This is a genomic window from Mesorhizobium sp. MC2-1-1, from assembly GCF_057597255.1.
In genome coordinates, this window is the sequence record NZ_CP195205.1 from 1718052 (window position 1) to 1775273 (window position 57222).

Annotated in this window: 53 protein-coding genes and 1 pseudogene (2 of these 54 running past the window's edge); 32 read left to right on the forward strand and 22 right to left on the reverse strand. The window is 62.6% G+C overall.

Annotated features, from left to right (window positions below; all coding sequences use genetic code 11):
* Positions 1-688, reverse strand: the beginning of a protein-coding gene (locus ACR64R_RS08715; RefSeq protein ID WP_487361243.1) for a L,D-transpeptidase family protein. 1190 nt of this gene lie to the left of the window's left edge; the window shows 688 of its 1878 coding nt (coding positions 1-688); it begins with the start codon at positions 686-688; its stop codon lies beyond the left edge, outside the window.
* Between the two features lie 219 nt (positions 689-907).
* Positions 908-1654 carry a 3-oxoacyl-ACP reductase family protein gene (locus tag ACR64R_RS08720; RefSeq protein WP_487362402.1) on the reverse strand — a complete coding sequence of 249 codons (747 nt, stop codon included), beginning with the start codon at positions 1652-1654 and terminating at the stop codon, positions 908-910.
* 104 nt (positions 1655-1758) lie between these two features.
* On the opposite strand from ACR64R_RS08720, the gene ACR64R_RS08725 reads away from it, so the two are divergent.
* Positions 1759-2370, forward strand: coding sequence for a TetR/AcrR family transcriptional regulator (locus ACR64R_RS08725; protein WP_487361244.1), 612 nt, complete (start codon positions 1759-1761; stop codon positions 2368-2370).
* Positions 2371-2441: 71 nt separating this feature from the next.
* On the forward strand, positions 2442-2843 hold the full coding sequence (locus tag ACR64R_RS08730; RefSeq protein WP_487361245.1) for a rhodanese-like domain-containing protein: 402 nt from the start codon (positions 2442-2444) through the stop codon (positions 2841-2843).
* 7 nt (positions 2844-2850) lie between these two features.
* On the opposite strand, the gene ACR64R_RS08735 is transcribed toward ACR64R_RS08730, so the two are convergent.
* On the reverse strand, positions 2851-3762 hold the full coding sequence (locus ACR64R_RS08735) for an alpha/beta hydrolase (protein ID WP_487361246.1): 912 nt from the start codon (positions 3760-3762) through the stop codon (positions 2851-2853).
* Between the two features lie 47 nt (positions 3763-3809).
* Between ACR64R_RS08735 and ACR64R_RS08740 the strand changes: the two genes are divergently transcribed.
* A complete protein-coding gene (locus ACR64R_RS08740) occupies positions 3810-4262 on the forward strand; it encodes a MarR family winged helix-turn-helix transcriptional regulator (protein WP_487361247.1) in 453 nt (150 codons plus the stop codon).
* Between the two features lie 13 nt (positions 4263-4275).
* Here ACR64R_RS08740 and ACR64R_RS08745 read toward each other — a convergent pair whose 3' ends face one another.
* The gene (locus ACR64R_RS08745) at positions 4276-4887 is read right to left on the reverse strand and encodes a pyridoxamine 5'-phosphate oxidase family protein (RefSeq protein ID WP_487361248.1); all 612 of its coding nucleotides are present in this window, start codon (positions 4885-4887) and stop codon (positions 4276-4278) included.
* 92 nt (positions 4888-4979) lie between these two features.
* On the reverse strand, positions 4980-5333 hold the full coding sequence (locus tag ACR64R_RS08750) for a gamma-butyrobetaine hydroxylase family protein (RefSeq protein ID WP_487361249.1): 354 nt from the start codon (positions 5331-5333) through the stop codon (positions 4980-4982).
* Between the two features lie 194 nt (positions 5334-5527).
* On the opposite strand from ACR64R_RS08750, the gene moaA reads away from it, so the two are divergent.
* From moaA to ACR64R_RS08810, 12 genes are all read left to right on the forward strand, one after another.
* Positions 5528-6523, forward strand: a complete 996-nt coding sequence (gene moaA / locus ACR64R_RS08755) for a GTP 3',8-cyclase MoaA (protein ID WP_487361250.1) — start codon at positions 5528-5530, stop codon at positions 6521-6523.
* Between the two features lie 53 nt (positions 6524-6576).
* Positions 6577-7083 carry a hypothetical protein gene (locus ACR64R_RS08760; protein ID WP_487361251.1) on the forward strand — a complete coding sequence of 169 codons (507 nt, stop codon included), beginning with the start codon at positions 6577-6579 and terminating at the stop codon, positions 7081-7083.
* Positions 7084-7170: 87 nt separating this feature from the next.
* On the forward strand, positions 7171-7527 hold the full coding sequence (locus ACR64R_RS08765) for a hypothetical protein (RefSeq protein WP_487361252.1): 357 nt from the start codon (positions 7171-7173) through the stop codon (positions 7525-7527).
* Between the two features lie 124 nt (positions 7528-7651).
* Positions 7652-8572: a DMT family transporter gene (locus ACR64R_RS08770; RefSeq protein WP_487361253.1), complete on the forward strand. Its 921-nt coding sequence runs from the start codon at positions 7652-7654 to the stop codon at positions 8570-8572.
* 5 nt (positions 8573-8577) lie between these two features.
* Positions 8578-9210, forward strand: a complete 633-nt coding sequence (mobA, locus tag ACR64R_RS08775; RefSeq protein WP_487361254.1) for a molybdenum cofactor guanylyltransferase MobA — start codon at positions 8578-8580, stop codon at positions 9208-9210.
* Positions 9207-9722, forward strand: a complete 516-nt coding sequence (gene mobB, locus ACR64R_RS08780; RefSeq protein ID WP_487361255.1) for a molybdopterin-guanine dinucleotide biosynthesis protein B — start codon at positions 9207-9209, stop codon at positions 9720-9722. The genes mobA and mobB overlap by 4 nt, the downstream gene beginning before the upstream one ends.
* A gap of 151 nt (positions 9723-9873) precedes the next feature.
* A complete protein-coding gene (locus ACR64R_RS08785) occupies positions 9874-10659 on the forward strand; it encodes an ABC transporter substrate-binding protein (RefSeq protein WP_487361256.1) in 786 nt (261 codons plus the stop codon).
* A 78-nt stretch (positions 10660-10737) separates the two neighbouring features.
* Positions 10738-11454 (forward strand): ABC transporter permease, encoded by a 717-nt coding sequence (locus tag ACR64R_RS08790; protein ID WP_487361257.1) that lies wholly within the window; start codon positions 10738-10740, stop codon positions 11452-11454.
* A complete protein-coding gene (locus ACR64R_RS08795) occupies positions 11451-12275 on the forward strand; it encodes an ABC transporter permease (RefSeq protein ID WP_487361258.1) in 825 nt (274 codons plus the stop codon). The genes ACR64R_RS08790 and ACR64R_RS08795 overlap by 4 nt, the downstream gene beginning before the upstream one ends.
* A 116-nt stretch (positions 12276-12391) precedes the next feature.
* The gene (locus ACR64R_RS08800) at positions 12392-13261 is read left to right on the forward strand and encodes an NAD(P)-dependent oxidoreductase (protein ID WP_487361259.1); all 870 of its coding nucleotides are present in this window, start codon (positions 12392-12394) and stop codon (positions 13259-13261) included.
* 8 nt (positions 13262-13269) lie between these two features.
* Positions 13270-13974 (forward strand): DNA alkylation repair protein, encoded by a 705-nt coding sequence (locus tag ACR64R_RS08805; RefSeq protein WP_487361260.1) that lies wholly within the window; start codon positions 13270-13272, stop codon positions 13972-13974.
* 164 nt (positions 13975-14138) lie between these two features.
* Complete coding sequence (locus tag ACR64R_RS08810) at positions 14139-14711, forward strand: DUF3299 domain-containing protein (protein ID WP_487361261.1); 573 nt, start codon at positions 14139-14141, stop codon at positions 14709-14711.
* Positions 14712-14733: 22 nt separating this feature from the next.
* Here ACR64R_RS08810 and ACR64R_RS08815 read toward each other — a convergent pair whose 3' ends face one another.
* The 4 genes from ACR64R_RS08815 to ACR64R_RS08830 form a co-directional block, all read right to left on the reverse strand.
* Positions 14734-15225, reverse strand: coding sequence for an Lrp/AsnC family transcriptional regulator (locus ACR64R_RS08815; protein ID WP_006205209.1), 492 nt, complete (start codon positions 15223-15225; stop codon positions 14734-14736).
* A 107-nt stretch (positions 15226-15332) separates the two neighbouring features.
* On the reverse strand, positions 15333-15950 hold the full coding sequence (locus ACR64R_RS08820; RefSeq protein ID WP_487361262.1) for a uracil-DNA glycosylase family protein: 618 nt from the start codon (positions 15948-15950) through the stop codon (positions 15333-15335).
* Between the two features lie 28 nt (positions 15951-15978).
* Positions 15979-16590, reverse strand: coding sequence for a glutathione S-transferase (locus ACR64R_RS08825; protein ID WP_487361263.1), 612 nt, complete (start codon positions 16588-16590; stop codon positions 15979-15981).
* Between the two features lie 57 nt (positions 16591-16647).
* Positions 16648-17271 carry a thermonuclease family protein gene (locus ACR64R_RS08830; protein ID WP_487361264.1) on the reverse strand — a complete coding sequence of 208 codons (624 nt, stop codon included), beginning with the start codon at positions 17269-17271 and terminating at the stop codon, positions 16648-16650.
* Between the two features lie 76 nt (positions 17272-17347).
* Here ACR64R_RS08830 and ACR64R_RS08835 point away from each other — a divergent pair, with 76 nt between their 5' ends.
* The gene (locus ACR64R_RS08835) at positions 17348-18871 is read left to right on the forward strand and encodes a sensor histidine kinase (RefSeq protein ID WP_487361265.1); all 1524 of its coding nucleotides are present in this window, start codon (positions 17348-17350) and stop codon (positions 18869-18871) included.
* A gap of 80 nt (positions 18872-18951) precedes the next feature.
* On the opposite strand, the gene ACR64R_RS08840 is transcribed toward ACR64R_RS08835, so the two are convergent.
* Positions 18952-19947: a nicotinate-nucleotide--dimethylbenzimidazole phosphoribosyltransferase gene (locus ACR64R_RS08840; protein ID WP_487361266.1), complete on the reverse strand. Its 996-nt coding sequence runs from the start codon at positions 19945-19947 to the stop codon at positions 18952-18954.
* A 165-nt stretch (positions 19948-20112) separates the two neighbouring features.
* Here ACR64R_RS08840 and ACR64R_RS08845 point away from each other — a divergent pair, with 165 nt between their 5' ends.
* Both ACR64R_RS08845 and ACR64R_RS08850 read left to right on the forward strand, forming a co-directional pair.
* Entirely contained in the window at positions 20113-20343 is a 231-nt protein-coding gene (locus ACR64R_RS08845; RefSeq protein WP_487361267.1) for a DUF1289 domain-containing protein, read from the forward strand.
* A 10-nt stretch (positions 20344-20353) separates the two neighbouring features.
* Positions 20354-21058, forward strand: a complete 705-nt coding sequence (locus ACR64R_RS08850; RefSeq protein ID WP_487361268.1) for a TIGR02281 family clan AA aspartic protease — start codon at positions 20354-20356, stop codon at positions 21056-21058.
* An 8-nt stretch (positions 21059-21066) separates the two neighbouring features.
* Here the strand turns inward: ACR64R_RS08850 and dusA are convergent, their stop codons facing one another.
* Positions 21067-22065, reverse strand: coding sequence for a tRNA dihydrouridine(20/20a) synthase DusA (dusA, locus tag ACR64R_RS08855; protein ID WP_487361269.1), 999 nt, complete (start codon positions 22063-22065; stop codon positions 21067-21069).
* Between the two features lie 451 nt (positions 22066-22516).
* On the opposite strand from dusA, the gene ACR64R_RS08860 reads away from it, so the two are divergent.
* Entirely contained in the window at positions 22517-22714 is a 198-nt protein-coding gene (locus ACR64R_RS08860; RefSeq protein ID WP_487361270.1) for a hypothetical protein, read from the forward strand.
* 70 nt (positions 22715-22784) lie between these two features.
* Here ACR64R_RS08860 and ACR64R_RS08865 read toward each other — a convergent pair.
* Positions 22785-22970, reverse strand: a pseudogene (locus ACR64R_RS08865) (integrase core domain-containing protein); the annotation flags it as partial.
* Between the two features lie 62 nt (positions 22971-23032).
* Here ACR64R_RS08865 and ACR64R_RS08870 point away from each other — a divergent pair.
* The 6 genes from ACR64R_RS08870 (at position 23033) to ACR64R_RS08895 (ending at position 37906) form a co-directional block, all read left to right on the forward strand.
* The gene (locus ACR64R_RS08870; RefSeq protein ID WP_487361271.1) at positions 23033-23767 is read left to right on the forward strand and encodes a 4'-phosphopantetheinyl transferase family protein; all 735 of its coding nucleotides are present in this window, start codon (positions 23033-23035) and stop codon (positions 23765-23767) included.
* 114 nt (positions 23768-23881) lie between these two features.
* Positions 23882-33040, forward strand: a complete 9159-nt coding sequence (locus tag ACR64R_RS08875; RefSeq protein WP_487361272.1) for an SDR family NAD(P)-dependent oxidoreductase — start codon at positions 23882-23884, stop codon at positions 33038-33040.
* A gap of 50 nt (positions 33041-33090) precedes the next feature.
* Positions 33091-34227, forward strand: coding sequence for an efflux RND transporter periplasmic adaptor subunit (locus ACR64R_RS08880; protein WP_487361273.1), 1137 nt, complete (start codon positions 33091-33093; stop codon positions 34225-34227).
* Positions 34224-35372 carry an ABC transporter permease gene (locus ACR64R_RS08885; RefSeq protein WP_487361274.1) on the forward strand — a complete coding sequence of 383 codons (1149 nt, stop codon included), beginning with the start codon at positions 34224-34226 and terminating at the stop codon, positions 35370-35372. Before ACR64R_RS08880 ends, ACR64R_RS08885 begins: the two co-directional genes overlap by 4 nt.
* Positions 35372-36088 (forward strand): ABC transporter ATP-binding protein, encoded by a 717-nt coding sequence (locus ACR64R_RS08890; protein ID WP_487361275.1) that lies wholly within the window; start codon positions 35372-35374, stop codon positions 36086-36088. Before ACR64R_RS08885 ends, ACR64R_RS08890 begins: the two co-directional genes overlap by 1 nt.
* Positions 36089-36544: 456 nt before the next feature.
* On the forward strand, positions 36545-37906 hold the full coding sequence (locus ACR64R_RS08895) for a Xaa-Pro aminopeptidase (protein ID WP_487361276.1): 1362 nt from the start codon (positions 36545-36547) through the stop codon (positions 37904-37906).
* 92 nt (positions 37907-37998) lie between these two features.
* Here ACR64R_RS08895 and ACR64R_RS08900 read toward each other — a convergent pair whose 3' ends face one another.
* Entirely contained in the window at positions 37999-40044 is a 2046-nt protein-coding gene (locus tag ACR64R_RS08900) for an SPFH domain-containing protein (RefSeq protein ID WP_487361277.1), read from the reverse strand.
* 459 nt (positions 40045-40503) lie between these two features.
* On the reverse strand, positions 40504-40806 hold the full coding sequence (locus tag ACR64R_RS08905) for a DUF982 domain-containing protein (protein ID WP_487361278.1): 303 nt from the start codon (positions 40804-40806) through the stop codon (positions 40504-40506).
* A gap of 304 nt (positions 40807-41110) precedes the next feature.
* Here ACR64R_RS08905 and ACR64R_RS08910 point away from each other — a divergent pair, with 304 nt between their 5' ends.
* Positions 41111-42568 carry an NCS1 family nucleobase:cation symporter-1 gene (locus ACR64R_RS08910; protein WP_487361279.1) on the forward strand — a complete coding sequence of 486 codons (1458 nt, stop codon included), beginning with the start codon at positions 41111-41113 and terminating at the stop codon, positions 42566-42568.
* A gap of 52 nt (positions 42569-42620) precedes the next feature.
* Here the strand turns inward: ACR64R_RS08910 and ACR64R_RS08915 are convergent, their stop codons facing one another.
* The 5 genes from ACR64R_RS08915 to tpiA form a co-directional block, all read right to left on the reverse strand.
* Positions 42621-43160 (reverse strand): DUF1697 domain-containing protein, encoded by a 540-nt coding sequence (locus ACR64R_RS08915; protein WP_487361280.1) that lies wholly within the window; start codon positions 43158-43160, stop codon positions 42621-42623.
* Positions 43161-43181: 21 nt separating this feature from the next.
* Positions 43182-44819 (reverse strand): CTP synthase, encoded by a 1638-nt coding sequence (gene pyrG / locus ACR64R_RS08920; protein ID WP_487361281.1) that lies wholly within the window; start codon positions 44817-44819, stop codon positions 43182-43184.
* 148 nt (positions 44820-44967) lie between these two features.
* Positions 44968-46095, reverse strand: coding sequence for a L,D-transpeptidase family protein (locus ACR64R_RS08925; RefSeq protein WP_487361282.1), 1128 nt, complete (start codon positions 46093-46095; stop codon positions 44968-44970).
* Positions 46096-46310: 215 nt separating this feature from the next.
* On the reverse strand, positions 46311-46829 hold the full coding sequence (gene secG, locus ACR64R_RS08930) for a preprotein translocase subunit SecG (RefSeq protein ID WP_487361283.1): 519 nt from the start codon (positions 46827-46829) through the stop codon (positions 46311-46313).
* A gap of 156 nt (positions 46830-46985) precedes the next feature.
* A complete protein-coding gene (tpiA, locus tag ACR64R_RS08935) occupies positions 46986-47753 on the reverse strand; it encodes a triose-phosphate isomerase (RefSeq protein ID WP_487361284.1) in 768 nt (255 codons plus the stop codon).
* Positions 47754-47896: 143 nt separating this feature from the next.
* Between tpiA and ACR64R_RS08940 the strand changes: the two genes are divergently transcribed.
* The 5 genes from ACR64R_RS08940 to ACR64R_RS08960 are packed head-to-tail and all read left to right on the forward strand — an operon-like array spanning position 47897 to position 53300.
* Positions 47897-49792, forward strand: coding sequence for a peptidyl-prolyl cis-trans isomerase (locus ACR64R_RS08940; RefSeq protein ID WP_487361285.1), 1896 nt, complete (start codon positions 47897-47899; stop codon positions 49790-49792).
* The gene (trpD, locus tag ACR64R_RS08945; RefSeq protein ID WP_487361286.1) at positions 49789-50799 is read left to right on the forward strand and encodes an anthranilate phosphoribosyltransferase; all 1011 of its coding nucleotides are present in this window, start codon (positions 49789-49791) and stop codon (positions 50797-50799) included. The genes ACR64R_RS08940 and trpD overlap by 4 nt, the downstream gene beginning before the upstream one ends.
* A 4-nt stretch (positions 50800-50803) precedes the next feature.
* Complete coding sequence (trpC, locus tag ACR64R_RS08950; protein ID WP_487361287.1) at positions 50804-51616, forward strand: indole-3-glycerol phosphate synthase TrpC; 813 nt, start codon at positions 50804-50806, stop codon at positions 51614-51616.
* On the forward strand, positions 51613-52095 hold the full coding sequence (moaC, locus tag ACR64R_RS08955) for a cyclic pyranopterin monophosphate synthase MoaC (protein WP_487362403.1): 483 nt from the start codon (positions 51613-51615) through the stop codon (positions 52093-52095). The genes trpC and moaC overlap by 4 nt, the downstream gene beginning before the upstream one ends.
* A complete protein-coding gene (locus ACR64R_RS08960) occupies positions 52095-53300 on the forward strand; it encodes a molybdopterin molybdotransferase MoeA (protein WP_487361288.1) in 1206 nt (401 codons plus the stop codon). Before moaC ends, ACR64R_RS08960 begins: the two co-directional genes overlap by 1 nt.
* A 9-nt stretch (positions 53301-53309) precedes the next feature.
* Here ACR64R_RS08960 and ACR64R_RS08965 read toward each other — a convergent pair whose 3' ends face one another.
* Together ACR64R_RS08965 and kynU are read right to left on the reverse strand one after the other, a co-directional pair.
* Positions 53310-54140, reverse strand: coding sequence for an alpha/beta hydrolase (locus ACR64R_RS08965; protein ID WP_487361289.1), 831 nt, complete (start codon positions 54138-54140; stop codon positions 53310-53312).
* Between the two features lie 62 nt (positions 54141-54202).
* Positions 54203-55450, reverse strand: coding sequence for a kynureninase (gene kynU / locus ACR64R_RS08970; RefSeq protein ID WP_487361290.1), 1248 nt, complete (start codon positions 55448-55450; stop codon positions 54203-54205).
* A 450-nt stretch (positions 55451-55900) separates the two neighbouring features.
* Between kynU and lexA the strand changes: the two genes are divergently transcribed.
* The gene (gene lexA, locus ACR64R_RS08975) at positions 55901-56635 is read left to right on the forward strand and encodes a transcriptional repressor LexA (protein ID WP_487361291.1); all 735 of its coding nucleotides are present in this window, start codon (positions 55901-55903) and stop codon (positions 56633-56635) included.
* Here lexA and ACR64R_RS08980 read toward each other — a convergent pair.
* Positions 56629-57222 carry the 3' end of a ComEC/Rec2 family competence protein gene (locus ACR64R_RS08980; RefSeq protein WP_487361292.1) on the reverse strand. The gene runs 1647 nt beyond the window's last position, so the window shows 594 of its 2241 coding nt (coding positions 1648-2241); its start codon lies off the right edge, out of view; its stop codon occupies positions 56629-56631. The genes lexA and ACR64R_RS08980 overlap by 7 nt on opposite strands.

Genomic DNA, 57222 nt, shown 5'->3' on the forward strand with positions numbered 1-57222 from the left:
CGTAGTAGCCGGTCATCCGGTTGGGGTCGACGCGACCGCTCTGGGCATCATGGGCGTAGCGCAGCACGCGCGCCGAAAGCGCCATCTCGAAGCGCACCAGTTCCCTGTTCCGCTCTTCGGGGGTGGCGGATGTCGAAGCAGTCGGTACGTCGACGGAATAGTCAGCCGGCGTCAGGCCGTAGCTCGCAGCCTCGCCCAACACCCGCACCGCTTCCTGTGCCCTGCCGTTGGGAGCATTGTCGCTCACCCAGATGAAATCCGGATTGGCCGAATAGTATGCGACCAGCGCCTTGGCGATGTCGGGCTCGGCGAACAGCTCGTAATCGCTCAAGCCGGCCACGGCATCGCGGAAGCTGTTGCTCGTAACCGAGGGAACGAAGGCGGCGTCTTGCGCGGCTGCAGGCTGCGGGCCCGGCAGCAGCGATTTGAAATCGACCCGCACGAGCTTGTCCGCTCTATAGGTGTTGTAGGTCGGGCTGCTGATCCTGACGCCGCCACCATCTTCACCGGCCGGCCGTATCTTGCGCGGCTTCGGTGGCGGCGGAAATTCTCCCGGCGAATCGCGCCGGATGCCGCCGCCGAACAGCATGTCGAACAGTCCTTGCGCGCTGGCGGGATTATGTCCGAAGGCAAGCGTCGCCGCGATCGCAATCGGCATGACGGCTTTCTTGTTTCCGAGGATTTTCATGCTTCACCCGCACCGGTTGTATCCGGTTCCCGTTCCGCGCCGCTGGACGGTCCCGCCCTCCGCTTGGCGGATGTATGACGTGACTATACTGATTCATACCGATTTCGTTAAGCTTCCATAAATTTCCGAAGCCGTGTTGCAGAACAGTTTCACATCATCGTGAGACCCGAAACAGCGATTGGTCCGGGTCCCACGCGGTCACAAAGGTGTCGAAAACAATCAGGCGTTGGCTCCGCCATCTATGGTCAACGATGCCCCCGTGACGAAGCGTCCTTCGGGGCCCGCCAGCCAGGCCACCATTCCGGCAATCTCCTCGGCCTCGCCGAAGCGCGGCGTCGCCATCTTGCGGCGCTGATGCTCCGCATGTGGCCCATTTGCGGGATTCATGTCGGTGTCGGTTGAGCCCGGATGAACAATGTTCGCGGTAATGCCGCGCGGACCGAGGTCCCGCGCCAAAGCCTTCGTCAGTCCGATCAGCGCTGCCTTGCTGGTCGAATAGGCGCTGAGGCCCGGATCCGTCACGCGCTCGGCCAGATTGCTGCCGATCGAGATGATCCTGCCGCCCTCCCCCATATGCCGGGCCGCGGCCTTGGAGGCGACAAAAGGCGCCCGCAGATTGACCTCCATGCTCTCGTCAAAATCAGCGAGCGACAAGGATTCGATCGGCGCGGCGCGCCAGATGCCGGCACTGTTGACAAGGATGTCGAGCCGCCCGAACGCATCCATAGCCTCTTCGACGGCGCTTTCGATCGCCCGGGCATCGCGCCCATCGGCCTTTATCGCGATAGCCCGCCCGCCGGACGCCTCGATTTCATCGACGACCGCGCGCGCCTGCGCCTCGCCATTCACATAGGTCAACGCGACGATTGCGCCGTCACGTGCGAGCCTTTTGGCAATAGCGGCGCCGATGCCGCGGCTGCCGCCGGTGACGAATGCGGTCTTGCCGCGCAGTTGGCTGGAAGACATAGGTTCTCCTTTATGTAACAATCGATACATAAATCCGTGCCAAGCTTGCACGGGGCCGTCAAGTGAATTATGTACCGATCAACACAGAAAAAAATAAGGATGTCATGTCCGAGAGAGGCCGCCCGCGCAGCTTTGATCGAACCGTCGCCTTGCGTCGGGCAATGGAGGTTTTCTGGGCCAAGGGCTTTGAGGGCGCCTCGCTCAGCGACCTGACTGCGGCGATGGGCATTAATTCGCCCAGCCTCTACGCCGCCTTCGGCAGCAAGGAGGCGCTCTTCCTCGAAGCTACCGACCTCTACACGCGCAGCGAAGGCACCGGCATCTGGTCGACGCTCGAAGAAGCCCCGACCGCCAAGCTGGCAATCGCGGGATTTTTGACCGAGACCGCCAGGGCCTATTCGCAAGCCGACCGGCCGCAGGGTTGCCTTATAGCGCTCGGAGCGTTGCATCGGGATTCTACGCAAGGGCCGATCTGCCAGGATCTGCGCCGCCGCCGCGCCGAAAATCAGACGGCGCTCCAAACACGTCTGGAGCGGGCCGTGGCTGAAGGCGAGTTGCCTGCCGGCTTCGATTGCCAGGCCGCGGCTACTTTCTTTGCAACCGTACAGCATGGCATGTCCATCCAGGCGCGTGACGGCGCAACCCACGCCGCCCTGATGGCGACCGTCTCCGGCGCCATGGCGGCGTGGACGACGATGGCCGGCGCCAACGCCTGACCCCGTGACAAACGGAAGGCTTTGTGATCGAAATTCCGGCGGCCGCAGAGCCATGGCCGGGAGGATTTGCCGTGAAGAAAGGTTATCGCCAGCTTCTCGACGAGGCGAATGCCGAGATCGAGGTCGTGTCGCCCGAGGAGGCGGCTGGACTGCTGGAGGACGACGACACGGTCTTCGTTGATCTGCGAGATCCGCGCGAGATCGAGCGCGACGGCAAGATCCCTGGTGCCAAGCATGTGACGCGCGGCATGCTGGAATTCTGGATCGATCCCGAAAGCCCGTATCACAAGCCGTTCTTCGCTAGCGGGAAGACCTTCGTTTTCTTCTGCGCCGGCGGCTGGCGCTCGGCTTTGGCCACCAAGACGGCGCAGGACATGGGCCTGGCGCCGGTCAAGCACATCCTCGGCGGCTACACCGCCTGGAAGGCGGCCGGCCTGCCGGTCGAGCCTGGACAGAAAAAGAGAGCGGATTGATCGCCGTTCAATGCAGGACCGCCTCCGACTGCCCGGTCACGAAACCCACGGCGCGTTTGACTACATCCCTGTCGGCCAGGATACGACGGTGGCCGAGCCCCTCGGCCCAATGCAGATGGACATGCTTGCCAGCGGCCGCATAACGCCTGGCGTGGTCGGCATGGACTTCGCGATCGTCCGGTGCATGGATGATCAGCGTTGGCACTGGCGCCTCGGCAAGCTGGCGGTCGCCGCTGAATTCGCTGAGCGGCCGACCCGAAAGCTGTTTCACCCTGTCCGCCATGGCAACGCGAGAGCGCGGCCCGACATTCATCATGCGACTGAAATCGTCGAAGATTGCCGGCAGCGAGCTCGGCGCGGCAATCAGAACCAGCTTTTGCGCCGCAAGCGGCGGCATGCCCTTGACCGACGCCGCGACGGCGTTGGCAGCAACCGCCCCGCCGAAGGAGTGGCCGATGACGGCGGCAAACGGACCGAACCATTCGCCCGCGACTCGCGCCGCGTCCACCGCATTCACCATGTTGAGACGGCGTCCGAGCGAATGGCCGTGCCCCGGCAGGTCCAGCGAGACGACCTTATAGCCGGCGCCACGAAAGCCTTCGATCAAAGCGTGCATATATTCGGTGCGCGAACGCCAGCCATGGATGACGAGCACCGTCCCGCGCGACTCCCCGCCCTGCTCCTCCGGGCGGAATTCATGCGCCGCGACGCAGTCCGTCTTCGTCTTCAGCCGATGGTGCCGGGCCTCGGCCATGAAGGCCGAGGCGCGTTCTACGGCGCGGCGTTCGCCGACGCTCAAGGATTTGACGTTGGGTGTGCGGCAAAACAATTCGAATGCGGCGCGGCCGCCGAGACGCGGCGCGACATGCTCGGCGGCGCCAAAAATGCCCCGGATGACCTTCATTCCAAATGATGCCATATTGGCAGTCCATCCATTCGTTCAAACATGAACATAATAGTTCAAGCATGAACATTAAGCAAGAGCTGCCTTGGGACAACCCGCGCTTCCGCAACTGGGTCGCGGTGGCGCGCGCCTGCCATGTGCTGGAGCGCACACTGGCGGTGAAGCTCGCCCCGCTGGATCTCAAACCGGCGCAGCTTGACGTGCTGATGAACCTCTACCGCCATCCCGGCATGTCGCAGCACGACCTTGCCCGCAAGCTGCTGGTTGGCCGCTCCAACATCACGATGCTGTTGCCGCAGCTTGAGGCGCGCGGACTGCTGCGCCGCGAGGGCGACGAGAAGGACAAGCGCGTGCTGCGGCTGAACCTCACCGAGGCAGGCGAAGCGCTGCTTATGAAGGCGCTCAAGGTTCACATGGCGCTTATCGAGAAGGCGATGAGCCAGTCGACGCCGGAACAATGCGACCTGATCGGCGATCAGATGCGCAAGATCGCCGACGTGCTGAAGGAAGCCTGAGCCAGGCCTTCAGTCACCACATGGTTTTCCGGGCTCGCTCCGGCCATTCCTTGTCATAGGTCTCGCCGTCGATGTTCTTGCGGCTGGTGACCTCGAGGATCTGGCCGGGCGTCGGAAGCGACCTCGGATCGACATGCCTGGCCGGGTTCCAGAGCTCGGAGCGCACGATGGCGCGGGCGCACTGGAAATAGACCGTGTCGACATCGATGACCGTGACAGAGCGGGCCGGCTTGTCCTCGACCGTGAAGGACGCGCAAAGTGCGACATCGGTCGTGATACGTGCGCGGCCGTTGACGCGCAGCGTGGTACCAGAGCCCGGCACCAGGAACAGCAGCCCGACGCGCGGATCGCGGATGATGTTCTTCAGCGAATCGGCGCGGTTGTTGCCTCGCCTGTCCGGCATCATCAGCGTCTTGTCATCGACGATGCGCACGAAGCCGGCAAGATCGCCGCGCGGCGAGCAGTCGAGCCCCTCCGGCCCGCTGGTCGCCAGCGCTACGAAGGGCGAGGCTTCGATGAAGGCGGCATATTCGGGACTCACATGGTCGAGTTCCTTGACGACCGAGGCTTCGCCCGGCAACCCGTAAAGCGCCTCGAGCTGTTCGACGGATGTGATAAGCGACATCTTTTTCGCCTCCTGGCATTTTGCCGGCGCTACTCCATGTCCATGACGCCGTGACGACAGCCGGCCGCTGAAACTGGATTGCCACGCGCCGGCTAACGATCCCGGCTCAGTCCCTTCTGGGTCAGCTCGGCGAGATAGGCATTCCAGCGCTCGTCCTTTTCATGGCCGAGCGAGTGCAGGTAGTTCCAGGTGAAGATGCCGGTGTCATGGAAATCGTCGAAGGTAATGCGCACCGCGTAGTTTCCGACCGGGTCGATCTTGAGGATAGCGACATTGCGCTTGCCTGGAACCGTCACGCGCTGCTCCGGCGAATGGCCCTGCACCTCCGCCGAAGGCGAGGCCACACGCAGGAATTCGGCCGGCAACTCGAACGGCTGATGGCCCGGAAACGTCACGGTCAAGAGCTTGCGGTCCTTGGAGACCCTCAGTTCCTTTGGCGCGGTCATCACTTTCCTGTCCGGGTTGCGCCCTTCCCTACGCGACTTCGCGCGATCCGAAAAGACCGCTGAAAGACAGCCGACACGCGATGTCGGTCGGGGAATGTTACCAAAGATCAAGACCGTCTATCTTGAACGCGGCACTGGATCGTATCACATAGCTGAATATAACGAAGCCGGACAGGCACAGGAAACGCTTGCAAATGGACATGATCGACCCTTTCGGTCGCGCCATCAGCTATCTGCGCGTATCGGTCACCGACCGCTGCGATTTCCGCTGCACCTATTGCATGGCAGAGGACATGACCTTCCTGCCGAAGAAGGATCTGCTGTCGCTCGAGGAGCTTGATCGGCTCTGCACTGTCTTCATCGAAAAGGGCGTGAAGAAACTCAGACTGACCGGCGGCGAGCCGCTTGTGCGCAAGAACATCATGCATCTTGTGCGCCAGCTGTCGCGGCATCTGGCGAGCGGTATGCTGGAAGAGCTGACGCTGACCACCAACGGCTCGCAGCTTGCGCGCTTCGCCGCCGAACTCGCCGATTGCGGCGTCAGGCGCATCAACGTTTCGCTCGACACGCTCGATGCCGAGAAATTCCATCAGATCACGCGCTGGGGCAATCTCGGCAAGGTCTTGGAAGGCATCGATGCCGCGCAAAAGGCCGGGCTGAAGGTCAAGCTCAATGCGGTTGCGCTGCGCGACTTCAACGATGCCGAGATTCCTGAACTGATGCGCTGGGCGCACGGCCGTGGCATGGACCTCACTCTCATCGAGACGATGCCGATGGGCGAGATAGAGGCCGACCGCACCGACCAATATCTGCCGCTGTCGCTGCTCCGCGCCTCGTTGGAGCGTCAGTTCACGCTCTCCGACATCCCCTACAAGACCGGCGGCCCTGCCCGCTATGCCCATGTCACAGAAACAGGCGGCCGGCTCGGCTTCATCACGCCCATGACGCATAATTTCTGCGAGAGCTGCAACCGCGTGCGGCTGACCTGCACCGGTACGCTCTATATGTGCCTAGGCCAGGAGGATGCCGCCGATCTTAGGGCGCCGCTGCGCGCTTCCGAGGGCAACGAGTTGCTCGACGCGGCAATCGACGAGGCCATCGGCCGCAAGCCGAAGGGTCACGATTTTATCATCGACCGCCGCACCAGCCGCCCTTCGGTGTCGCGGCATATGAGCGTCACCGGCGGCTGATTTTTTCCATCGATTGGTGCATGATCGCCTTCGGCTAGCGGCCGTGGGGTATCATGCAACGCCTCTTTCAACTGTCCTACGTGATGATTTCTTTGTTTGCGCTGTTGGCCGTGATTGCGCCGGCAACGGCCAAGCCGTTCACCTATGTCAATGCGCGCTTCGGCACGGTGTGCACTTTCCCGGACCAGATCTTCACCGAGCGCATGCCCGAGCCGGAAAATGGCGACGGGCTGGAGTGGCACAGCGTCGACGGAGCCAGTGTGGCCTGTTATGGCAGCTACAACGCGCTGGACGACACGCCCAAGAGCCTCATCGATAACGAAAAGTCGAACCCCGAGCCCGGCGAAAAGGTCACCTATAGCAAGTCAGGTGAGAACTGGGCGGTGCTGTCGGGCACGAAGGGTGACAAGATCTTTTATCGGCGAAGCGTGTTCGGCAAAAAGGACGTGATCCACAGCGTCTTCATCGAGTATCCGGCAGCGCTCAAGGCAAAATACGACCCGCTGGTTGGCGCCATCGCGCCCAGCCTCCACGAGGCGTCCGGATCAAACTCGAAATAAGCCATCCGCGCCGCCTTCCGTCCGATTTACCGCCGGCTTTTTCCGGCCTAGCCTCCGGGCGCGATTTTCGCTCCAGGGGGAACGCTTATGCGCACACTCACGCTTTCACTTGCAATGCTTGGGATTGCTTCCATGCCGGCCGCCGCCCAGTCGATCGGGGGCACCTACACCGTCGCCGGCACCAATTTCGACGGTTCGAAATATAGCGGCGAGGCTACCATCACGCTAACCAGCGACACGACCTGCACGATCCACTGGGAGACCGGCGGCTCGACCTCGGACGGTATCTGCATGCGCAACGACAATGCGTTTTCCGCCGGCTATGCCATGGGCAAGGAGATCGGTCTCGTCGTCTACAAGGTCGAGAAGGACGGTTCCCTGCATGGGCTGTGGACCATTGCCGGCCAGAACGGCAACGGCACCGAGGTGCTGACGCCGAAGTAAGTTTTCGCAGCCTCGGCAACTCGATCTCATGGGGCACGCGGAAACTCGTGGCCCATTGCTTTTGGCGTTGCTGTTTCCGGCGACCTGCTAAAGGTTCGATCCCAGATAGAATTCGGAAACGCCTTTGCCCCTCTCGCCAAACCTGCGCGGCGCGCTGTTCATGATCGTGGCCATGGTCGGCTTCACCTTGAACGATGCGATCACCAAATTTTCGTCCGAATCGATGAACATGGCGCAAGTCATGCTGGTGCGCGGCGCCTTCGCGTCTCTCTTCGTCGGCCTGCTTGCCTGGCGGCGCGGCGCGCTTGCCAATCCGGCAGCCATGCTGCAGCCGATGGTGGCCATGCGCGTCGCCGGCGAAGCCGGTGCCACGGTGTCGTTCCTGATCGCACTTGCGCATCTGCCGATCGGCAATGTCTCGGCCGTCATGCAGGCGCTGCCGCTGGCGGTAACCATGGGCGCGGCCTTGGTGTTCGGCGAAGACGTTGGTTGGCGACGCTGGCTTGCCATCGGCGTCGGCTTCGCCGGCGTGCTTATCATCGTGCGCCCGGGTTTCGAAGGGTTCAGCGTCTATTCGCTGGTGGCATTGGCGAGCGTTGTATGCTGCGCCGTACGCGACCTCTCCACCAGGCGTATCCCGCAAGCGATACCGACCATGCTGGTGTCGACGGCGACGGCGCTCGCCATGACGGTCCTGGGCGCGCTGCTTTTGTCGCCGATGGGCGGCTGGACGCCGATGAGCGGCCGGGCGATCGGGCTGCTGGCGCTGGCGGCGGTGCTGGTGCTCATCGGCTATCAGTTCATCATCATGGCCATGCGCTCGGGCGACATCTCCTTCATCGCGCCCTTCCGCTACACCGCGCTGCTCTGGTCGATCCTGCTCGGCCTGGTCATTTTCGGCGACGTCCCCGACCTGCCCATGATCGTCGGCGCCGCCATCATCATCGGCTCGGGCCTCTACGCGCTCTACCGTGAGCGCGTCTTGGGTCGCAGGGGGCCCGCGGCGGAAAGCGCTGGACCCGGCATGGCGCCGGACGGCATATAGGCGCGATGGACCGACATGTTGCGGGAGTCATCCTGGCGGGAGGCCAGTCACGCCGGATGGGCGGCGGCGACAAGCCGCTGCTTTCCTTGGGCAAAATCAGCCTGATCGATCATGTCTCCCGGCGACTGAAGCCACAAGTCGCGACCCTCGGACTCAGCGCGAACGGCGATCCAGCGCGATTTGCGGCAACGGGCCTGCCGGTGCTCGAAGATACGGTGCCTGGTTATGCGGGACCGTTGGCCGGGATTCTCGCCGGCCTTGACTGGACGGCAAGGCAAACAGGCTGCCGGTGGCTGACCAGCGTTGCCGGCGACACGCCGTTCTTTCCCGACAATCTCGTAGAGCGCCTGGTGACCGCGGCACACGACCGGCCCGGCGCGATCGCCGTTGCCAGTTCGAACGGCAGGTGGCATCCAACCTTCGCGCTCTGGCCGCTCGCGCTGAGCGACGCCTTGCGTCATTTCCTGGTCGAGGAGGATAACCGACGGGTTTCCGCCTTCATGGAGCGGCAAGGTTATGTCCATGTCGAATTTCCCATGATCGAGACCGGCGGGCAGAGAATCGATCCATTCTTCAACATCAACACGCCGGACGACCTTGCGGCGGCCGAGCGTGTGTTGCAAAGCCTCGGGCCATGAGACGCGTGTTCGGCATCACCGGCTGGAAGAACTCCGGCAAGACGACCCTGACGGAAAAGCTGGTCACCGAACTGGTGGCGCGCGGCTGGACGGTTTCGACGGTGAAGCACGCCCACCACGACTTCGACATCGACAAGCCGGGCGCCGACAGCTTTCGCCACCGTCAGGCGGGCGCCACCGAGGTTGCTATCGTCTCCGGCCGACGCTGGGCGCTGATGCATGAATTGCGCGACGAGAACGAGCCGGCGCTCGACGACATATTGGCGCGCCTGTCTCCCTCGGACATCGTGCTGGTCGAGGGCTACAAGCGCGAGGCGCACAGGAAGATCGAGGCACGGCGGCTCGAGGCGAAGGACCGGACGCCACTTTCGACCACCGATCCCAACATTGTCGCGGTCGCCGCCGACTTTACAGTCGAAGGCGAAGAGTTGCCTGTCTTCCACCTCGACGACGCCAAATCGATTGCCGACTTCGTCGAGCGCAGCACAGGTCTCGTGCCTCGAGCCAAGTAACGCAGCGGCACATCCCCCTTGTCGTTTGCCGTTGATTTGCAGTTGCTTTTTTCTTGGAAAGAGTGGGAGTATCCGCTTCAGCGGGCGGTAAGGAAGCTCCGCCCACAAGAGCCGCACGGGACAGCGGCCATGACAATATGAGAGGATTATCATGCGTATTGCACTGCGTATCGCGCTTGCCGCTTCGGCCGCGCTGCTGACACTTGGCGTCGCCCAGGCTCAGGAAAAGACCTTGAGGATCGGCACCGAAGGCGCATACCCGCCCTTCAACAACCTGACCTCGGACGGCCAACTGGTCGGCTTCGACATCGATATCGCCAAGGCTCTCTGCGACGAGATGAAAGTGAAGTGCACCTTCGTGGCGCAGGACTGGGACGGCATCATTCCGGCGCTCCAGGCCGGCAAGTTCGACGCCATCGTCGCCTCGATGTCGATCACGCCAGAGCGCCAGCAGAAGGTCGACTTCACCCACAAATACTACAACACCCCCTCGGCGATCGCCGTGCCGAAGGATTCGCCGCTCAAGGGCGTGACCAAGGAAGACCTCGCCGGCAAGAACATCGGTGTCGCCACCACGACGACGCACTATAATTATGCCTCCAAGACCTACACGGACAGCACCATAAAAGGCTACCCGAGCAGCCCCGAGGAACAGGCCGACCTGGCCAATGGCCGTCTCGACGCGATCGAGGACGACATCGTCGTGTTGCAGCAGTGGCTGGATACCCCGGACGGCGCCTGCTGCAAGATCCTGGGCCAGCCTTCGCCGCAGCCGGTCGAGATTTTCGGGCCGGGCGCCGGAATTGCCGTGCGCAAGGGCGAGACCGATCTGGTCAATAAGTTGAATGCCGCCATCGATGCAATCCGCAAGAACGGAAAGTACAAGGAAATCAACGACAAGTACTTCAAGTTCGACGTATACGGCGCGGAATCCTGATCGTTGCGCCAAGGGCGGTGAGGCACTCCTCGCCGCCCTTTTCTTCTTCCGGGATCGCCACGGAGACACGACCCGTCAATGCCGGCCCAAAGCATTTGGACACTTCTCAGTTGGGGACCGGATGGCTGGAGTGACGATATTGCGTCTGGCGTCGTGGTCACGATCCTGCTGGCGCTTGCCACGCTGCCGATCGGCCTTGTGATCGGCTTTTTCGTCGCCTTCGCCAAGCAGCATGAAGAACCTTCGCTGCGTCTGGCCGCAAACATCTACACCACGGTCTTTCGCGGCCTGCCGGAACTGGTGACGCTGTTCCTGTTCTTCTTCGGCATGCCGCTTCTCCTGCAATACCTCGTCAGGTTGTTCAACCCGGACGCGACGATCGACGTCAACAGCTTCGTCGCCGGCATGATCGTGCTGGCGCTGATCTTTTCCTCCTACGCCAGCGAGGTCTTCCTCTCCGCGTTTCGTGCCATTCCGAAAGGCCAGTATGAAGGCGGCTACGCCATTGGTCTGTCGAAATGGCAGACGATGCGGCTGGTGATCCTGCCCCAGCTGATACGCATTGCATTTCCTGGCCTCGAGAATTGCTGGCTCAGCCTGCTCAAGGACACGTCGTTGGTCTCCGTGGTCAATCTCGCCGAGACTTTGCGCCAGTCCGGTGTCGCCGCGCGCGTCACCAAGCATTCCTTCCTCTTCTACAGTGTTGCGGCTCTGATCTTCCTGGCGCTGGCGGTCCTGTCGTCGATCGCCACGAGCTACATCCTGCGCCACCTAGGGCGGAGGGAAGCGCGATGAGCGTCAGCCAGGCTATTGTCGTCGACAAGCCGCCGCCCCAGGCCCGCGGTTGGCAGCGAGCCCGCATCCTCGGCTACGCGCTGGTCGGCATCTGGGTTCTGTTCGGCGCCGGCATCGTTGCCTATCTGGTCTACGCCTGGAACGCCGAGTTCTTCGCCAGATACGCCCCGGCCTATCTGCAGGGCCTCGGGACCACCCTGTCGCTGGTCGCGATCTCCATGGTCCTCGGCGCCATCATGTCACTGCCGGTCGCATATGGCCGCATGTCGAAGAACCGGATCCTGTCCGGGCTCGCATACTGCTACGTCTATTTCTTCCGCGGCACGCCGCTGCTCGTGCAGACCTACCTGGTCTATTACGGCGTCGGCTCCTTCCGGCCGGAGCTGGAAACGGTTGGACTGTGGTGGTTCTTCCGCGAGGCCTTTTACTGCGGCGTCTTTGCATTCTCGCTCAACACTGCAGCCTATCAGGCCGAAATCCTGCGAGGCGCCATCGAAAGCGTGCCGCGCGGCCAATGGGAAGGCGCCGCTTCGCTTGGCCTGCACAAGTTGCAGACGCTGCGCAAAGTGATCTTGCCGCAGGCGATCATCGTCGCGCTCAGACCCTACGGCAACGAACTGATCCTGATGATCAAGGCCTCGGCGATCGTCGCCATCATCACGGTCTACGACCTGATGGGCAACGCCAAGCTCGCCTACGCGAAATCCTTCGACATCCAGGCCTATATCTGGGTAGCGATGGTCTATCTGGTGATGGTCGAGATCCTGCGCCACGGCGTCGAGTGGATTGAGCGCCGCATCACCATCCACCTGCATCGATAATTTGCCGCGCCCCGACCGCCTGCACCAGTCGATGCGGCGCCGCGTGTCTTGACGAATTTTTCGCAGGGCCTAGACCTTGCGCGATTGAAATCTCCGTTTTGTTGGAAGGCAGGCTCATGGCATCGGTTGCATTTCTCGGTCTTGGCGTCATGGGCTATCCAATGGCCGGGCACCTGATGAAAAAGGGCGGCCACGACGTTACCGTCTACAACCGCACCAAGGCAAAGGCGGAGCAGTGGGTGGCCCAGCACGGCGGCAAACTGGCGCTGACGCCGGCCGAAGCGGCCGAAGGCAAGGACTTCGTCTTCTCCTGTGTCGGCAACGACGACGATCTGCGCTCGGTCACGACCGGCGCCAACGGCGCCTTCGCCACCATGAAGAAGGGGGCCGTCTTCATCGACAACACCACCGCCTCGGCCGAGGTCGCGCGCGAGCTCGACGAAGCCGCGCGCAAGGCGGGCTTCTCCTTCCTCGACGCGCCGGTGTCCGGCGGCCAGGCCGGCGCCGAGAACGGCGTGCTGACCGTCATGGTCGGCGGCGATCAGGCTGCCTTCGACAAGGCGAGACCCGTCATCGACGCCTATGCCCGCATGGTCGGCCTGATGGGCTCGGCCGGCGCCGGGCAGCTGACGAAAATGATCAACCAGATCTGCATCGCAGGCCTTGTCCAGGGACTGGCGGAAGGCATCCATTTCGGCAAGAAGGCCGGCCTGGACATCGAAAAGGTCGTCGAGGTGATCTCCAAGGGCGCCGCCGGCTCCTGGCAGATGGAGAACCGCCACAAAACGATGAATGCCGGCAAATATGATTTCGGCTTCGCCGTCGACTGGATGCGCAAGGATCTCGGCATCTGCCTGGCCGAAGCCAACCGCAACGGCGCCAGGCTGCCGGTTACGGCTCTTGTCGACCAGTTCTACAAGGATGTGCAGGACATCGGTGGCAAGCGCTGGGATACCTCCTCGCTTCTTGCGCGCCTGGAGCGCTAGGCGCCACCATGGCCTCGCCCGACCCGGGCTGGAGCGCTGACGACATCGTCGCGCATCTGCGTTCCATCGGCTCGGCGGCGAACATGACGGGTATGGCGCGCTTCGGCATCAACACCGCGAACGCGCTGGGCATCGGCAATTCCGAATTGCGGCCGCTGGCGCGCAAACTGAAAAGAAACCACGATCGTTCGCTTCTGCTGTGGGACAGCGGTATTCGCGAGGCGCGGCTGATGGCGGCCTTCACCGGCGATCCGAAGAAAGTCGACATCGATCAATGCCGGCGCTGGGCCGCGGATCTCGACAGCTGGGAGATCGTCGACACGGTCGCCAACCTGTTTGCCGAGACGCCGTTCTGGCGCCAACTGATCGACGAGTTCGCCGAAGACGAACGCGAATTCGTCCGCCGCACTGCCTTTGCCATGTTGGCCTGGAGCACAGTGCATCTCAAGAAGGAGCCCGACGCGACCTTCATCGCCTATCTGCCGCTGATCGAGAGGCACGCGATCGACCCGCGCAATTTCGTGAAGAAAGCGGTGAATTGGGCGCTGCGGCAGATCGGCAAACGCTCCATGAGCCTGCACGCCCCTGCCCTTGCCCTGGCGGAAAAATTGACGGCATCGCCGGACAAGACGGCACGCTGGATCGGTAGGAACGCTGTCAAGGAACTGACCGATGCCAAGCAACTCGAACGCCTCGCCGCCAGGAAAACTTGACCAAGATTCCTCGACGGCTGTCAGCGCAGCCTCTGCGCTCGATGCGGTGGCTTCCAAGAGACCGGCACCGAAGGCGCGCCGGCATGTGACGCGGCTGGGCCGTTCGAGCGGTCACGACGCTTTTACTCGATTCCGCAAATGGACTGGGGGAGGATGGAACGAACATGAACAAGGGTTTCAGATCACGCGCGATGCCGGTAGCCGCGCTCCTCTTCGCGACAACTTGGGCCAACGCCGCGACCGATGTCTCGCATATCTTCTGGAAGGACCTGCGTCCCCCGACACAGGCGATTGCCGAGGATGCGAACCTGCCGATGATCGCGGCGAAACTGCCCGACCACGGCGAGACCCTGTCGGTTGATCTGCAGTACAAGACGATACAATTAGCCGGCTATGCCTTGCCGGTCGATCGCGATGGCGACCTGGTCTATCAGTTCCTGCTGGTGCCTTGGACCGGCGCCTGCAGCCATATGCCGACGCCGCCGCCGAACCAGATCGTGCTGGTGACGCCGGCGCATCCCTACAAGATGAAAGAAGCCTACGAGCCGGTGGCCGTCACCGGCGTGCTGCAGCCCGGCATGGAGAAAAGCCAGCTTTTCATCCTCGACGGCGTCTCGATCGTCCAGTCCGGCTACACGGTGCGCAAGGCCGAGGTGGCGAGTGTCGACAGCGTGCCGGACGCGGTCACGCTGCCAGTCAACTCGCCATGGAGTTTCCTCAACAAAAAGAAGAACTAAGGCCTGCGATCCGGTATCGGGATCACGCCGCGTTCGCGCCGGACTCCTTGTCCAGCACCATGTAGTCGAGCGGGATCTCGGTCGTGTATTTGATCTGCTCCATGGCGAAGGATGACGAGACGTCGCGGATCTCGATCTTGGCGATCAGCCGCTTGTAGAAAGCGTCGTAAGCCGCGATGTCCGGAACCACCACGCGCAACAGGTAATCGACGTCGCCGCTCATGCGGTAGAACTCGACGACCTCCGGGAACTCCTGGATGACCTCGGAGAACCGCCGCAGCCATTCATGGCTGTGCGAATTGGTGCGGATCGACACGAAGACGGTGACGCGCACATTGACCTTCTCGTGGTCGAGGATCGCAACGCGCCGCTTGATGACACCCTCTTCCTCGAGCTTCTGGATACGCCGCCAGCACGGCGTGGTCGACAGGCCCACTTTCTTGGCCACGTCGGCGACCGCGAGCGTCGCGTCCTCCTGCAGGAGGCGGAGAATTTTTCTGTCGAGGCGATCCATGGGAAGCTCCAGGGGAATAGTTTCCCTATAATCCCTTTTATTTCGCCCTTCCACAAGAAAGAAATTCTGCCAATGACACGAAAAGCGAGTGATTTCTTGCAGGCTAACTATTCGATACGATAGCGGATTTCCGACCGCAGGAAGGGCAGCAAATCCATTTCAAACCAGGGATTCTTCTTCAGCCAGCCGGTATTCCGCCAGGAAGGATGCGGCAGCGGCAGCACTTTCGGCGTCGCCGGTCCATCCCATATGGCGCGCCAGTTCCCGACGGTCTCGGTGAGCGAAGGCAAGCGTGTCGTACCCATGTGCCAAGCCTGCGCGTAGCCGCCAATGGTCAGAACCAGGTCGATCCGCGGCATCAGCGCCATCAGTTGTGCGCGCCAGGCCGGTGCGCATTCGCGACGTGGCGGCAGGTCGCCACCCTTGGCATCCTGGCCGGGAAAACAAAAGCCCATTGGAACGATGGCGAATTTTTCGGTGTCGTAGAACTCATCGTTGCTAACGCCGAGCCAATTTCTCAGTCGGTCTCCCGAAGCGTCGGTGAACGGCATGCCCGACAAATGCACTTTTGTGCCCGGCGCCTGGCCGGCAAGCAGGATCCGCGCGTTGGAGGACGGCCGCAGCACCGGCCTTGGTTCATGCGGCAGGGGCCGGCCGAGTGGCCGGTCCACGCAGATGCGGCAGGCTCGCACCTTCGCGGTGAGGCGCTCCAGCGCTTCTCTCATATCAGGCGGATTATCCAATTGCCGTCGCTCAGGCCGTTGCGCTCGGCCGCCTGGTGAGCGCCGCATACCAGCGCAGCACGTTCGTGCATTCCTCCGGTATCTTGATGCGGGCCGGCTTCATGAAATCGATGGCGATCATCCCGGTAATGTCGGCGACCGAATAGGCGTCGCCGGCGGCGAATTCCCGCTCCGCCAATTCGCGGTCGAGGAGATGGAGGAATTCGATCGCCTTCGGCTTGTTGGCCTCGCCCCATTCCGGGATTTGCGGCACTTCCCATTCCTTCATCGCCGGATGGATGTGCCGGAACGCAGCGGCGACGCTGCTCATCAGGTTCAGTTCCATGCGCCGCTGCCACATCTCGACCATGGCCTTGCCAAGCGCGCCCGTGCCGAACAGCGCGGGGTCGGGGTGCAACTCCTCGAAATAGCGGCAAATAGCGATCGATTCGGTAATGATGGTGCCATCATCCAGTTCGAGAACCGGCAGCCGCCGCAGCGGATTGCGCTCAGCCACCTGCGCGCCGCGATGCTCCAGCGCGCCCATGTCGACCGGCACCAGCGGGACCGTCAGCCCCTTCTCCGCGAGAAAAACGCGCACGCGCCGTGGGTTGGGCGCCCGTCCGCCATCGAACAGCTTCATTCCATCCTCCGGTTTCCCGTCCTTCTGGCCCGATCATAGGGCGCGCGGCGCTGCCGGTCACCAGAAGCGAAAAAATTCGCGCACCGCATCGCCGAACGCGGCCAAGGTGCCATGCGTTCGCTCGACCGGCGCGTCGCGATGGCTGTCGCGCCATTGCTGTGGTTCCACGAAAGTGCCCGCCCAGATGCCGGCCTTGGCCGCCCTCGCCACGGCTTCCTCGGTCTCGAAATCGCCGAAGGCAACCGCCCATCCGGCCTGCACCTGGGCCCGGTTGAGATCGGTGTCGCCTGCCTTGCACTCGCCGAGCAGCCGGCCGTAGCGATCGCGTTGCCAGCCGCTGCATGAAACAGGCCGGCCAGCGATCAGGCGCACCAGCGACTGTCGCGCCAGCTTGCCACAGGGGTAGTCGGCTCCGCCGTTCTGGCAAGTCTGTTGATATTCGGGAGCGTCGATGCCGCGCATGCGGATGCGTTCACTCCCGAGCGTGATCGAATCGCCGTCGTTGACGATCGCGGTACCTCGCTCCTTGCGGGTCTCGAAACGGTCGAGCCGCGCCGCGACCAGGATCAGCAGCCCAAGCAGGACAATAGCCAGCGCGTAATCCGGCAGCTTGCGCGCAAGGCTTCGCGGCGGGCTCGCCGCGTAGCGGCGGCGCGGTCCTCGCGGCCCGAAACGGTTCATATGGCAAACAGTCTCTTAATCATTCGAACGTAGCTTAACGAACTGACAGTCGCTGCGCGCAGAAATTGAAGTCTGTATGCCTTTGCAACGCTCGAACACAGCGGATAAATTCATTGTGGATCGCCGTAAACCGCACCGCAACAGCGATGTGGCGCGCGCGGTTCGCAAGACGCGCGACCGCCTCTCGCAGCAGGCAGGCAGCCTGGACTTCGACCGTGAACTCCTGAAACTGCATGCGCGCGCCATGGTGGTCAGCGCGGTCGCGGTCCCGCTGCTCGTGCTTGCGGTAGCGGCCGTCGGCCGGCTTGCGGGCTTAGGCAACCAGATCATCATCTGGGCTTTCTCGATGCTGCTTTGCTACGCGATCGTCGCTTTCATGTCGCGTCGCGTTGAGCGAACCGAGGCTGCCGAACTCGACCCGGCGCGGACGCGTAACGACTTCCTGATCGGCCATTTCCTGTGCGGCCTTGGCTGGGCGTGGTTTGCCTGGATCGGCTGCGACACGTGCCAGGTCGACCAGTTTCATGTGGCCAAGGCCATGGTGCTGCTCGTCGCCATGGCGACGACCGCCGTGATGGCCTCCTCGCTTGGCGGGGCGCTGCTCGCGACCTTTGCCATTCCCGTTGCCGTTTACGCCTACACGATCCTGCGCTTGTGGGCGCCGATCGAAGCCACGATGGCAGCCTTGCTTATCGCCGCACTTCCCTTCTTCGGATATGTCGCGCGCAATCTCAATCAAGCCTCGTTGATGGTGCTCTCCTTCCGCTCGGAGAAGGACGCGTTGATCGCCGAGGTGGAGACGGCGAAATCGATGTCGGACGAGGCAAGGCGGCGAGCCGAGGACGCCAATCTGGCGAAGTCGCGCTTTCTCGCCTCCATGAGCCATGAGCTGAGAACGCCGCTCAACGCCATTCTTGGCTTCTCCGAAGTGATGGCCAATGAAGTGCTAGGCCCGATGAACAATCCGACCTACCGCGACTATGCCCACGACGTGCATGAGTCCGGACAGCACCTGCTCGACCTGATCAACGAGATCCTCGACCTTTCGCGCATCGAGGCCGGCCGCTACCAGCTCAACGAGGAGCCCGTGATGCTGGTCACGATCGTCGAGGACTGCTGTCACATGATGGAATTGCGCGCCCGCAACAAGGATATCCGCATCATCCAGGATTTCGAAGCGACCCTGCCGCGCCTGTTCGCCGACGAGCGCGCCGTCAGGCAGATCACGCTCAACCTCCTGTCCAACTCGATCAAGTTCACCCCCTCCGGCGGTGAAGTGCGTGTGCGTGTCGGCTGGACGGCGGGCGGCGGCCAATACATTTCGGTCAAGGACAACGGTCCGGGCATACCGGAAGAGGAAATTCCGGTGGTGCTTTCCGCCTTCGGCCAGGGCTCGATCGCCATCAAGAGTGCCGAACAGGGAACCGGCCTCGGCCTGCCGATTGTGCAGGGCCTGCTCGCCATGCATGGCGGCGAGTTCGAGCTTCACTCGAAGCTGCGCGAAGGCACCGAGGCGATCGCCATCTTCCCGCTGAGCCGGGTGATGGAGGAACTGCCGGCCCTGCCGACCAAGACGGTCGCCGCGCGCGCGCGCCGTTAAGACGCTCTCCACCGGCTCGAGAGCGTGATGCCGAAAAACGTGAAGCGGTTCTCGGCCGACATCTTCCTCTGCTCCTTGATCTAGAGCCGCACGGCCATCGCCATGCCCGAGCTGGTCAGCGCCGCGGCCCTGACGATGCCGGCGGCCAGCGCGGCCCCTACGCCTTCCCCGTGACTGATGTCTAAATCGAGCAACGGCCGCAGTCCGAGCCGCTGGGCAGCCTTTGCGTGACCAGGCTCGGGCGACAGGCCGGCAAGCAGACAATGATCAAGCGCGCCTGGATTGGCCGCGTGAAGGACAGCGGCGGCCGCGGTTGCCGCGAAACCGTCGAGCAGGACGGGGATCTTCTGCATGCGTGCCGCAAGGATGGCGCCGCAAATCGCGGCGAACTCACGGCCGCCGACCCGTCGCAGGACCTCGAGCGGATCGACGAGACCGGATCGGTGAAATGCCAGCGCCCGGTCCACGACCTCGGCCTTGCGCGCTATCGTCGCCGCGTCCGCGCCCGATCCAGGCCCGACCCAATCCGCTCCCTTGCCACCGAACAGCGCGGCGCAAAGGGCAGCCGCGATCGTCGAATTGCCAACCCCGAGATCACCCAGGCACAAGAGATCGGCGCCGCCTGCGACCGCCTCCATCCCGAAAGCCATGGTCGCGGCGCAACCGCGCTCGTCGAAGGCGGCTTCCTCGGTGATGTCGCCTGTGGGGATATCCAAGGCAAGGTCGAAGACCTTCAGGCCGAGATCGTTGGCAATACAGATCTGGTTGATCGCGGAACCGCCGGCTGCGCAGCGCTCGACTTCATCGGCAGTCGCCGCAACCCGCCGCGGCGAAATGCCGTGCCTGACAGCGCCGTGGTTGCCGGCGAATATCGCCACCAGCGGCCGGTCGATCGCCGGCGGTGCGCGCCCGCTCCAGGACGCAAGCCAGGCCGCGATGTCCTCGATGCGACCGAGCAATTCTTTCGGTTTGTCCGCCTTGGCAAACAGCGCGCGGACGCGGGCCGCCGCCGCGTCATCGGTAGGCGGCAACGCCGCCAGCAGGCTTCGGAAATCGTCGAAAGGCGTTGCGGTCATTGATGTCGGTCGCGGTTCGTTGCGGAAATCGCAAGCGGCATAGCCGCGTTCGCCAGCCGGCACAACCGCCTGAGGATACTGCGAATGCGTCGCCTTGCGGCGCATTGCGGAGGGCTTGCATTGCTCAAGCGGTTGCACCATGTGGAATAAAGGCAAGAGAACAGCATGACCGCCATCGAATCCCCCTGCATCCTGGTCTGTTCGATCGATACGAGAACCGGCTTCTGCTTCGGTTGCGGCCGCACGCGCGACGAGATTTCCGGCTGGCTGACAATGACACCCGAAACGCGCCGGGCCGTGATGTCGGAACTGCCTGCACGGCTCGAAACGGTCGAGCGGCGGCCGCGCCGCGAGACGCGGCGCACCCGCATGGCGCGCGAGCGCGGCGCTTTGTGAGAAGAAACCGATGAACCGGCTGTTCTGGATCGTCATGGCGGTGATCGGCGTCGGCGTCGTGCTGCTCATGCTCAACAATTCGGCCGGCCGCACCTTCGGCATGGAAAACAATGATTTCGGCAGGCTGATCTGGGTGGGCGTGCTCGTGATGGTGATCGGGGCAAGCCTGCTCCGCTCCGGCCAGCCGATGGGCGATATGGCGCGCAATCTCGGCATCTGGGCCGCGTTCGTGCTCGTGCTGATCGCCGGCTACCAATATCGCTACGAACTGCAGGACGTCGCGAGCCGCGTGACGGCCGGCCTCGTGCCGGGCAGCCCGCTGGCGCTCGGCGTGGAGAATGGCCGGCCGACCGTCACGCTCGACAAAGCCGACAACGGCCATTTCGAAGCCCGGATCCTGGTCAACGGCGCGCCGGTGCGCGCAGTGGTCGATACCGGCGCGACCAGCACGGTGTTGACGTCTGAAGATGCGCAGGCCGCGGGTTTCAACCCGGCGGCGCTCAGCTACAGCGTGGACGTCTCCACCGCCAACGGCATGGCCCGCGCTGCAATGGTCAAGACCGACGAGGTGGCAATCGGCGGCATCGTGCGCAAGAACATGTCGGTGATGGTCGCCGCGCCCGGCATGCTGGACAAAAGCCTGCTCGGCATGAACTTCATCAGCTCATTGTCGGGCTTCGACGTGCGTGGCGACCGCATGATCCTGCGGGACTGACCGAAGGGTCAGGCAGCCTTTGGTTCGGCAGCCGTGAATTCAATCGCAGCGAAAGCGGCCTTCAGCACTTCCGGCCCGGCGCCGGGCTTGTTCGCATCCGTGGACAGGATCTGCCGGAAGCGGCGTGCGCCGGGCAAGCCATGGAACAGTCCGACCATGTGGCGGGTGATGTGGCCGAGCCGCCCGCCCCGCTCGATATGGCCCGCGGCGTAACCGGCCATGGCGTCGAACAGCGCCGGGTAGTCGAAGGCTGCGGCGGGCGCGCCGTACATGGCGGCATCGACGCCGGTAAGGATGCCCGGCGTGTGATAGGCGGCCCGGCCAAGCATCACGCCGTCGACATGGCAGAGATGCTCCGACGCCTCACCGAGCGACTGAATACCGCCATTGATGCCGATGAATTCATTGGGCTTTCTGGCCTTCAGTCGGTAGACGCGCGTATAGTCGAGCGGCGGGATTTCGCGGTTCTCCTTGGGGCTCAGACCCTCCAGCCAGGCCTTGCGGGCATGCACCCACAGCGCATCGGCGCCAGCGGCGAGCACGCCGTCAGCAAGCGTGTCGAGAGCAGATTCGGGATCCTGATCGTCGACGCCGATCCGGCATTTTACGGTAACGGGAACCTTCACCGAAGCCTTCATCGCCGCGACGCATTCAGCGACGAGAGCCGGCGTCTTCATCAGGCAGGCGCCGAACGTCCCCGACTGGACGCGGTCGGACGGACAGCCGACATTGAGGTTGATCTCGTCATAACCGAAAGCTTCGCCGATCCGCGCCGCCTCGGCGAGCTTTGCGGGATCCGATCCCCCAAGCTGCAGCGCGACGGGATGCTCGGCAGCGTCGAAACCGAGCAGCCGCTCGCGCGCGCCATGGATCACGGCGTCGGCCACAACCATCTCGGTGTAGAGCAGCGCTCGGCGCGTCAACTGGCGATGGAAGAACCGGCAATGCCGATCCGTCCAATCCATCATTGGTGCGACGGCTATTCTATGATCATGATTTTTCGGCATTTTTCTTTAACATCAAATCCTTAGACCCTGCCGAGTGCACACGAATCTACGCTAGGCTACGACCCTTTCGCCGCGTTTCGATCTCTCATTGCACACGGAGCGCACACGAAAACATGGCCACCTACACAAAGCTCTCGACCGGTTCCTGGCGTGTCCAGTCCGTCGCATAGGTCGCTACGTCAGCGAAACCTTCCTGGCAGAGAAGACGCGCGCCGCAGGGCAACCGAGCGCCGAGTCGATCGCGGAGAGACGCCCACCAAGTCCGCATAGCGCGCCTTAAGACCTTCGGCGAGCTCATCGGCCTCCATATCGACGACATGTGCGATGTAGGCAAGTCCCCTCGCCGCTCCAAGGCCGCAGCCCTGCCTATACTGCAAAGACATCAGGGAGGTGTAACATCGCGTCTCTCGATCGCGAACGGGCGTGACCGGGCAGCCCAAGGTGCGGACGGATGACGCTCGGCATCGACATCGGCTCCATAATGCTCATCCTGTCTCATGCCGGGGCCGTCCACGGCCTACCCGTCAAGATGGAGCCAGTTGATCTGGCGCGCATCGCCGTAAAGAGCCTCGGTCTCGTCGGCAAAGGCAGCAGCGCGATAGACGGCCGACACCAGGATGAACTCGACAAGCTGGTCGGCCAAGCATGACGTCGATCCGTCCCCGTTCTGGATGATCGCGGCCGAGCAGGGACGGATCTCCCACCGCGCCATCTCAAACCAGCCTGGAGCCAACGTTGTAGGCGGCGACGAAGTCGGCAAGATTGCAACGCAGGTGGTTGCGGCTTTCGTAGTGGAAGCGCTTGACACTCGCATCTTTGATGGTGGCGTTCATGCGTTCGACCTGGCCGTTGATTCAAGGATGCTTTGGCTTTGTGGTTCTATGTTCTGTATCGTTCTTGGCGCAGCTTTATTCGAAGGCATGAGCCCGCTATTTGCGGTGGCTACCTTATTGCATGAGAGGTTGGCTTGCAGCAGGCAATGCATGCGCTCGGCTCGGACGTGCACGTCTGGCGGATAACGCTGGACGCGGCCGCATCACAAGCAGGGATCGACACCCTGAGCGAGGACGAAGTCGCCAGGGCTGGCCGCTTTGTCTTCGAGCACGATAAGCGACGTTTTGTTGCGGCCCATACCGCCTTGCGCACGGTGCTGTCGCTTTACACCGGTCAGGGGCCCAAAGAGCTCGATCTTGGGGAAACTGCCAACGGCAAGCCTGTTCTTCACGGAAGTTCGCTTGCGTTCAACCTTTCCCATTCAGGGGCTCTCGCCTTGCTGGCCGTGGCCGACGACAGCGAGATCGGTATCGACATACAACATGTAACTTCCGGCCTCGATGAAACGACTATCGCGCGCACTTTGTTCTCGCCAGGCGAGATAGACCATCTGGCAACGCTGTCGGCGGACGAACGCCGCATGATGTTCTTCCGCCTCTGGACATGCCGCGAAGCCATGCTCAAGGCGGCTGGCGTCGGCCTGTATGGAACAGGACTTGAGATCGCCCTGGATGAACGGGGCGGAGTTTTTGTGCGGTCACCGCCCACAGGATGCATTGCCGCCGCCGTGCTCCACGAGTTGCAAATGGAAAGCGGCTATGTGGCCGCCGTCGCCTGGAGCCCGCGCACCCAGCAGGCCAAGATATGCCACTTCGACTTCAACGACTTGGCGGCTAGTGATCGCAAAAGCTCACAGCACATGAAATGAGGCCAACCTACGAAAGGCAGGTTGGCATTGAGGCATCGGTCACCGTAAGACTTGTGTCTTTAATGTAGCGCTGGCTTGGCGGGCCGCGTGCCGTAGATCGGCGGGGGCAGATGCATGAACATTCATCGCGGCGAACAGCTCGGCGACAACGATGGTGATACCAGGCGGCAGGCGGTCGCCGTAATAGGGATCGGTTGCCGTTTTCCCGGCGGTGTCAGTGACGCAGGCTCCTACTGGAAATTCCTTCAGGACAAGAAGTGCGGCATCGTCGATATCCCGGCGGACCGCTGGAACATCGACGCCTTCTACGACCCCGACCCCGACGCGCGGGGCAAGATGCGTTCGCGCTGGGGCGGGTTTCTGGCCAGCGACGTGTTTGGCTTTGACCCTAGCTTCTTCGACATGTCGCCGAGAGAAGTGACGTCGATGGATCCTCAGCAGCGCCTGGCGCTGCAAGTGGCCTTCGAGGCCGTCCAGGACGCCGACCGCACATTGGCCGACTTCCAGCGCGTGCGTACCGGCGTGTTCATAGGCATCTCGACCAACGACTTCGCCCAGAACCTGCGTCGGGGACGTGCCGGTGGTGGCGATATTTTTGCCGGCACCGGTTCGGCGTTCTCGATCGCGGCCAACAGGATCTCGCATCGCTTTAACTTGAAAGGGCCAAGCATCGCTGTCGATACGGCGTGTTCGTCGGCGCTCGTGGCAATCGACCAGGCCGTACGTCATCTCAGCATGGGTACCTGCGAGATGGCTTTGGCAGGCGGCGTCAACTGCATGCTCGATCCCGGCCCGTTTATTGCCTTCTCCAGCGCCAACATGCTCTCACCAACCGGCGGCATCTACACATTTGACGAACGGGCAGATGGCTTTGTTCGCGGTGAAGGCTGCGGCCTGGTCGTGCTGAAGCCGCTCGACCGCGCGATTGCCGATGGCGACCGGATTTACGGCGTGATCCGCCATTCGATGGTCAATCAGGATGGTTTCACGCCTACCCTGACGGCGCCCAGCGGCGAAGCGCAGCAGGCAATGCTGGAGGCGCTGACCGAGGGCGCTTCGATCGATCCGGCTGACGTCGACTATGTCGAGGCGCACGGAACCGGTACGCCGGTCGGCGACCCGATCGAGGCGACTGCGATCGGCCGGGTCTTCGGCGTCAATGCGCGCCCCAAGCCGGTCCATGTCGGATCCTTCAAACCCAACCTTGGCCATCTGGAATCTGCCTCCGGCATCGCCGGCTTCATAAAGGCCTTGCTGACGGTTTCCCATAGGGTGGTGTTGCCCAACCGGAACTTCGAGCGTCCCAATCCCAGCATCCCCTTCGACGCGCTCAACATTGCGGTTGCGACCAATCCGACGCCGATTGACCACCGGCGACGACCGGCACTGGCGGTGGTCAACTCCTTCGGTTTCGGTGGTACCAACGCCGCCATTGCGGTTGAAGAGTGGAGCGGGCATTCCGGGGAACGCATTCGAACACCAAGGCCAATGCATTTGGGCCATCCCATCGCCATCCCGATATCGGCCGGAAGCAAGGCGGGACTTGAGCTTTGGGCAGAACGTCTGGCGGACGCGCTTGATGCCGGCGGGTCTCTTGAAAACACGCCGGTCGAGGAGATCGCTGGCCATCTGATCGGCGCGCGGGACAATTTCACCCAACGCGCCGCAGTGATCGTCGAGCCGGAGAGAGCCTCTTTCCAGACGCAGTTGCTCGGCCTGGCCAATGGGTCGACCGAGCCAAGCCCCACCGGGCCGACCGTCATCACCGGCCGTGCTTCTAGCCGGCGGCTGGCGATCGCGTTTTCCGGACAGGGCGGTCAATGGTGGGCGATGGCGCGTCGCCTGTTGAAGGAGGACCGGGCGTTTCGCCAGACCGCCGACATGTTCGACGACATCCTGCGGCCGATGGTCGGCTGGTCGACAGTCGAGGAAATGCTGCGTGACGAGACGTCGACCCGTATCAACGATGCCGATGTCACCCAGGCATCTATCTTTGCAACGCAGATTGGCCTCTACGAACGCTGGACGAAGCTCGGGGTGCGGCCCGAACTTTTGATCGGCCATAGTTTTGGCGAGGTCGCGGCCACCTACGTTTCGGGTGTGATCGATATCGAGACGGCCGCCCGCATCATCGCCAAGCGCGGCCTTATTCCGCTCAAGAGCGAGCGGCGTGGCGCCATGGCGACCATCGGCCTGACAGTCGAACAACTTGCACCGTACCTACCTGACGACGGCAGCGTTGTCATTGCGGCTTACAACGGGCCAATCGCGCAGACGATCGCGGGCATGGAAGAGCCTCTAGTCGGCGTCTTGGCAAAGGTCGCGGAAGCCTATCCCGAGGCCACGGCCCGTCGCATGACGATGGATTTTGGCTGGCACAGCGCGCATCTGGAGGACTGCAAGGATTGGTTTCTTGGCGAGCTAGGCCCAGTCGCCTGGAAAGACGGCAAACTGCCGATCATCTCGACCGTCACCGGCATATTCGAAACGAAGTTCGATGCCGATTATTGGTGGGCAAATCTGCGCCAACCGGTCAGTTTCACCAAGGCGTTGGATTTCAGTCTCGATTTCGGCATCAGCGCTTTTCTGGAAGTCGGTCCGCACCGCACCCTCACGCCGCTTATCCGCGGCATTGCGCAGGAGCGCGGAACCGATGTTCTGGCAGTCAACTCGCTTGACCGCACGGCTGATGATTTCTGGACGCTGGCGCGCGCCGAGGGCAATCTGCATGTTTCCGGTGTCGCGTTCGAGCGACCAAGATCGCCGAGCGGTCGCGTGGCGCTGCCAAAGCTGCCGTGGAATAACCAGCATCTGTTGAACACCTCGGAAGAAACGAGAAGCTTCCTGTACGAAGCGCCGCGCCATCCCTTGCTCGGATGGCGGGATTTCACGGCTGGACCTTCCTGGACGAACGAGATCACGTTACGGGGTTTCAAATTTCTCGCGGATCATCGAGTCAGTGGCGACTGCCTGTTTCCAGCCGTCGGCTACATCGAAATAATGGGCGCCGCGTTGCGCGACCATTTCGGCTCCTCGACAGTGGAACTGCGCGATTTCAAACTCTACGAGGCACTGTCAATCGCCGAGGATGACGTCATCCTGTTTTCAACGACGTTCGACCCAGTCTCCAGCCGCCTGCGCATATCGACGCTTTACCGAGGCACGGACGACGGTTGGAGAATCCGCGCCGAAGCCTACGGCTTCAGCCACAATTACGAACTCGCGCCGGCGCCGGCCGATGTTCTCGATATCAGGCAAAGCCAGATGGATAAGACGGAATTCTACCGTCTCACGGAACGGCATGGGTTGGAGTATGGTCCCAGCTTCCAGTCATTGAATGATCTTCATATCGAAGGGGACCGCCTTGTTGCCAGGCTGTCGAGCCGGGACATCGAACAGTCGCGTCGATACTTCGCTTTTCCTGGATTGCTCGATGCAGTGCTGCAAGCAGGAATTGCGCTTTCTTCGCATCGCGACGGGCTGTGGACGCCGGGAGTTCCGCTCCCGCCCGCCGAAGAAGACAAGACAGTCCATCAGCTGCGTCTGCCGACCGGTGCGCGCAAGATCCTTCTCGGCTCCGCGGTGACGCAAGAGGCAATCGTCGACATCCGGCCAGGTTTCGAGCCGGAATCAATGCGGTTCGTTGTCTTGTCGACCGATGGGCAGCCGCTCATCGTGATCGACAATCTGCAGACGAAAGCATTGGGCAAGATCAAGAGCGTTGGCACGGGCGCGCCCGGGAATTCCGGATCCAGCGTTTTCGAAGAGCGCTTCATACGACAGGAGCCAAAATCCACGACGGCAACCCTGCGCTGCACGAACTGGCTGGTGGTGGGAAACGCCACCCGACGTCTCGATGCGACATTGGCCGAACTGGTCAGGCGCGGTGCCAAAGTCGAACGGACCGATCTTGGCCCGTTCCTCAACCTAGACGCGGAACAGGCTTTGACGACGGTCCAGGCTTTCATGTCAGGTTCGAGCGGCCCTGCTGGTATCCTGTTCAGCGCGGGCGTTGACGAAACGCCGGACGAAGCGTGTGATGGCGGGCAGCTTCTCGCCGCCACTATGCCAATTGTCCATCAGCTGATCACACTGGCGAAAGTGTTTGATCGGCTGCAGGCATCGCCCGACCCACGCCGGGAACTGGCTATCGTCACTTCGGCAAGCCGGCTGGTGGATGGTGATAGGCCAATGCCGATATCCGGAGTGTGCGAGAGCGCGTTGATCGGCATCGCCCGCACGATGGCAAATGAATGCAAGGGGCTCGGCGTCCGGCTGATCGACGCCGACGAGACGGCACTGTCTGGCGTGGCCGTTTGCGATGTGCTGCTCGAGGAAACGGCGGAAACGGAGTTTGTTCTGCGCGGCGCAGGCCGCTACGTTCCGCGTCTGGAGCAACTGGCGTTGCATGAAATCGTGCCTTCGTCGCGGATGCTGGAGGCGAAGCAGGATCCATCCAATTTCGCCGTGACCATGACCCGCCCCGGGAGCATCGACAACATCGTGCTGCGGGAGATTTCTGACCCGGTACTGGCTCAGAACGAAGTGCTGGTCGAAATCGCGGCCGTCGGACTTAATTTCCGCGATGTCATGGCAGCGACCAGCATCCTGCCAGACGAACTGGAAAACGACGCGGCGTACTGGCGCAATCTCGGTCTGGAATTCGCCGGCACTGTGCGGAGGGTTGGCGATCATGTCACCAACCTCAAGCCAGGCGACCGCATCATGGGCATGGGCCAGGGCTATCTCAGACGCTTCGCGAAGGTGAACGCGGAGCTTGCCATGCGCGTGCCTGACGGACTCGATCTGATTGATGCCGCGACCATACCAATAGCGTTTCTGACGGCTCACTATGCTCTCACCCATGTCGGTAGGGTGGCGCCGGACGAGACCGTGCTGATCCATCTTGCTTCGGGCGGTGTTGGCCTCGCCGCGATCCAGGTTGCGCATGATCAAGGCGCGCGGGTCTTCGGGACCGCGGGCAGCGACGTCAAGCGTGCCTTTCTCAAGACATTGGGCGTCGACGAGGTGATGAATTCGCGCGCGCTCGATTTCGCCGACGAGGTTCGTTCGCTCACAAATGGCCACGGCGTTGATGTCGTGTTGAACGCATTGTCGGGCAACGGCATCGACAAGAGCCTCGAATGCCTCGCGCCGTTCGGCCGCATGGTCGAAATCGGCAAGCGCGACCTTGCCGACGACAAACCGATCGGACTTCGCTCGCTCTATCGCAACAATGCATATTCAGTCATCGACCTCTCCACGCTTCCGGTCGAGAGGCCAAAACTCTTCAAGCAATTGCTTTCGGAGGTGGAAGCAAAGGTCGCGGCCGGAATATACAAGCCGCTCAAAGCGACCCGTTTTCCAGCCTCGCGCTCGGCGGAAGCCATGCGCATGCTCTCAAAGGCGCTGCATATAGGCAAGGTAGTTGTCACTTTCGACGAACCTTCAATCAAGATCGAGCTTGACCTCGACCGGAAAATCAAGGTGTCGGCCGATCACTCCTATCTGGTGACTGGAGGGCTCAAGGGCTTTGGTGTTGCGATCGCCGAGTGGCTCAGTCACTCCGGCGCCGGAACCATCATCCTGGCCAACCGCAGCGGCGTGCCGGATGCCCAGGCGGCCGAAGCCATCGCCGTCATGGAACAGCGCGGCACAAGGATCGTACATGCCGCGCTCGATGTGAGCAACGCGGCGGCCGTTGACAGTCTGATTGGCGCCTACGCCAAGGCGGATCATCCGTTGCGCGGCATCGTGCATGGCGCTGCCGTCATCGAGGATGCCTTCATCTCGCAACTCGATGCCGGCAAGATCGACCGCGTGCTGCGGCCAAAGGTGGTGGGCGGATGGAACCTGCACATTGCCGCTGTCAAACATGGTCTGCAGCTGGATTTCCTGGCGAACTTCTCCTCGATCGCGCAGGTGATAGGCTCGGCCGGGCAGGCCAACTACACGGCGGCCAACTCCGTTCTCAACGCCATCGCAACCTATCGCAGGGGCCGCAACATGGCCGGTTCTTCAACGGCCTGGGGCATGATCGCCGGCAGCGGTTTCGTCGCGCGATCCGAAGCCATGACCAATTATCTCGACAGCGTCGGCATAAAGCCTGTGCAGGACTTTGAGGCGGCGGCAGCCCTGTCCTGCCTGCTGCGCGCCCGGTCGGAAAATCTCGGCTTTGCCAACCTTAACTGGGCCGCCATTGCGCGCACGAACGCGACTGCCGCAAAAAATCCGAGGATATCGCAGTTGCTGGGTGAGCGAGCCGGGGGTCGTTCGCGCATCCAAGCTGAACTGCTGTCGGCGCCGCGCGAGGCGTGGAATGACCTGATCGCGGACATGATCCGGCGCGAAGTGGCCAAGGTGCTGAAGGTCGAGGCCAGTGTGCTGGCGGATGACCGCAAGCTCAGCGAACTCGGCCTCGATTCCCTGTCATCATTCGAGTTGAAGAACCGTGTCGAGGCGCAGGTTGAAGTTGACATCCCAGTCGCAAAATTCCTGCAGGCGCCGACAATTGCCGGGCTCTCCCGCCTCGTTGCATCCGCCTTCGAAGCCAAGCTAAGGGCCGCCTCGCAGCTCTCCGCGGCGCAGGTGAAACCGAATGGCGTCGCGGTGCAGGAGGCTTTTCGGCCGCTGGGGCGTCAGGTCCAAGCGATCCTGCTCGATAGCAGACCAATGACTTCGTCCGCGGCCAAAGCCGGCAACGAGATTTTCGTCGAAGTGCAGTTGGGTGGCGACGTTTCGCTGAAAGAACTATCGGAACGGCTGGGCCATTTGGTCAAGAGCAATGATGGGCTGCGCATGGCAGCGGCTGTTTCCACAACGGGAGCCGTCGAGATCAACTTTGACGCCCAGCCAGCCCTCGAAATGCTCATCCCGGGCGACCGTCTCGATGGGATCACTCTGTCGGGTCCCTTGTGGCGCGTGGCAATATCCCCAGGGCCAGATGGCCGTCGCGACTTGCAGATTAGAGCGCACCGCGCGGCGGCTGACATCACGTCGGTCCATCTCTTGCTTGGGCGGTTGATCGGGACCGATGACGACACCGTCTCAGGGGCTGGCAGCTTTGCTGACTATGCCAGCATGGCCTACCCTGCTCCCGGCTCGATCCAGTATCGCCGCGACCTCGCCTACTGGAAGGAGATCTTACACAAGGCACCCGGTATCGCGACGATTCCCGGCCGCCGTCGCGCAGCATCTCCGGCGGGCATGGGAGCGAACCGTGGCCCGGTTGGGATTCTGGAGGGCGCTCTGTCCACGTTCACAGTGGTGCCTGAAAGGCTGAGTACAAGCCTGCTTGCGGCCTATGCCAAGACCTTGGCGAACCGGTTCTCACTCGACTCTCTGGTCGTCGACGAATGGTTCAGCGAGCGCGGCGATGGCGCGGCGGACGGGCTGATCGGGCCTCTAGAAGGCTCCTGTCCGTTGGTTCTGCAAACGCTGGACCAGGCTCCTGACACTTTGCTCAGGCAGATCCAGCGTGCCAGCGAAAACAACCGTGCCCATCGCTCGATGGACACGCTGTCCCTGGAATTGATCCTTGAGGAGGATCTGCGGCTTCGCCGTGTCGCGCTGCGTCAGTTCGGCTTCGCCTTTGTCGATGGTAGCCGTGGCGCGCTGGCCGGGACCTTGGACAATCCGCTTGATGCGGTTGCGTTGGGGATGCACGAGATCCAACTGGCGGCAACGCTACGCGACGGCGAGATTCTGTGCCGGCTCAGTGTGGATCTCGATGTCTTCGATGAGGTTTTGGCACGACGGCTCTTCGATGAGTTCCTGGAGGTACTGGCTCGGCTGCTGGACAGTTCCGGATCGCTACAACCGGGCGCCACACGCTGGGTGCTCCACGGAGAAGGCGCCGAGCAGGTGAAAAAACTGCCGACCGCCAAATCGCCTCTCGACGGCGTCCCAAATGTCGAAAGAGAGATTGCGGTCACCTCGACGCAAATGGCCTTGCTGCAGTTCCAGGAGCACCCGGACGCGACGTCACATGCGCGCATCGCCTTCACCATCAGCAAAGAGCTGAAGATCCGGCCGCAGATGGACGCCGACCGTCTCAAGCGGGCGATCGCCCAGATCATGGGGCGCCATGAGGTGATGCGGACGCGATTCTTCCGGAAGGGAGCCGGATACGGCGCCTATCTGGAAAGGACACCAACGGAATTCTTTTCGGTCGAGCAAGTCGCCGACGAGGCCGAGGCTCTTGAGCGTGCAAGTGAACTGGCGCAGGAAAACATCGACATCAGGGCGCCAATGTTCCGCGTCACCCTGATCCGGTTTGGCACCGATAGCGACATCATCGTCGCCAAAGGCCATCACCTTGTCCTCGACGGCTATTCCCTTGGCCTGATCCTGGAAGAATCCGTCAAAGCCTATCTCGGTCTGCCGTTGAATCCTGTCAAAATGGGCATCGATCAGTTCATTCGCGATTTCGATCATGTCGGAAGGCCAGGCGCGTTCGAGGCGCGCGACGCATTCCTGCGCAAGCTGTACGCCGAGCCATTGCCGGAGATTCCAAATCTCGGGCGCAAGGCGAAGGGGTATCGGCCCAATGTCAACCTTGTCGATTGCAGCCTTGGCGCGGAAGTGTTCCTTTCGATCCCCTCCGAACAGCAAGACAAAGTGCGCCGACGTGCCAAGGCCGCCGGCACAACGGAAACGATGATGGTCATCGCGGCCTTCGCACAAACCATCGCGGCACGAGGCGGCGTCGATGACATGATCCTGCAGATACCATCTGCATTACGGCATGACCGACGGCTGGAGAACTACGTCAATTTTGTCGCCTCGGATATGCCGGTTCGCGTCCGGCCGTCGCGGTTCAAGACGCTCGAGGCGCTGGCCGTTTCGCTGGCAGAAGACATCGACGAAGCGACCGAATTCGCACCTTTCATGGATGCGAACTACTTTGGCGAGATCCATGACGATGTCGTTGCCAAGGGGTCTTACACCTCCCTTTTCGTCGTGGGCAGCCGTACAGTCGACAAATGGACACGAGCCACTCAGTCCGCACCCTTGCAGCGGTCCAATGCGACAGGTGAACTCGATCTCGGCATGTTCAAGGTAACGCCTTTGCCAGACATGCGGAGGCAGAGACCTTGCATCAGCGAGATCGATTTTCGCAGCTATCCGACCGGGCACGGTCTGGGGCTGGCCTTGACATTCGATCGGCTGGGCTATGACCATGCCGAGGCGCAGGATATTCTGAGGGAGATCGCTGAGCGGCTTCTGGCCGGCCAACTGGCGATCGACCCGGTCGAGGAGGTGGCGCTGTGATGTCTCCTGGTCGCACGGTGACCGGCCGACACCGGCGCGGGTAAGGGCACGTGGTTCGCTTAATCTCAATGCTAGTTGCAGTTCTGGCGGCTGTCGGCCTGTTTTCGGGATGGTATATCTGGCCAGCCGAAGTTGAGTCATACGTCGCCCGGCAACGGCTGATAGCGCGCGAGATCGCTGGGCCTGGCCTACTTGGCGCGAGCAACCAAGTGGTGGTTACAGCGCGTGTCCAAGCTTTCCTTGCCGACATCCGTGTCGACCAGAACGACGAGGTGAAGACCGGGCAGATTCTTGCTACACTCAACGCGACGGAACTCGAATATCAGCTGGCCGCCGCCGTCGCCAATGATCGGGCCGCGGCAGAAGCCGTGCGCGAGTCCGAGTTGGAGCGCGAGCGGCTGGCCATTGCGGCCGCGACGGCTCAAGCGGATCTCGAACGCCGCAAGACACTGCTGGACCGCAAGTCGATTTCCCAGTCGGAGTTCGATCTTGTCGAAAGCACGCAAAAGCAGGCTGAAGCCGAGCTCGCGCGGGCAACGGTCACGATCGAACGGACCAAGGCTCAGTCGGCATCAGCCTCGGCCGAAGTCGAACAATTGCGCAGCCGTGTCGCCGAGACCTCCATTCGGTCGCCTGTCGATGGCGTTGTGGTATCGCGCAGCAGGACTGTCGGCGACCTGCTCTCGCCGGGTGTCGAACTGATGCAGATTGTCGATCCGAAGTCGTTGCTGGTTTTTGCCAGATTTGACGAATCGGCCATGGCCTCCCTGCGCCCCGGCCAGGTCGCAACGGTCGAATTCTCGTCAAACACGCAGCGACCCTACAGCGCCTCGATCGTTCGGATCGGTCGACAGGTCGACCAGGAGACGCGGGAATTCACCGTCGATTTGAAGCTGGCCGAAGTACCGCCGACCTGGGCCGTCGGACAGCGTGCGAGCGTGACCATCCAGGCGGAGTCACCGACGCCTTGCATTGCCGTTCCGCAGCGTTTCTTGGCGAGGGATCAGGGCCGGGTGGGTTTGTGGGTTTCGCGCCAGGGGCGCGCCTATTGGGCGCCTGTTTCGCTGGGTTATTCCAGCGGCACTGATATCGAAATCACGCGCGGCTTGAACGTCGGAGACATCGTGCTGAGCCCAATCGGCCGCTTCCAGTATCAGGCCGTTACGGCCCGGGTCGCTGGCGCGTGAACCTGGCGATCAAAGACATCCGGCACAATCTTTTGAGGTTCCTCCTCACTGTGCTCGGCGTCGGCCTTTTGATGGCGGCCACTATCGGTATGCTAGGCATGTATCGCGGCATCGTCTACGAAGCGCTGGTGGTCATCGATGGCATCGGTGCCGACCTCTGGGTTGTCGAGGGCGGAAAGTCCGGGCCTTTCGCCGAATCGTCGGCCGTCCCCGCCAACCTTGATCGCCGTGTCGCCGGCGTTGTCGGCGTGGCGGGCACGCGACGCTTCATCCAGTATAATCAGCAGTTCCAGGTCGACGGAAAGCCGTTGCGAATGTCGATCACCGGCGTCGACTTTCCTAGTGACAGCGGCAGCTGGATTCCATTGATCGCCGGTCGCTACTTGCAGTCGAACCGCTATGAAGCAATTGCCGACAAGACGCTCGGGCTCGCGGTTGGCGACGAGATCAAGCTTGGGCGAGACAGCTATACGATCGTCGGCGTGTCGACAGGCCAGGTCGACATGGGTGGTGACGGGTTGCTGTTCGTCACCGTCGCGGACGCGCAGGTGATCAACCGGCTTTTGCCGAGCGAAGCCGTCCTGCTCAATCGCGTGGCCAAGGGCAAAACCCGAATGGGCTTAGGCGAAGATACAGGAAGTGTCGCGGCGGTCATCGTCGAGACGCTACCCGGTGCCGACAAGGACGTGGTGCGGGACGCAATCAAGCGCTGGGGCGACGTCGAGGTGCTGACCAAACAGGATCAGGAGACCCTTTTGCTGGACGGTCGCCTCGGCAAGCTCCGTGTGCAGATTCTGGCTTTCACCACCATGACGCTGCTGATCTGCTGCGCCGTCATCGCGCTGACCATCTACACGATGACGATCGAGAAGGTTGCTCAGATAGCGCTGCTGAAGTTGATTGGCGCTCGCGATCGGGTGATCATCGGCATGATTGCGCAGCAGGCGGCGTTGATTGGCTTCTGCGGGCTCGTGCTGGCCATGGCGATCTCTTTCACGATCTATCCAAGATTTCCACGAACCGTGGTGATCACCGAATCCGACCTAGGCGTGCTGTCGGCGGTTTTGATGGCACTCAGTCTCGCGGCAAGCTGGTTTGCTATTCGCCGCGCTCTCGCGGTTCGCGCCCAGGAAGTGTTGGCCTGATGGCGGAGCGTCGCCTGGCTGCCTTGGAGGTTCGCAACGCCAGCAAAGTCTATGACAGCGGCGGATCGTCGGTCACAGCGCTGGCCTCGGGATCCTTGATCCTCAGCCCCGGCACTGTTACCGGCATCGTCGGTCCCAGCGGGTCGGGCAAGACGACACTGTTGATGATTGCGGGGTTGCTCGACGTGCCAACCACGGGAGAGGTCTTGTTCGACGGCAAGGTGATTTCGCGTCAGGGTGCCAAGCTCAATGAACTGCGCACCTTCAGGAGGACACACCTCGGTTTCGTCTTTCAGAAAGCGAACTTGATCCCGTTCCTCTCCGCGGCTGAGAACGTTTCTATCGCAATGCAGCTCAACGATGTCAGACGCCCAGAGGCACAGGCACGCGCGCAGCGGTTACTGAGCGCCTTGGGCATGGGACATCGGGGTTCCAACTATCCGTCGCAACTCTCCGGGGGCGAGCAGCAGCGCGTTTCGATCGCGCGCGCCCTGGCTAATGATCCTACCGTCATCCTGGCCGATGAGCCCACCGCCGCGCTTGATGGCACACGAGCGGAGATGGTGATGAAAGTCTTTCGACATCTAGCCGACAACCGCAAAGTGGCAATCTGTGTTGTAACCCATGATACGCGCTGGACCAGCTATTTCGATTCTATGCTGGAATTGCAGGACGGAAGAGCCAAACATCCGAGCGGCCACGATCAGTGCCTTTAAAGAGATCGCTGCCGAACCGGCCGCGGCCCGCACTACCGAGGTGGGCGCCTTTTGCGTGCGCAAACGACCGGCGCGCCAGCCGTTTCCCGAGCACCTGCAGCGCCCCATGCGTGATCGATTTCCAGGTTTGCCAGTTGAGGACGTACCACGCACATGATCCATGATTGCATCGACCAACGGGCGGTTTGGAGCGGGATCGAGACCCCGGGTTGCGCCTACGTCGATTGCACGCCTGACGTGGTGCCGGTGGTATCCGGGATCGATGCAACTATGGGGCTTTATCTGGCAGCGCTCGCGCCATCCGCGATAGCCCGCGAGATGACCCTCGGCAGAACGGCATCCTGCTCCCTCCTGCCGTCCGCCATCGGATTTCTGGCGCGCGAATAGCGAGCCTGCCACCCCCACGCCGCCCGTCCCGTCGCGGGCGCCATCGGCATAACATCAACGAGGACAGAAATGACAGTCACCCTGCGCACTGTGGACATTCCGGATTTCGGCATTCCGGTTGAGCGCCCCGCCATCCCCGCCGCGACATATGAAACGCGCTGTGCTCACGCCATTAAGAAGTCCGGCGTCGACTGGCTGGTCGTCTACGCCGACCGCGAGCACGCCGCCAATATCGCCTTCCTGACCGGCTTCGAGCCTCGCTTCGAGGAGGCCCTGCTGCTTTTGGGCGAGGCAGGCCAGCGCATCATAGTCACCGGCAACGAGAACATCGGTTACACGCCGATCGCCGGCCTGCCTGGGATCGTCACCATGCTTGCCCAATCACTTAGCCTGATGGGGCAGGACCGCAGCCAGAAACCGGATCTTGTCGCGGTGCTGCGCGAAGCGGGCCTCGGGTCCGGCGATATGATCGGCATTGTCGGCTGGAAGTATCTCGAGAGCGAGGAATGGGATTCGGTGAAGCCGACCTTCTTCGCGCCGTCTTTCATCGTCGACGCAGTTGGCGCGATCGTCGGTCCGTCTGGGGTCGTGGATGCCACTCGCGTGCTGATGCACCCGGTCGAGGGCTTGCGAGCCGTGGTCGACGCCGACCAGATCGCCGAGGCCGAGTGGGGGGCGTCGAGGGCATCGATGGCGGTCTGGCGGATCGTTACGGGCTTCACCCTGGGCGACAGCGAGCTCACGGCAGCGTCCCGCATGGGCTATGCCGGCGAACCGATGAGCTGCCATCCAATGTTCGCCACCAACGACGCCAGCGGCCCTGTCATTGGCCTGCGCAGCCCGACAGCCCGCGTCCCGCGGCGCGGCGAAGGTGCCACGACGGCGGTCGGTTATTGGGGCGGCCTGACTGCCCGCGGCGGCCTGATCGCCGAGGACGACGCCGCCTTCCTGGAGACGACAAAGGCCTATTTCGAGGGGCTGATCGCCTGGTATGAAACGGCGGGAATCGGCGTCGAAGGCGGGGCGATCCACGAGGCCGTGATCGCTACCCTGGCCCGCGGCGGGCTGCGGCCGGCCCTCAATCCCGGTCATCTGGTCGGGCTCGACGAATGGATGCATTCGCCGATACGTCCGGGGTCGAGCGAGCGCCTTGTCTCCGGCATGCCGTTCCAGGTCGACATCATTCCTGTGCCGATGCCCGATGGCGTGACGCTCAACTGCGAGGACGCGGTAACCTTCGCCGATGCGGGCCTGCGTGCGAGCATCGCCGAGCGCTATCCAGCGCTCGCGGCCCGTTTCGCCGCGCGCCGGCGCTTTGCCGCTGACGAAGTCGGCGTCGAGGTCAAGGACGACATGTTGCTGCTGTCGGCCATTCCGCTTTGCCTGCCGCCATTCTGGCTGGCGCCCCAAAAACTGTTGGTACGGAACTGACGCGATCGGATCTGGCGGAAAAGGGGGAGCCCGCGCCGAGATCGGCGCGGGGCCTTCTCCCCAGGATTGTAGCTCCGCCCGCCCATCCACGATCAGTCGTCTTGGGAGGGTTCCGGGCTCACCTCCGGCAGGTTAGGTCGTCCAACCCGGTCGGCGACGAGCATCGAAAGCATCATCTCGACGAGGCCGTTGGCTGCCCCCTTCTCGCCGCCGGTAGCGCCGATCTGGATCTGCGGCACGAGCGGCAGCCTGCCATTCTCGATCGCCTCGGCGAAGCGCATGAGAACCTGCGAGTTGAGCTGATAGTCCGGGCCGCCGAAGGCCGCGACCTTCTTCTCTGTGGCCTCGGCCTCCGCCAACCCGATGGCGCGCACCTTCTCGGCTTCGGCAAAACCGGTCGCCTTGATGCGTTCGGCATCTGCAAGCGCGACAGCCTTGATCATGTCGGCCTCGCCCTGGCCGGCGAGGCGCACCTTCTCGGCCTCTGCCCTGGCGTTGACTTGAATGGTTTCCGCCTCCTGGCGGGTGCGGGCGAGTTGCGCCTTGCCCTCGTTCTCACTGATCTCGATTGTGAGTGCCGAGGTCGTGATCTTGGCTTGCTGTTCGGCGAGCGCCTCCTTCTCACGCAACGTGCGTTCCTGAGTGGCCGCCCTCTCCTGCAATTTATAAGTCTCGACCTTCTCGACCGCGATCTGCCGCTCGCGCAACTGGATCAGGATCTGCTCTATGCTGTTCTGGCCATTGGCGGCACGGGGCGTACCAATCAACACTTCCTGCAGCTCGAGGCTGTAGGAATTGAATTTCTCGCGCATCTCCTCGCCCGACTTGCGCTGGATATCGCTACGCTCCTGCAAAAGCTGGATCAGCGTCTTTGTCTGGGCGATATTCTTGAAGTAGGCCGAAACCATCGGATCGAGCGTCTGTTCGACGAGCCGCTTGATGTCACCGAAACGCTGCACCACGAGCGGCGCCTTCATATAGTCGATATGCACGACGACGGAGAGCGGCAGCACGGGCTCGAACGCATCCTTGGTGATCAACGACACTTCAGAGAGGTTCTCGTCCAGCCTGTGTTCACCAAACTGCTCCTTCGTCCATTTGAGGACGAAGTTGGTGGTCGGCACGGTGATGATATTGCCGGCATAAGTATTGAATGCATATTTGCCTGGGAGCAGTGGCGTCGACCAGACACCGCGTGAGCCGACTTCGACCAGCTCGCCGTGACGGTATGCCTGACCAGACAAGTCCGTGCCGTGGCGGCCGTTATAGGAGACGACCACACCCACCGTGCCGACGTCGATGACCGTCTTTCCCACCAGTTCCACGGTCGCAAAAATGCGATTGAGGAAGTAGCTGCCGTCTGCCAGCACCTGCAGTTGCCGGCCACGGTAGCCACCAGCTTTGAGAAACTTCTCCGGGTCCTGGAAATTGTTGTGGAAGTTCGGGTCGTTCGGATCGTTTGCCACGGTCGGTGCGATGATCTCGCCGTCCGGCAGAGCCGGACCGTCATGGATGGTGACGATGCCGATCATGTCCTCGGCATTATGGATGACGACCGGCTCGAAACCGCCCCGCTCCGAGATCATGCGGGACATATTAGAAAACAGACTCTGTTCCGACGCGCTCAGATTGACGGCATAGATCGACTGGGCGGTGAGCACGATGAATTGGGCGAGATTGATGGCGTAGGTGCCTTCACGCAGGATCTTGCGCTGCGGTCCTTTCTGTCCGCCTTTTTCGAGAAAGCCGCGAACATCCTGGAAATCATCGGCCTCTGTGTTGGAAGCAAGTGTCTGTGTCGGCGGAAGCGGCTTGCCATCACGGGCGAAGACATAGCCGATCTGACCCTGCGGGATGGTGACGAGATCGGCGCGATGGATTGCATATTGGAACGGCATGAAGAAATGCAGGCCGCCGCGCACGATTTCCGGCTGGTAGCCTGCCTCGCGGTTGAGCGCTATGAATCCATTGCTGACGGAACCGCGAAAACTCCATAGCTTTTCCAAGATGCCGAGCCTGTCGTTTGGGACGTAGCGGACCACGCCGCTCCACCAGAACAGGATTGCCAGCATGACGACTGGCACGGCTACCTCGATCGCCGTCCATTTGATCGGGTCGAGATACTGCAGGGCGTCCATCTCTTTTCTCCTAAGGGCGTGCGGGTTCGTTCACCCGCCGGCCGCCGGTTGGTGTTGATTGAAGAAGCGGGGGAGATCGCGCAGCTACGCGCCCGACGCGCCAAGCGCGTGTCGGACGTTTGGGCTGCTGATTGTATGGGAAAGCGACCGCGCGTCCCGAGTCCCCAGTAAGCGAGGCGTGGTCATCAGGGATTTTACATCGATGCTGCCTTGAAAGACATAACAATAATCGACGTAGGGAGCGCGCCTGCAGGTTTAAAGATACTAAGCGCGGAAATCGTAATTATTTGCGACGCCTCGATATTTCAAACGCGTGCAGGCCGACTATTTAAATCGGCAAGGTCGAGAACTGACGTGGCCGCCGTCTTCCCCAGATCTGATATGATTCTGGAGAAACCAACATCCCGCTAGCTGCGCCATCGCAGACGCGGCAGCTTTGTTTTGGAAACGTACTTCCGCCTAGCGCCTCAAGGTGCGGACGTTGTCCTTAGCCGCGCCACCCAGCGGCAACGCCATATCATCGTCGAGCAGCCGGGTGATGCGGGCGAAACCGACAAAGGCTTTCCTCGCTTCCTCGGCAGACATCTTGCCCGACACAGCCGCCGCGCAGCAATTCAGGGCGCATTGAAAAACCGGGCCGCGTCGTCCCGTTGGCCACTTCCGCAGGAACACCATTGCTTCGGTCACGCTGTCGACTTCCTCCACAGCGTGTCCCTGCCCGCGCGCGATTCGCACTGGGGTAAAGAATTGCAAGCGATTCATAGTATCCTCCCGGTCGACCGCAGCGCAGCCGAACCAGTACAAACGCACGTCTGGCGGATCGGTTCCAAACAAATTAGGTGGCCGATCGAAAAAAGTCGGAACCGGAGGCGTGCGCCTGTCTTGCTCGAAAGAGAGCATGCGACTCAGCCGGATGCAGGCTCGGACCTCGAGGATAATGGCGATTTTCGTTGAATATCTTTAAGGCGAAAGCCGGCAAATGGATTGCTTGCCGGTTCCCCTGGGTCAAGCTTAACCTCTACGGTCAAACGCGTGACGGCGCGTTTGCAACAAGGGGACAACCGCAATGACCATTCAAGGCGCATCGCCTGACCTCTACAATGAGGATCTGGCTCCGGCAACGGTCAGGAACTGGGGACCGTTTTCGATATTCAACGTCTGGACGTCGGACGTCCACAGCCTCTGGGGCTATTACCTCGCGGCAAGCCTGTTTCTGTTCTGCGGCGGCTTCGTCAACTTCATCATCGCCATCGGTATCGGCTCGTTGATCATCTATGTGCTGATGAACATGGTCGGCTATGCCGGGGTGAAGACCGGCGTGCCCTACCCCGTGCTTGCCCGCGCCTCGTTCGGCATCTGGGGCGCCAACATTCCGGCGCTGGTGCGCGCCATCGTCGCCTGCTTCTGGTATGGCGCCCAGACGGCAGCCGCGTCCGGCGCCATCGTGGCGCTGCTGACGCGCCTGCAGTGGTTCGACGAGTTCAACAAGAGCTCGCATCTCCTCGGACATTCGACCCTGGAGGTGATCTGCTTCGTCGTCATCTGGGCGTTGCAGCTGCTGATCATCCAGAAGGGCATGGAGACCGTGCGCCGCTTCCAGGACTGGGCCGGCCCCGCCGTGTGGGTGATGATGCTGCTTCTGGCCATTTACCTCTGCGTGAAGTCCGGCAGCTTCGCTTTCACCAGCGACATCCCGATGGACGTGTTGCGCGACAAGACCGCCGACGCCGGCATTCCGGGCGATCCGGGATCATGGACCGCGCTTTTCGGCGCCGCGGCGATCTGGGTCACGTATTTCTCGGCGCTCTATCTCAACTTCTGCGACTTCGCCCGTTACGCGCCGGACAAGGCGGCGCTGCGTAAAGGCAATATCTGGGGCCTGCCGGTCAATCTCATCCTGTTCTCATTGGTCGCTGGCGTCACCACGATCGCCGCCTACGACGTCTATCATGAGGTGCTTTTGCATCCCGACCAGATCTCGGCCAAGTTCGACAGCTGGTTCCTGGCGGCCCTCGCGGCGCTCACCTTCGCGGTGGCGACGCTGGGCATCAACGTGGTAGCCAATTTCGTTTCGCCGGCGTTCGACTTCTCCAACGTCTTCCCGCGCCAGATCGACTTCAAGAAAGGCGGCTACATCGCGGCGCTGATCGCGTTGGTGCTGTATCCGTTCGCGCCGTGGGAGGGCAGCGCCGCGCATTTCGTCGGCATTATCGGCGCGACGATGGGGCCGATCTTCGGGGTGATGATGGTCGACTACTATCTGATCCGCAAAAGCGAGGTCGATGTCGAGGCGCTCTATCGCGAGAACGGCGAGTTCCGCTTCCAGGGTGGCTGGCATGTGAATGCCTTCATCGCCGCCGGCATCGGCGCGATCTTCTCCTCGATCCTGCCCAACTTCACCAACTTGCTGCCTGCGTGGTGGGGTGTCTATGGCTGGTTCTTCGGCGTGGCGATCGCCGGCGCGGTCTACTACGTGCTGCGCACCATGGCGCTCGGCGCCGGAGCGAAGATGGCGAAAGCCTGAAAACAAGGCAGTAGGCAGCAGGGATCAGGCAAAAGAAAATGCCACCCACTGCCTACTGCGCCACCATCTCCGCCAGCCGGCGCACCGTGTTCCAGTTGCGCGACGTGCCGATGCCGAAGCGTTTGTGACTGGCGGCGGCGAGCAGCCGCGAACTTGGCCGCTCGCGCGAGAAGACGAGCCAGATATCGCCGTCGACCCATAGCACTTTCTCGTCGCCGGCGGCACGGATCTTGAGCGCTTCGACGGCATCCTTGGGCGCCGGCTCACGCATCACGCGCACCGCGACCTGATCGGCCGCGCCGGCCGATTCTGCTGGGAACGGGTTGCTGGCGGCAAGACTCCGCCAGCCCTCGGCGCCGCGCACGATGATGTCGACATGGCGACCGAAAGTCTTCTCGAAAGCCTCTTCCAGCCGTTGCTCGAGCTTCGAAATTTCGCCTGCCCGCGCCTTGAACACCAGATTTCCGGTAGCCGCCAGCGTGCGGGCATTCTTCAGGCCCAGCCCCTCGGCCATCGTCCTGAGATCGGCCATGACGACACGCCGCCCCTCGCCCAGAATGATGCTGTAGAGCAGCGCGACGTAGGTTTGCATGGGCCGGGCCCGAAGCCGGGGCTATACCAGCCGCGACTGATCGACGGCGGCCGAGATGAAGCTCGCGAACAGCGGATGCGGGTCGAGCGGGCGGCTCTTCAGTTCCGGGTGGTATTGCACCCCGATGAACCAGGGATGATCGGGATACTCGATCGTCTCCGGCAGCACCCCGTCGGGCGACATGCCGGCAAAGACAAGGCCGCAATCCTCGAGCCGCTGCTTGTAGTCGATGTTCACTTCGTAGCGGTGCCGGTGGCGCTCGGAAATCTGCGTGTCGCCGTAGATCTCGGCGATCTTCGAGCCCTTGGCGAGTTCGGCCTGGTAGGCGCCGAGCCGCATCGTGCCGCCAAGATCGCCGGTGGCCCTGCGCTTCTCAAGCATGTTGCCCTTCAGCCATTCGGTCATCAGGCCAACGACAGGTTCGTCGGTCGGGCCGAACTCGGTCGATGAGGCATGCTCGACGCCGGCCAGCGAGCGGGCAGCCTCGATGCAAGCCATCTGCATGCCGAAGCAGATGCCGAAGTAAGGCACCTTGCGCTCGCGCGCGAACTTCGCCGCCAGAATCTTGCCCTCCGAGCCGCGCTCCCCGAATCCGCCAGGAACCAGGATGCCGTGCACCTTCTCCAACCAGGGAGCGGGGTCCTCCTTCTCGAATATCTCGCTTTCGATCCAGTCGAGCTTGACCTTGACCCGATTGGCAAGGCCGCCATGCGAAAGCGCTTCGATCAGTGATTTGTAGGCATCCTTCAGCCCGGTGTACTTGCCGACGACGGCGATCGTCACCTCGCCTTCCGGATTGTGGATTCGGCTGGACAGCTTTTGCCACGGCTCCATGCGCGGCTTCGGCGCCGGGTCGATGCCGAACGCGGCCAGCACTTCCGAATCGAGCCCTTCCTGGTGATAGGCCATCGGCACGTCATAGATGTGCGGGACGTCCAACGCCTGGATGACGGCGCTTTCGCGCACGTTGCAGAACAGCGACAGCTTGCGGCGCTCTTCCTTCGGGATCGGCCGATCGGCACGCACCAGAAGGATATCGGGCGCAATGCCGATGCCGCGCAGTTCCTTGACCGAATGCTGCGTCGGCTTGGTCTTCAGCTCGCCGGCAGTCGGGATGTAGGGCATCAGCGTCAGATGCACATAGACCGCGTTGTTGCGCGGCAGGTCGTTACCGAGCTGGCGGATCGCTTCCAGGAACGGCATGGCCTCGATGTCGCCGACCGTGCCGCCGATCTCGCACAGGACGAAGTCGTAGTCGTCATTGCCGTCCAGCACGAAATGCTTGATCTCGTCGGTGACGTGCGGGATCACCTGCACGGTGGCGCCGAGATAGTCGCCGCGGCGCTCGCGCTCGATGATGTTCTTGTAGATGCGCCCGGTGGTGATGTTGTCCTGCTGGTTTGCCGAGCGCCCGGTGAAGCGCTCGTAATGGCCGAGATCGAGATCGGTCTCGGCGCCATCATCGGTCACGAACACTTCGCCATGCTGGTACGGCGACATCGTCCCGGGATCGACATTCAGGTATGGGTCGAGCTTCTTGATCCGCGCACGATAGCCTCGCGCCTGCAGAAGAGCCCCAAGAGCTGCTGCGGCGATGCCTTTTCCGAGTGAGGAAACCACGCCGCCTGTGATGAATACATATCGCGCCATGGGAGTCATCGCTTAACGCGGCCTGATTGATTCCGCCAGAGAAAAAACCGCCGCGAAGGCTTTTTCCCAAAATGGCGCGGCAGCCCGAACGGGCTTGGATTCTGTCAAAACAAAAGGGCCGGCGATGCCGGCCCTTTCGGCAGTTCGATGGAAACGCTCAGATAATAACGACCTTGGTGCCGATCTTGACGCGGCTGTAGAGATCCATGACGTGCTCGTTGATCATGCGGAAGCAGCCGTTGGAGGCGCTGGTTCCGATCGACTGCGGCGCAATAGTGCCGTGGATGCGCAGATGCGTATCCTTCTTGCCGTCATAGAGATAGATGGCGCGCGCGCCGAGCGGATTCTCGCCGCCGCCGGGCATGCCGTCCTTGTACTGACCGTAATGCTTCGGCTCGCGCTTCTGCATGTCGAGCGTCGGGATCCAGCGTGGCCATTCCTGCTTGTCTCCGACCGCCACTGTCCCCTTGAACTGCAGGCCCTCGCGGCCGACGGCAATGGCGTAGCGGCGGGCAGTGGAAAACGACTCGACCAGGTAGAGGCGGCGGGCGCTGGTGTCGATGACGATGGTGCCCGGCTCATAGCCGGTGAACGTGACGTCTTGAGGCACGAATTCCGGCTTCACCTTGAAGGGCCGCTTGGCGTCCTTCTTGGCCAATGCCGAATCGAGCGCGCGTGTCTCCGGCAGGTAGTTGATGGAGGTCGCTTGGGCGCCGCCGAAGAGGCCGGCGAACAGTCCGCCGCTGCTCGTCTGCTTCTGGCCGGGCTGCTCACTGCGCAATTCGCCGTTGTTGCCAGTGGCGGTGATGTTCATGGCTTCGGCCGGGATCGGCTCTTCGGCCTTGACCGGAATGATCGACGCTACCGGCTCCAGCGGCGCGATGATCTTGGTGGTCTTCTTGGCCAGCTTGGCGTCGGCGACTTCAACCGGCCCGGCCTTACCTCTCTTGGCGAGCCATTCCTGGCGCGCCTGATCCGCCTTGGCCTTGGCTGCCTCGCGCATCGCCATCTTGCGAGCATCGAGCGCCTTCTGCTTGGCGGCCTCCTTGTCGGCAGCGATCTTGGCCTCGAGCTTGCTGATCTGCGCAAGATCCTCAGAGGTCGGGTTCTTCTTCTTCTTGAGAAGCCTCAGCTGCGATGCATCGCTCTTGGCGGCGACGACGGGAATAGCGTCGGTTGTCTCTACCGAGGGGGATGTGGCCAGGTTTGCCGGTCCGGCAAAGGCCACGGAACCCATGCCGAGGACGGCACAGACTCCCAGGAAGATGAAGCTGCGAAGCTGCATGGCGAAGATCCGATTGTTCAAAAGCAAGTTGCCCACGGCGTCGCCCGGCGCCCCCCAAGGACGCCGATAAAGTGCCGCGCGCAATCTATAATCGATTAGCCGTCATCGCCTCAAGCTGAGGCAGGCGCTACGCCCGATTGAATCTTTGTGATCGGGCGCTCATTTGCCGTGACTGTGTTCAAAGAACAACAGATCAGGGCCAGCTGCCTGTCCGGCTACTGGTTCGGGACCTGCGGCGTGACCGGCAAGGTAACGCCATTGGATGCCGGCGGAGTGGCCGGATTCGCGGGCGCCGGTGCGGCCGGAGCGGGCGCTGTTGCCGGAGCCGGCGCGGTGGCGCCGTTGGCAAGCGGTGTGGTCGTCGTGCCACCAGACGGTGCGGCGGGAGCCGTGCCGCCGGCTGGAGCCGCGGGCTTGGAGGCGCCTACAGGCCCATTCGAGCCCGGCAACTGGTTGAGCACGCCTTTGCCTTGGCTTGATGTCGCCGGGCGGTCGAGGATGTCGATCGGCTTTTCGCCATAACGGGCAAGGATCGACAGCGCCAGCGACGTCACGAAGAACGCCGCCGCCAGGATCGCGGTGGCGCGGGTGAGCGCATTGGCGGCGCCGCGAGCGGTCATGAAACCGGAACCGCCGCCAATGCCAAGCCCGCCGCCTTCGGAGCGCTGCAGCAGCACCACACCGACAAGGGCGAGCACGACCATAAGGTGAACGACGATCAGTACGGTTTCCATAATTTATCCTGGCGGGGCCTTGCGCGACCGCGCATAGGACCAATGATTTGGAGGCGGCTCCTTACAATGCTTTGACGGCATTTCCAAGCCCGTGGCCGGGAATATGGGAAGCAATGCGGCCGTTACAACGATTTAGGCCGCGCGAGCCCAGGAGAGCTAAGCGATGTTCATGTAAGCTTCCGCGATGGCCAGGAAGTCGGCAGCCTTCAGGCTGGCGCCGCCGACCAGAGCGCCGTCGACATTCTCGACGCCGAGGAGCTCCACTGCGTTGGACGGCTTGACAGAGCCGCCATAGAGAATGCGCATCTTGGCCGCGACGTCGCCGAGCAGGCCGGTCAGCTTGCGGCGGATGTGCGCATGTGCCTCGGCGACGTCGTCTACGGTCGGGGTCAGGCCGGTACCGATGGCCCAGACCGGCTCATAGGCGATGATCGTGTTCGTTGCGGTGGCGCTTGTCGGAACCGAGCCCTCGAGCTGACGCGACAGTATGTCAAGCGTGGCGCCCGACTCGCGCTCGGCGCGCGTCTCGCCGATGCAGACGATGGCCACCAGCCCCGCCCGCCAGGCGGCCGACGCCTTGGCATGGACCATCGCGTCGTCCTCGCCGAACATTTCGCGCCGTTCCGAATGGCCGACAATGACGTGGCTTGCACCGGCGTCCTTGAGCATCTCGGCTGAAATCTCACCCGTAAAAGCTCCGCTCTCCTTCGGATGGCAATCCTCTCCGCCAGCCCGCACCGGCGTGCGTGACAGGATTTCGGCGGCACGCTGGAGCAACGTAGCCGGCACGCACACCAGCGCTTCTGTTTCCGCATCTAGCCCGCTCATGAAGCCGTTGCCGATCGACCGTAGCTCATTGAGCGAGGCGCTGGTGCCGTTCATTTTCCAGTTCCCGGCGACGAGCGGGCGGATTCCAGGGGTCATGGGGCGGGTTCTCCGAGCGACATTTAGCAGCGCTCTCACTACCAAAATCAGGTCACAAAGCAATCGACAGTGGACTGGAAGGGCGCTATTGCGCTTGTTTCAGACTCGGCGCATGCGAAAATGCGCATAAATCGGAAGTATGCATGCTTAGTATATTGAGAAGCGCGGCGAGCACCTGGGTCGCGAAGGCGTTGCTGTTGTTGCTGGTCCTGAGCTTCGCAGCCTGGGGCATCACCACGCGCATGGTGGGCGGCGTTCTGGGCGGCCATCACGCGGTGATCACCGCCGGCGGCACTGAAGTCTCGATCAACGAGTATCGCCTCGCCTATGATCGTCAGCTCTCGATGTTATCGCAGCAATATGGCCAGCGCGTCACCCAGGAACAGGCCAAGCTGCTCGGCGTCGACAACCAGGTGCTGGCGCAACTCGTTTCGGGCGCAGTGCTCGACGAACAGGCACGCAAGCTCGGCCTTGGCCTTTCCAAGGATCGGCTGGCCGAATTGACGCGCGAGGATCCGGCCTTCAAGGGACCTGGCGGCCAGTTCGATCGCCGGACGTTCGAGTATCTCCTGCGCCAGCTCGGCATGCGGCCGGAGGACTATCTGAGGAACCGTGCGCAGGTGGCTGTGCGCCAGCAGATCGTCGAGGCGATTTCCGACGGCCTCAAGGTTCCGCAGACCTTCCTGAAGGCGGTCTCGCTCTATCGCGGCGAGGATCGCACGATCGACTATCTTGTGCTGCCCAAGACGCTGGTCCAACCGATCGAGGCGCCGTCAGACACTGCGCTCAACACCTATTTCGACGCCAACAAGAAGAACTACGCGGCGCCGGAATACCGCAAGTTTTCCTATGTCCGGCTGGAGCCGCAGGATATCGCGGACCCGTCCGCGGTGACCGACAGCCAGGTCAAGGACGATTACAACAAGAATATCGCGCGCTACACGACGCCCGAGATGCGCACCATCGAGCAGTTGGTGTTCAAGACCTCGGACGCGGCAAAGGCGGCCTTGGATTCCCTGAAGGCCGGTGCAACCTTCGACAAGCTCGTCACCGCCGAAGGCAAGACGCAAGCCGACACGCTCCTAGGCACGCTGTCCAAGGACAAGATCGCCGACAAGGCGGTGGCCGACGCAGCCTTCTCGCTCAATGCCAACGAGGTGAGCCAGGTCGTCCAGGGGGCCTTCGGTCCGGTGCTCCTGCGCGTTACGGAGATCAAGCCGCAGGTCGTGAAACCTCTTTCGGAAGTGTCCGACCAGATCCGCAAGGACCTGGCGATAGGCGAGGCAAGCCGCATCCTGCTCGACGTGCATGACAGCTATGAGGATACCCGCGCTTCGGGTGCCTCGCTTGCCCAGGCCGCCGACAAGCTCAAGCTGAAGGTCATCACCATCGACGCCATCGACCGCACCGGCCAGCGGCCGGACGGTACGATCGTCAACGACCTGCCGCAATCGGCCGATCTCATCAAGTCTGTGTTCGCCGCCGAGCCCAATACCGAGAATGAAGGTCTGACGACCGCCGACAACGGTTTCGTCTTCTACGAGGTGCAGTCGGTCACGCCGGCGCGCGACCGCACGCTGGACGAGGTCCGCAAGAAGGTTGTGGCCGACTGGACGGAGGCCGAGACCGAAAAGCGGCTCGACGCGAAAGCGCAGGAACTGGAGAAACGTCTCAAGGCAGGCACTACGCTCGACGCTGTTGCGGCCGAGCTCAAGCTCGACAAGCAGACCAAGCGAGGCTTGAAGCGCGAAGCCGACGATGCCGATTTCGGCAAGGAGGGCGCCGCGGCGATGTTCGGCGTCGGCGAAGGCGGCACCGGCCTGATCCCCTCGCCCACTGGCGACGGCCAGATCCTGTTCAAGGTTGCCGAGGTCTTCGAGCCGGCGGGCGCCGACGGCAGTACGGTGCCGGATGACGCTCAGAAATCCTTCGCCGCCGGCATGTCGGACGACCTGCTGGACCAGTTGGTGGCACAGCTGCAGTCGCAATATGACGTTCGCATCGATCCGAACGCCGTTTCTCAAGCACAGACACGATGAGCGCGCTGAAGACACACATAGCCAAGGTCGCCGCCGGCATCGCGCTTTCCTTCGAGGAAGCGCGCGACGCCTTCGACATCATCATGTCGGGCGACGCCACGCCCGGCCAGATCGGCGGCTTCCTGATGGCGCTGCGCGTGCGCGGCGAGACGGTGGGCGAGATCGCTGGCGCTGTCGCCACCATGCGCGCCAAGATGCTGCGCGTCGAGGCGCCGCAGGGCGCGATCGACATCGTCGGGACCGGCGGGGACAACTCGCACTCGGTCAACATCTCGACCGCCTCGGCCTTCGTCATCGCGGCCGCCGGCGTGCCGGTGGCCAAGCACGGCAATCGCGGCCTGTCCTCGCTGACCGGCTCCGCGGACGTGCTGATGGCGCTGGGCGTCAAGATCGACATTTCGCCGGAAATGATCGGACGCTGCATCCATGAGGCCGGCGTCGGCTTCATGTTCGCGCCGGCCCACCATCCTGCGATGAAGCATGTCGGACCGACCCGGGTCGAGCTCGGCACGCGCACCATTTTCAACCTGCTCGGACCGCTGTCGAATCCCGCCGGCGTCAGCCGCCAGATGGTCGGCGTTTTCCTGCCGGAGTGGATAATGCCGGTGGCCGAGACGTTGAAGGCGCTAGGCGCGGAGCACGCCTGGGTCGTCCATGGCGATGGCTATGACGAGATCACCACCACGGGCGAGACCCAGGTTGCCGAACTCGCCGGCGGCGAGATCCGCACATTCACCCTGACGCCGGAAGCAGTCGGACTGAAGCGGCACACCAAGGAAGAGCTGCGCGGTGGCGACGCAGCCTACAATGCCAGGCAGTTGCGCGATATGCTGGGCGGTGCCGCCGGCGCCTATCGCGACACGGCGCTGATGAATGCCGGCGCCGGCCTGGTCGTGGCAGGCAAGGCGACCACGCTTGCCGACGGAATCGCGGCGGCGGCGCAAGCGATCGACAGCGGCCGCGCGCTTGGCGTGCTGGACAAGCTCGTCGAGATTTCGAACGGATAAGGCCTTGTCGGATATTCTGCGCAAGATCGAAGCCTATAAGCGCGACGAGATCGCGGCCGCGAAGGCGAAAATACCGCTGGCCGAGATCAAGGCACGGGCGAAGGATGCCGGTGCGACGCGCGGTTTTTCGGCGGCGCTTGAGGCCAAGCGTCGGGAGGGAAGCTTTGGCCTGATCGCCGAAATAAAGAAGGCCAGCCCTTCCAAGGGTTTGATCCGTGCCGATTTCGACCCGCCGTCACTGGCGCAGGCCTATCAGAAAGGTGGCGCCGCCTGCCTTTCGGTGCTGACAGACACCCCGTCTTTCCAGGGCGCTCCGGAATTTCTCACCAACGCGCGCAAGGCGGTGTCCCTGCCCGCGTTGCGGAAGGATTTCCTATTCGACCCTTACCAGGTCTACGAAGCACGAGCCTGGGGCGCAGACGCCATCCTGATCATTATGGCGAGCGTGGACGATGCACTGGCTGGCGAATTGGAAGCAGTCGCCTTCGAGCTCGGGATGGACGCGCTGATCGAAGTGCATGGCGAGGCCGAAACGGAGCGCGCTCTGAAATTGTCGTCGCGGCTGATCGGTATCAACAACCGCAATTTGCGGACCTTCGAGACCAGCCTTGCGACCTCAGAGCGGCTGGCGCCAATGGTGCCGGGCGGCTACCTGCTCGTCAGCGAGAGCGGCATCTTCACCCACGACGACTGCCTCAGGATGCGAAAGACCGGCATCGGCGCCTTCCTTGTCGGCGAGAGCCTCATGCGGCAAGCCGACGTGGCCGCTGCGACCAGGTTTCTGCTGACGGGCAAGGCAGCGGCCGAGGCCGTCTGAGCATGGCCCTTACCCATCTTGGCGCCAAGGGCGAAGCCAATATGGTCGATGTAGGCGACAAAGCCGAGACGACGCGCACGGCGATTGCCGAAGGTTTTGTCTCGATGCGACCGGAAACGCTGGAGATGATCCTGGCCGGCGACGCCAAGAAAGGGGATGTTCTGGGCACCGCCCGCATTGCAGGCATCATGGCGGCGAAGAAAACGCATGAGCTGATCCCCCTCTGCCATCCGCTGCTTCTGACCAAGGTCGCCGTTGAAATCGAGCCGGACCGCACGCTGCCTGGTCTCAAGGTCACCGCGCTTGCCCGCGTTACCGGCAAGACCGGTGTGGAGATGGAGGCGCTCACCGCCGCCTCGGTCGCCTGCCTCACCATCTACGACATGGCCAAGGCGGCGGACCGTGGCATGGTGATTTCCGGCATCCGGCTGGTCGAGAAGACCGGCGGCAAATCCGGCGACTACAAGGTAGGTCCCTGATGGTGCTGGTTCCGGTCGCAGAGGCGCTACAGCGCCTGCTCGACGACGCGGCGCCTTTGCCCGCCGAAAGCATTCCACTCGCGCAAGCAGCAGGGCGGGTCCTGGCGGAACCGGTTGTGGCGCTGCGTACGCAGCCGCCTTTCAACGCCTCCGCGATGGATGGCTATGCCGCGCGTTCCGCCGATGTCGCTTCGGCGCCGGCTGAGCTCGAGGTCATAGGCATGGCGCCTGCCGGGCGCGGCTTCTCCGGAACCGTCGGAACAGGCCAGGCCGTGCGCATCTTCACCGGTGCGCCGCTGCCTGAAGGCGCCGACACCATCGTCATCCAGGAAAACGCGCGCGATCTCGGCAACGGCAAGGTCGAGGTGACGGAGCCTACCGGGCAAGGCCGCAATGTCCGCCGACGCGGTCTTGACTTCGGCCAGGGGGACGTGCTGCTCCAAAAGGGTCGCGTGCTCGATGCCGCGGCACTTTCGCTGGCAGCTTCGGCCAACCACCCTGTCTTGAAGGTCGTGCGGCAGCCGCTGGTCGCCATCATCGCCACCGGCGACGAGTTGCTGCCGCCGGGTAGCACGCTCGGCCCCGACCAGATCATTTCTTCCAACGCCTATGGCGTCGCCGCTGCTGCCCAGTCGGTCGGCGCGCGCGCGCTCGATCTCGGCATCGCCGCCGACCGCCAGGACGCTATCGCCGCGTTGGTCAGGAAAGCCGTGGCGGCGCGCGCCGACGTCATCGTCACGCTCGGAGGGGCGTCGGTAGGCGATCACGACTTGATCCATGACGTACTGACCCGCGAAGGCATGAAGCTCGACTTCTGGAAGATCGCCATGCGTCCCGGCAAGCCGCTGATGTTCGGCCGCCTCGGCAATGTCCGCTGCGTCGGTCTGCCCGGCAACCCGGTGGCAAGCATCGTCTGCTCTCAGCTCTTCCTGAAGCCGCTCCTCGCTCGTCTCGGCGGCCGAGATCACAGGCAGGACGTGCGAACGGCCCGTCTGGGCGCCGCTATGCAAGCCAACGACCTCAGACAGGACTATGTGCGCGCCGTCGTGCGCGAGGACGCCGACACGCTGGTCGCGACCCCTTTCGGCATCCAGGACTCCTCGATGCTGCGCATGCTGGCCGACGCCAACGGGCTGATCGTGCGTGAGCCCTTCGCACCGGCCGCGCAGGCCGGCGACGAATGCAACGTTCTGATGCTGCGCTGAAGCCGATCCTCATTCATCGACGAGCGTACGGGTCAGGGGATGAGCGGGATCGACAAGACCGTCGACGACACTGAAATGATGCCGATCCGGCTCGACCACCGAAGCTGTGGCGGCACCAAGCCCGGTCCAGATATTGGCAAGCAACGCGCTCTGGCGCAGGAATTCCGAACGCTCGCCGCCGCCGGCCCAACAGGTGATGCGGATTCCATTCCGGGGCCGCAGCAATGCAGGGCTTTCGGCCGACGCTTCGTGCTCGTCGATATTGAGGGTCTCGTTCAGCGCGGTGAGCATCAGAGGCCGAAGGTCGTGCAGGCCTGAAATCGAAATGACCTGGCGTATGCGCCGCGCCACGTCGGGCGAGAGCGGCGATGTCGCGGTCACCATCCGGCTGACGAGATGTCCGCCGGCCGAGTGCCCGGCCAGCATCAGCGGACCATCGACCATGGCTGCCGCCCTCTCGATCGCGACCGAGGCTTCGCCGACGATGCCGCTGATCCTGATCTTCGGGCATAGCGTGTAGGAGGGCATTGCGACGGCAAAGCCTCGGCCGACCGCGCCTCCGGCCAGATGCGACCAGGACTCTCGGCCCGACCCCATCCAATAGCCGCCGTGGATGAACACGACGAGCCCCTTTGGCGTCGCTGGCGGTAGAAACAGATCGAGCTGGTTGCGCGGCGCTTCGCCATAGGCGATGTCGAGCCGCGCCCTGCCCTGGGTCAGCAACTCTTCGCGAAATGCCTGCGCCGGCTGGTCCCACGCCGCCGGCCAACGATCGCCGCCGGCGATGTTCGCGCCGTTGGCATAGGCGTCGTTCCAGTCGGCAATACGGTGTTCGAGCACAGGGCCCCTCCCGCGGTCAGGTCAACTTTGATTGGCTTCTCATGGCATCGCCGACCCAAGACTCAGGTGACGGTGGCCTTGACGGCGAAGCGCGCCTCTCGCCAGGCGCCGCTTCGCAGTATGTCGGCGAGCACCTCCACGGCGCGCCACACGTCGCTGTAGCCGACATAGAGTGGCGTGAAGCCGAAGCGCATGGTCGACGGCGCCCGAAAATCGCCGATCACGCCGCGTTCGATCAGGGCCTGCATGATCCGGTAGCCATGCGGGTGAATGAATGAAATCTGGCTGCCGCGTTTGGCGCCGTCGCGGGTACTTTCGAGAGTAAGATCGTAACCTCCGCATCTTGCCTCGACGAGTTCGATGAACAGATCGGCCAGCGCGGTGCTCTTCCTTCTCACCATCGCCAGGTCGACGCCGTTCCAGACGTCGAGCGCGCCCTTCAGCGTGCGCATCGACAGGACCGGCTGCGTGCCGCACAGGAACCGACGGATGCCGGTGTCCGGCGCATAGGCTTGCTCGAAGGCGAACGGCCGCGCGTGGCCCCACCACCCGCTGAGGGGCTGCTGCACATCGGCAAGATGCCGCTCGGCCGCATAGATGAACGCGGGTGAACCTGGCCCCCCGTTGAGATATTTATAGGTGCAGCCGACCGCGAAATCGGCGTTCGCCCTGTCAAGTTCAACCGGCATGGCCCCCGCGCTGTGACACAGATCCCATACGATCAGCGCACCGGCGTCATGCGCCTTGCGCGTGAGCGCCGCCATGTCGCGCAACTCGCCGGACTTGTAGTTGACGTGGTTGACCAGCACCACCGCGGTGCTTTCGTCGATCAGTTCCTCGATGGTTGGCGCGTGCACGCCGGCCAGGCGCAGGACGGTGTTCTTTCCGGTCGAGGCCACGCCTTCGGCCATATAGAGATCGGTCGGAAAACTGTCGCCCTCGGCAACGATCACGGTTCGGCCCGGCCGCATCGCCATCGCCGCATGCAGCACCTTGTAGATGTTGATCGACGTGGTGTCGCAGACCACGGTCTGGCCAGGCGCCGCGCCGATCAGCCGCCCGAGCTGGTCGCCCAGTTCGACCGGCATGTCGAACCATCCATCCTTGTTCCAGGCACGAATGAGGTCATGCGCCCACTCCTCGTTAGCTGCTTTGCGCAGTTCCTCGAATGCGGCGTGTGGAGCGGCTCCCAACGAATTCCCGTCGAGATAGATCACCCCTTCCGGCAGGACGAATTGATCGCGCAAGGCACGCAGCGGATCTGCTGCGTCCATAGCCTCGATCTCGGCGAGATCAGGAATTCCCCCCATTATGCTACCGCCTACATTTCGGAATGCCCGCCGCTCACGGCTGGCCAAGAGCGGTTGTCTCACCACCGTCGGCGTCCGGGCAAGAACCTTTCGTCCTGTGTTAGCTGGTCCATGGAGGGCGAGAACCGTGAACCGGCAAATCGCCGACGTTGGCATTTTGGGTTCGTTTCGTTCACGGTGCGGCATGCGCAATCGATGTATGCGCGATCGCACCCGGCACTTCCGTGATGCCGCCACCCGCTGTTCCCATTTAAGCAAGGCTGCAAATTCGAGCGGAATCAATGCCACTGCGCTACAGGTAGCGGCCAAGGCCCCTCGGATGCAACATTGTTTCGGCGGTCCTAACAAATTCACTAAACTTTAAACGGTTGCGGAACACAACTGGAACAGATAGTGTTTGTTCTGGGTTTGTTTTTCTGATTCTGGTTTCAGAACCCGTGGGGGCCGCCGATGCTGACGCGCAAACAACATGAACTCCTGATGTTCATCCATGAACGCCTGAAGGAGAGCGGGATTCCTCCATCCTTCGACGAGATGAAGGAGGCGCTCGACCTCGCCTCGAAGTCCGGCATCCACCGTCTGATCACGGCGCTGGAAGAGCGCGGTTTCATTCGCCGGCTGCCGAACCGGGCGCGCGCATTGGAGGTCTTGCGGCTTCCCGACTCGATCGCGCCTGGCTTGAATGCCGCTAAGAAGTTTTCGCCTAGCGTCATCCAGGGGGGCCAGGGCAATCTCGGTCGACAGGTCAAGCCGGCGACGCCGTCGCGCACGCCGACGCCCAGCAATGACGATGAATCCACTTCGGCCGTTTCCATCCCGGTTATGGGCCGCATCGCCGCCGGTGTGCCGATCGACGCCATCCAGCACCAGACGCATTCGATCACTGTGCCCCCGGACATGATCACCGGCGGCGAGCATTATGCGCTGGAGGTCAAGGGCGACTCGATGATCGAGGCCGGCATCTTCGACGGCGACACCGTTATCATCCGCAACGCCAACACGGCAAGCCCGGGCGAGATCGTGGTGGCGCTGGTCGACGACGAGGAAGCGACGCTCAAGCGCTTCCGCCGCAAGGGCGCCTCGATCGCGCTCGAGGCGGCCAACCCGGCCTATGAGACCCGGATATTCGGACCGGATCGGGTAAAGGTTCAGGGCAAGCTGGTCGGGCTGATCCGGCGTTACTGAGTGGGCGCCGGTTTGATGTTCGCTTTTTCCTGTCGCTTGTACGGAGGCAGCCCCCTCGCCTCGCGCGCGTATTTCCGCTGCTCGTGCCATGGCCGATACGGTTCTTGGACCGCGTAGCTGATGGCCGGCCGCGCGGTTGCCGATTGCGGATCGAAGAAGATGGCGGCGCTGCCGCCGCGCGCCAGTTGCCGTTTGGTGACGACGAGCACGCGCGGATCGCGGCATGGGTTGTAGGCCGTGGCGTCGTTGATGACGATGAGGTCCGCGAACCCGCAGGCCGACCGGGCGTTGTCTCGGGTCTCGGCGAGCGCCACGATCGCGCCGGAAGGATACCGGCCGATGCAGAGATCGCCGATACAGTAGAAGGGCGAGCCCGCCGGCAGGTCGACGGGGTCGGCGATGTCGAGCGCCCCGTTGGCGAATGTCTCCGGCGGCACGATTTGCTCGGCTTTCAGCGCCCGTTTCCAATTGTCGGTGGTGAACTCATTGGAGCGTTCGCGGTTGATGGCAAGCTCTCCGCCGCCGATCGGCATTGCCACCAGATGGGCATCCTCTGAAATGAGCACATCAGGCGTTCGGACATGCGG

Coding starts and splice junctions, on each gene's coding strand:
- ACR64R_RS08790 (WP_487361257.1), top strand. CDS start 10,738: ATGCCGGCCCAAAGCATTTGGACACTTCTCAGTTGGGGACCGGATGGC.
- ACR64R_RS08745 (WP_487361248.1), bottom strand. CDS start 4,887: ATGTCGCTTATCACATCCGTCGAACAGCTCGAGGCGCTTTACGGGTTG.
- ACR64R_RS08810 (WP_487361261.1), top strand. CDS start 14,139: ATGAACAAGGGTTTCAGATCACGCGCGATGCCGGTAGCCGCGCTCCTC.
- ACR64R_RS08740 (WP_487361247.1), top strand. CDS start 3,810: ATGAACATTAAGCAAGAGCTGCCTTGGGACAACCCGCGCTTCCGCAAC.
- ACR64R_RS08815 (WP_006205209.1), bottom strand. CDS start 15,225: ATGGATCGCCTCGACAGAAAAATTCTCCGCCTCCTGCAGGAGGACGCG.
- ACR64R_RS08800 (WP_487361259.1), top strand. CDS start 12,392: ATGGCATCGGTTGCATTTCTCGGTCTTGGCGTCATGGGCTATCCAATG.
- mobB (WP_487361255.1), top strand. CDS start 9,207: ATGAGACGCGTGTTCGGCATCACCGGCTGGAAGAACTCCGGCAAGACG.
- mobA (WP_487361254.1), top strand. CDS start 8,578: ATGGACCGACATGTTGCGGGAGTCATCCTGGCGGGAGGCCAGTCACGC.
- trpD (WP_487361286.1), top strand. CDS start 49,789: ATGAGCGCGCTGAAGACACACATAGCCAAGGTCGCCGCCGGCATCGCG.
- ACR64R_RS08785 (WP_487361256.1), top strand. CDS start 9,874: ATGCGTATTGCACTGCGTATCGCGCTTGCCGCTTCGGCCGCGCTGCTG.
- ACR64R_RS08925 (WP_487361282.1), bottom strand. CDS start 46,095: ATGCAGCTTCGCAGCTTCATCTTCCTGGGAGTCTGTGCCGTCCTCGGC.
- ACR64R_RS08750 (WP_487361249.1), bottom strand. CDS start 5,333: ATGACCGCGCCAAAGGAACTGAGGGTCTCCAAGGACCGCAAGCTCTTG.
- ACR64R_RS08940 (WP_487361285.1), top strand. CDS start 47,897: ATGCTTAGTATATTGAGAAGCGCGGCGAGCACCTGGGTCGCGAAGGCG.
- tpiA (WP_487361284.1), bottom strand. CDS start 47,753: ATGACCCCTGGAATCCGCCCGCTCGTCGCCGGGAACTGGAAAATGAAC.
- ACR64R_RS08860 (WP_487361270.1), top strand. CDS start 22,517: ATGACGCTCGGCATCGACATCGGCTCCATAATGCTCATCCTGTCTCAT.
- ACR64R_RS08725 (WP_487361244.1), top strand. CDS start 1,759: ATGTCCGAGAGAGGCCGCCCGCGCAGCTTTGATCGAACCGTCGCCTTG.
- ACR64R_RS08760 (WP_487361251.1), top strand. CDS start 6,577: ATGCAACGCCTCTTTCAACTGTCCTACGTGATGATTTCTTTGTTTGCG.
- ACR64R_RS08890 (WP_487361275.1), top strand. CDS start 35,372: ATGGCGGAGCGTCGCCTGGCTGCCTTGGAGGTTCGCAACGCCAGCAAA.
- ACR64R_RS08820 (WP_487361262.1), bottom strand. CDS start 15,950: ATGAGAGAAGCGCTGGAGCGCCTCACCGCGAAGGTGCGAGCCTGCCGC.
- moaA (WP_487361250.1), top strand. CDS start 5,528: ATGGACATGATCGACCCTTTCGGTCGCGCCATCAGCTATCTGCGCGTA.
- ACR64R_RS08825 (WP_487361263.1), bottom strand. CDS start 16,590: ATGAAGCTGTTCGATGGCGGACGGGCGCCCAACCCACGGCGCGTGCGC.
- ACR64R_RS08900 (WP_487361277.1), bottom strand. CDS start 40,044: ATGGACGCCCTGCAGTATCTCGACCCGATCAAATGGACGGCGATCGAG.
- ACR64R_RS08905 (WP_487361278.1), bottom strand. CDS start 40,806: ATGAATCGCTTGCAATTCTTTACCCCAGTGCGAATCGCGCGCGGGCAG.
- pyrG (WP_487361281.1), bottom strand. CDS start 44,819: ATGACTCCCATGGCGCGATATGTATTCATCACAGGCGGCGTGGTTTCC.
- ACR64R_RS08850 (WP_487361268.1), top strand. CDS start 20,354: ATGAACCGGCTGTTCTGGATCGTCATGGCGGTGATCGGCGTCGGCGTC.
- ACR64R_RS08795 (WP_487361258.1), top strand. CDS start 11,451: ATGAGCGTCAGCCAGGCTATTGTCGTCGACAAGCCGCCGCCCCAGGCC.
- ACR64R_RS08835 (WP_487361265.1), top strand. CDS start 17,348: ATGCCTTTGCAACGCTCGAACACAGCGGATAAATTCATTGTGGATCGC.
- ACR64R_RS08895 (WP_487361276.1), top strand. CDS start 36,545: ATGACAGTCACCCTGCGCACTGTGGACATTCCGGATTTCGGCATTCCG.
- ACR64R_RS08720 (WP_487362402.1), bottom strand. CDS start 1,654: ATGTCTTCCAGCCAACTGCGCGGCAAGACCGCATTCGTCACCGGCGGC.
- dusA (WP_487361269.1), bottom strand. CDS start 22,065: ATGCCGAAAAATCATGATCATAGAATAGCCGTCGCACCAATGATGGAT.
- ACR64R_RS08910 (WP_487361279.1), top strand. CDS start 41,111: ATGACCATTCAAGGCGCATCGCCTGACCTCTACAATGAGGATCTGGCT.
- ACR64R_RS08765 (WP_487361252.1), top strand. CDS start 7,171: ATGCGCACACTCACGCTTTCACTTGCAATGCTTGGGATTGCTTCCATG.
- kynU (WP_487361290.1), bottom strand. CDS start 55,450: ATGGGGGGAATTCCTGATCTCGCCGAGATCGAGGCTATGGACGCAGCA.
- ACR64R_RS08735 (WP_487361246.1), bottom strand. CDS start 3,762: ATGGCATCATTTGGAATGAAGGTCATCCGGGGCATTTTTGGCGCCGCC.
- ACR64R_RS08875 (WP_487361272.1), top strand. CDS start 23,882: ATGAACATTCATCGCGGCGAACAGCTCGGCGACAACGATGGTGATACC.
- ACR64R_RS08840 (WP_487361266.1), bottom strand. CDS start 19,947: ATGACCGCAACGCCTTTCGACGATTTCCGAAGCCTGCTGGCGGCGTTG.
- ACR64R_RS08960 (WP_487361288.1), top strand. CDS start 52,095: ATGGTGCTGGTTCCGGTCGCAGAGGCGCTACAGCGCCTGCTCGACGAC.
- ACR64R_RS08830 (WP_487361264.1), bottom strand. CDS start 17,271: ATGAACCGTTTCGGGCCGCGAGGACCGCGCCGCCGCTACGCGGCGAGC.
- secG (WP_487361283.1), bottom strand. CDS start 46,829: ATGGAAACCGTACTGATCGTCGTTCACCTTATGGTCGTGCTCGCCCTT.
- ACR64R_RS08915 (WP_487361280.1), bottom strand. CDS start 43,160: ATGCAAACCTACGTCGCGCTGCTCTACAGCATCATTCTGGGCGAGGGG.
- ACR64R_RS08845 (WP_487361267.1), top strand. CDS start 20,113: ATGACCGCCATCGAATCCCCCTGCATCCTGGTCTGTTCGATCGATACG.
- ACR64R_RS08805 (WP_487361260.1), top strand. CDS start 13,270: ATGGCCTCGCCCGACCCGGGCTGGAGCGCTGACGACATCGTCGCGCAT.
- lexA (WP_487361291.1), top strand. CDS start 55,901: ATGCTGACGCGCAAACAACATGAACTCCTGATGTTCATCCATGAACGC.